This window comes from Allorhodopirellula solitaria, assembly GCF_007859855.1.
Taxonomy (GTDB): Bacteria; Planctomycetota; Planctomycetia; order Pirellulales; family Pirellulaceae; genus Rhodopirellula; species Rhodopirellula solitaria.
Window position 1 is genome coordinate 91,963 of sequence record NZ_SJPK01000006.1, and the last position, 57,671, is coordinate 149,633.

Genomic DNA, 57,671 nt, shown 5'->3' on the forward strand with positions numbered 1-57,671 from the left:
AGTCGAAACAGCGCTGCTCGACGCCCACAATCGGAGCAACATCACCGATCACACCCTCCAAAACTCAACCATTGCGGTTCGCCTGCGGCCTATCCACCCAACGGATGGGTTCCGCCGGGAACTGCTGATTCGACGGCCTGGCTTGAAGGCTATCGAGATGAGCTTGCGGGTTGGTCGGAGTTGATGTCGATCAGCCAGGATGTCTGCGAAGTGGTTCGTCGTTATGGCTATGACACTCTGCTGGTGCCGCGAGTTGCACAAGCCATTGGGCCGGCGAAGACCGAAATGGGAGCAGAGCTGATCAGGCAAACGATGGAGTTTCTTGAGGTGCAGCAATCGCGTTGCCATGCGTCGCTCGGCAAGCTGCCTGGTGTCAGCGAAGTGATCGAGTCTTTGTTCGGAAAAGGCAAGCGACTCGAGGGGCAGCAAAGTCGAAGCGGATTTACCGCCCAGCTATTGGCGATGGCAGCGTGCGTGGTGAACATCACAGAAGAGCTAATTGGCGAGGCGTTCGCTTCGGTGTCGACGGCCTCGGTAAGTGACTGGCAAACCGAGAAACTTGGGCCGAGTGTTCAGTCGCATCGCTGCCGTGACTTGGGCAGGAAGAGATGCCAAGAACCTGCGCATGAAAAAAAGCGTGTCAAGCCCAGTTCCGCCAAAGATTGAACAGCCCAGGCTAACGCCCACCGGCTAATAGACCGAAACAACTCCCCCGACGTGCTTGAATAATCAGAGAATGAGCGTCCTAGCCCTCCCCCCGATTCAGCTGAAGTTTGAGAGCATGTTCTACGGACAGTCGTCTCCCCATCGCCGCGTTTGGGTAGTGCTCCTCGCATCGGTTCTTCACCTCGCCCCTGCTCTGATGCTCACTGGGTGCCATCAGAATGCCGCCGAGAAACAAGAGCATGCAGAGAGTCGCGGGCCCGCCAAAAGTACTGGGGAGACAATCGCAACGGGCAAGGATGGGAACCCAGACGATTCGGATTTGCTGCAGGTGGCGCAGAACCACATGCGGCGGGGTCAAGCCGATGAGGCGTTGCAGGTGGTCACTGAGGTTCTTCGAGGCCAGCCCCAGAACGCGCAGGCTCTTCAGATGTCCATTCAGATTCATGCGGGGCAAAGCCAGTTCAGGAAAGCCGCTGATCTAGGTGCGAGACTGGCTGCGATCGATCCGGGGATCGCACCAGCCTTATTGGCGAGCTGTTTCGATTGGAATCTGAGGTCGGGACGCTATGATCTGGCGGAGACGAATCTACTCACAGCGATCGAGTTGGCACCCCATGATATCGAATGCCGCCGCTTTCTCGTCCAGCTATACAATGCGCAGGGACGCCGCTTCGAAACACGCGACCATGTCATCGAGCTAATCCGCGGCAAGGCGGTTACTTGGCCAGAGATTCTGAGTCTGATCGATCTGAGCGGTCCCTACACGCTGGTTTCATACGGCGACCTGATCGACGAGTCCAACATATCGCTCTTTACACTGGGCAAGATGCGAGCCGCCTATGCTGGCTTCGACATGGATCATGACGAAGTAATCGCAACAGTTCAACGTATCGTCGAGAAGTGTCCCGACAGCACCGCTGCATCGGCGTACTACGGCCGTTTGTTAATGGAAAATGGACACGATGCCGAGCTAATGCGATGGTTTGCTGACCTTCCGCAGGGTATCGACCAGCAACCTGAGTACTGGTTCACACTCGCTTCGTGGCTGCAGCAAAACAAACGAGACACGGAGGCGATTCGCGCTTACGGCGAAGCGTTGCGGCTCGATTCTGGGTATCGTGAAGCGCTGCGCGCGTTGATCTTATCGCTCGACAAAACCGGCGCGGAGCAACAAGCGGTTGCGCTGAGAGAGCGACTAGCGATTTTAGATCAGATCTTTCGCACTGCTCGGGATGCCGATGCCGAGCAGGCGATGTGGATCGCATCGGAACTGCAAAAGCTAACGCGACCCTGGGAGTCGCTCGCCTGGTTGATGCATTCAGCGGAAACCAAAGGAAACCTGAGGCAGACCATTGCTGAGCTGAATCAACGCGCCGCTCAAGTCTCCCAATGGGCAGACTCAGCTTCGCCTAAACGTATCGTCGACGCCCGGTTGCAGAAACTGCTCGGGTTCGACCTCAGCGACTGGCCGCTGCCAGACCTCGATGAGATCTTGAACCAGGACATCGAACGTGTCGCGTCGGACTCGATGGCAACCGAAGCATCGGATTTCCAATCGGGGCATCACACCTCGAGAGCGGCACTTCAATTCGACGACATCGCCAGTAGCGTTGGTCTCGAGATTGATACAAAGACCGGCTTTTTTGATCAGGCAAATAGTTTCTATGCACATCAAGTTAATGGCAGCGGCCTTGGCGTGCTCGATTACGACCTCGACGGGCGGCCCGATCTCTACGCAATGCAGTCCGCTGGGCCACCGAATGATCCGCAGGGCTCTCACCCCAATCAACTCTTTCGGTTGCAACCCGATCAGTCGTTCACTGACGTCAGTGTCGAAGCTCAAACCGGCGATCGCAATTATGGTGCTGGCGTCGCGGTGGGCGACATCAATCAGGACGGCTTCCCCGATCTGCTACTGGGAAACGTGGGCGAGTCAGTCTTATTGGTCAATCAGGGCGACGGGACCTTTCGAAACGCCAGCGAATTGATACAAGGCAATCCAGCGGTGTGGACGTCGAGTCTAGCGATCGCCGATGTCAGCGGCGATCATTTGCCGGAGCTGATCCAAGTCAATTACATCGACGATGAAACGGTGTTTGAGATCCAATGTGCCGGAGGTTATCTGCATTGTCGGCCACAGGGTTTTCGAGCGGCGACGGACCGTATCCTCAAGGGGAACGTTGATGGGACCTTCTCCACTTGGAAATCAATCGCGACGATCGCCGACAATCCGAAACTCGGGCTCGGACTGGTGGTCGCCAATTTTGACAAGCAGCACGGCAACGATATCTTCGTCGCCAACGATGGCGATTTGAATCATTACTGGGCCAGCGCGCCGGCCGAGGAGAAGTCTGGAGAACGGTTTGAATTGATCGAATTGGCGGGGCTGCGGGGTTGCAGCATTGGACAAGGCGGGATCAGCCAAGCGTGCATGGGGATCGCCGCAGGCGACTTTAACCGCGACGGGTTCCTGGACTTGCAGGTCACCAATTTTCACCACGAACCGGTCAACCTATTCATCCAAAACCGACTTGGTTTTTTCTCCGACCAATCCACTCGGTATGGCTTGGCAGCTCCGTCGATGCCCGTGCTTGGCTTCGGCACGCAGACACAGGACTATGACAACGACGGCTGGCTCGATCTCGCGACGCTCAATGGGCATGTCTATGACGCATCGGACCATGGAGTGCCCTTTCGCATGAAGTCACAACTCTTTCATGGCAGCGAAGGCGGCTTCGCTATGGAGCAGCCCGAGGCGGCGGGCTCTTATTGGCAGCAGGAACAATTGGGCCGAGCCCTCGCAACTTGGGATTGGAATCGGGATGGGCGAATGGATTTAGTCGCCAACCATCTCGATCAACCCCTTGCTGTCCTCGAAAACAACTCGGCAGCACAGAACTGGGTACAACTCGAGTTGATTGGCACGGCGAGCGAGCGGGATGCGATCGGGGCAGAGGTGACCGCTACCGCAGGCTCGGAAACTTGGACGACATACCGCAAAGCCGGTGATGGATACATGGCTAGCAACGAAGCGGTGCTGCACGTCGGCATCGGGGAGGTCGAAACGATCGACCGGTTGGAGGTTCGCTGGCCCAGCGGCGCGGTGCAGACGTTTGTGGACGTATCGGCAAATGCCAGGTATCTGTTGATCGAGGCGGAGCCGGAACTGTATCAGCGATAGTTCTCGAATGCCCGCCAAAACAGGCATCGAGCCTATCTATAGCAAGGGGCTTACCAGCCGCAGGGTATTCTCGGTGAACTGGGAAAGGTAACCACGCGATGCCCACTCATCCGGCTGCACAGGATCCGAGTCATCTATGTAGGATTGCTGCAGGGCGCGAAGTTCCGTAGCGAACTCTGCGTTGTAGACAAATAGCGCGACCTCGTAGTTCAGCCACAGACTTCGCATGTCCAGGTTCACCGTTCCAAACATGGACATCGTGCCATCGACCATGATCGATTTGGTATGAAGCAACCCGTCCTTGTAGAGGTAGAGTTGGACTCCGGCATCGAGTAATTCATCGTAATACGATCGGCTCGCGTATCGCGTCAGCAGCGAATCGACGTTCTCGGGCATCACCAACGCGACATCAACGCCGCGAAGCGCCGCGCCTCGGACGGCATGCAGGAGAGAGTCGTCGGGAACGAAGTAGGGAGTTGTCATGATCAGTTCATGCTGCGCTGAATTGATCAATCCCAGCAGCATTTGCAGCAGCCCATCGGCGGTTTCACCGGGCCCTGATGGGATGACTTGCATGTCAACGTGACCATCCGGTTCGATCAACCGCACACCGGAGTCTTCGACGAGGCGATCGATGCAGTCACCGGTTTCGACCATCCAATCGCCGAGCATCGTGCCTGCGAGCGGGGCGACGGCGGCGCCGTGGATGCGCATCATCGCATCGACCCACTCGCCAACGCCTGAGTCCTGCTTGAAGAACCTGGGATCGACCAAGTTCATGCTTCCGGTCCAAGCAACATCGCCATCAATCACAGCGATTTTGCGGTGCAGACGCAAGTCTGTGCGTCCCACGAAGGTGCGAAAAATACCGACTGGAAGGGCTTTCTGCAGTTCGACGCCAGCCGCCCGGAGCTGCGCAGGTTGATCTGTGCGCCACCATGGTCGGGCGCCGAGGGCATCGATGAGGACGCGGCAGCGAACCCCGCGTTGGGCCGCCCGCATGACAGCCGCGAGGACGTCGTCAGCGGCTCCACCCGCACTCCAAATATAGAACTCCATCAGCACACTCCGCTGCGCAGCGTCGATGTCGCTGGCGAGCTGCGAGAGACACTGCTGGGTATCTGATATCAGTTCAAAGCGACTTCCACATACCGTGGGGCTGCCGATGGTCGACCGACCCAACCGATCGAGCCCACGGGCGGTAGGGGGATGTCGATCCCACTGGACATCGGTGAGTCGCTGCAGAATCGCGGCGTTCCCGATCTCCCGAAAACTCTTAGTGAGGCTCGCAATCCGCGACGCACGGCGTTCACCAATCCGGCGTTCACCAATCAGGAGATAGAGCGTGATCCCCGCCGCCGGCAATAACGCCACGATTAGAATCCATGCCAACGCGACGCCCGTGGCGGGACGTTTCATGATTACTCGCACCAGGACGGTCAAGATCGTCAGCGTGTGAGCAATAGCGAGCAGGGTGCCGGGACGCGGCAGCCAATCCATCATATCAGTATCGGGGTACGGGTGAATTTTAACTGGATAGCCCCGTCCGGATCAGCCGTTCGGGCCAGAATGTCCTGACGAGTTACTCGGTGTTGTCGCCGCAGTAATGAGCCGAGGGCCGCAAGGCCGAATGGCACTTAACTTTAGTTTGCGAAGCGGTCTTGGTAACACGCCGGTCAGCGAGGATGATCTCTTGACCACGCAAAGCACTGTATTTCCCTCGCTGACGCATTGGGTTACCAACCTAGTGGTCTGTCACGACTTATTCTGAGGGTAGTGGACGAGGCGACGAGTCCTGGACTGGCGTCAAATCCAAGGACTCGCCGCCTCGTCCACTACGATCAACCCTAGCTTTTAACTGTGACAGACCACTAGCCATTCCCCAAACAGGGCCAAAGTAAGTGGCATTCGCCGTAAGGCCCCGGGTAACGCCGCCCACCCGGCCGCTTACGCGTCTCGACTCAATAAAACGACCGCCCGCTAGCCGGCTGACGAGATCGAAGCCACAAAATCAACTTTTTCTCGCCACGGACGCAATCGGTACACTAGCATGATAGAGGGCCTACCGCAGTGGTGAGCTACACGATCCTTTGAATCGCGACGTTGTGGGGACTGAAATGCATTGGAACTTAGGCAAGGCTGGAACGTTTTCCTTTCTGTGGAGCGTCTCGGCCCTCTGCTGTTCACTGGCGATAGCGCAGCCCCCGGTGCTTCAATCTTCGCAGGATGGTGGCCCAAATCCACTCGGCGGTGGATTCACCCCGCATGGGCTGCCTGCCAGCAATGATGCGGGAAACACAGCGGCGGGCGGTAGTTCGATGGCTGATTTCAGTTCGCTGATGAACCTGGTGCAGACGACCATTGAGCCGGATTCTTGGGAGGCTCTCGGCGGTGTCGGCACGATGGCTCCTTATCCTCAGGGCGTGATGGTCGATCCGGATGGATTGCTGCATGAGATCGATTCTCAGCACGCTTCCCAGTCCGATCATGAAGCGGCGATTGCCTCCCTGCTTGCTCCCCCAGCGGCGGACGGTGATGAGCAGTTGCTCAATTCAACCGATTGGCGGGCGCCGGCGCGTATTCGCTGCGTTTCTATTCGCCGCATGATGCAAGCGCTCGCGGGACGGCAGATCGCAAACCAATCATCTGCGAATGATCTCCGCGCAGAGGGGACGGGCGATGGAGATGATTCCCTCGATGCTTTTCGTGCCATGGCTGGGCTCTCGCGGGTCGCGGTGGTCATGGTGACACAGGACGATGTGATTTTAGCGGGCCCCGTGGGCGGGTTTGACGACGTCGACGGCTGGCAAGTGGATCGCAAATCGGGGCTCCCGCCGCTCAGCCTGGTCTCGCTAGCCATTGGCGTGAAGGCAGTCCGGAGCAGCACACCCTATGGCTGCACGATCGACCCGACGACCGCCGGGTTGCAGTCAGCGGCTGCCCTCGGGCAGCGGATCGCGTCTGGGGAGGTGCCGATGGCGCGGGCAGCCGACCAACTCGCATCCGCGCTCGGGCGCCAGAATGTCAGTGTATTCGGCACGACCGGTTCGAACGAAATCGCCTACACGATGGTGGAAGCCGATCGGCACATGAAGCGATTGGCGCTGGGCACCGAGCCGCTCCCTGATCGGGTGCGGAACTACCTGCAGATGCTCGCTTCGACCGGTGATGGCACGCCGCCGACCGATTTGCTGCTGCGGTTGTGGTTCACCTCTCGCCCCTTGGATGTTCGCGCCAGCGAAGCTGATGGTGACCAGATCATTCAAATTGCAGGCACGCCAATTCGTTTGAGCGGCGAGAACGAGCGAGCCCAACGCGACGGGGCACGCGGTCAGGTTGTCATCGACCCCGCCTCGCTCGCATTCGTCGATCACTTCAACCAAAATTGGGCGAGCATCCGGGGGAAGTACCCACTCTATGGCGCCCTTGAATCGATTTACCTGGCCACGGCCATCAGCGAATTGTGGAAACGTTCCGCGATGACCTCCGATCACGAGACGTTGCAACGAGCGGTGATGTATTTTGCTGCCCAACAGGCTCCGGCACTGACTCCAGCCCGTCAGGTCGATTCAATCGCTGTCTTGCACCGTTACCAACGTGGGCGTAAGAAGCACCAGGTCCTGATGGCCAGCGGCGGGGTCCAAATCGCTCCACAAGAGTTGGTACCCCTGCAAATGGAGGATTACCCGGGGCTGCAGTCATTCGCCACGATCCGTGAAGGCCGACCAAGCGACCGCTGGTGGTGGAACGGGACCTTGAATCGAAAATGATAAGCGACGCGTGATCAGTAAGTGGCGAATTTGCGAGAGCTTTTCTGTCGTAGTGGACGAGGCGACGAGTCCAAAGCCGCAGGACTCGTCGCCTCCTGGTCATTACCCACAAAACCGGATCCCCTGTCAGCTTGTCTGACAGGAATCTCCGTTTTGTGATTAGATCAAGATGGTGCATTCACCCCGCTCCCATGCGGGCTTGCCCCGCATGACAGCAAAGTTTATCGACTTGGTTTCCTGTCAGACAAGCTGACAGGGGAACGTGTGTCGATACCGCGGTTTTCTAATTTGTCGTATCCGGTGGTGTTCGCTTGCGCTCAAACCACCGGCTATTTTCTAAAACGCCTTCGGCGTACGAAGACTTGTGGGTAATCAACAGCTCGTCGCCTCGTCCACTACAAAAAACGACACTTTTTCATCGTGTGTTGCTTATTACTCCCACGCTCCTAAGCCGGCTGCAGGTCTAGCAGCCCTCTTCGGTGTCACTCAATCGACCCGCCGGAATTCCCCGCCAGTTTCCTCGGCGAGGGTTTGCAAGAAATGAGTAGTGACCGGATTTACCCCGATTCCAATGGTATTGATCTGCAGATGTCGCATCCGGTTGCGTTCGACAATGTCTTGAATGATCGCTTGCGGCATCAGAATGGCTCCCTCGGTAGGTCGACCGTCAGTCAGCATGAAGACAGCCTCGAGCTGGTCGTTGAATCGGAGCGATTCACGCAGAACGCCATGCGTGTTGGTGCGATCTCCCCACGAGATTCGTTTGACGAATTCGATCGCGATGTCCTTGTTCTCCTCCGTCGCGAGCAACAGTTCGTCACGCCATACGTATACTTGCGTATCAAATAGCATGATGGCAAATTCTGCTTGCGGGGCGAGATTCTCGATGACGCGAACGAGTTCTCGCTTCGCACTTTGCAGTCTCGTTTCGTGATAGGCGGGCCGTCTCATGCTACCTGATCGGTCGATGATGAAGAGCATGCGGCCGGCATTGAGCTCGATGCCATAGTAGTGACCATTGCTCAGCCGGAGTTTGCCTTGCGATTCCGACGGCGCATCTTGCAGTTGCAGTCCGCCCGGCCGAGACGATGTGACCGCCGACGCCGGCTTGGTCTGCGGTTCGGCTCGAGTTCTCGTGCTGACGGGGTGGTTCGGATTGGCATTCAACCGAGCCGGGCCCATCATTGCATCGTCATCGAGCTGTTGGCGATAGCGGAGCAATTGCTCCGGATCCCCGTCGAAATCTTGCAGATCTACGTTCGCTAAGCGATCTTGGATCTCGTGATGGAGTTGTCCATCGAGCTGCTCCTCCAATCGCTGTAACCATTCAATGCTCCTGGGGCAATGGAGCCGAGCCAAGGCTCGGACAAGGGCGAAGCGATAGGCATATTGAGCATCGAAGGCGGGGCGTTTGATTTGCATGACGAGATCGTCAATTGCTAATTCAATCTGAAACTCACCGATGACGTCCATCGCGACCATCGCGACGTGGGTATCGACATGATCGAGTGATTGGGTGATCACGGCGCGGGCTTCCTCGCGCGGGCTGCGAGCGAGTAACCGCAAAACCTGAGAGACGGTTGCCGGAACTGGCAATGGCTCCTCACTTCCCTCGGCTCCCGGGTCGTCTGGGAGAGCCTCAGCAGCGGCAACCTCACCGGCATGATCGGCCAGGAGATCCTCGGCCGCTGCGATGATCACGTGCAGATGCGCGTCGAGTTGCTGGGGGTGGGCCTGCAGATGTGCTAGCAACTGGGTTCGGGCCGAGTCGCTGCGTCCCGTCAATATTTTCACCAAACGCTTTTGAGCAGGCGTTGCCGCGATCTCATCGATCGTATTTTCGGCAGCGCCGAGAGGCGGTGCGCTGGCAGTGACGATGATCAGTAGGCACAGAACTGACCCGATCCATTTCCACATCATTGGAGTTCCCCACGCGGCACAGAAGGCGGCATCCCGAAAAACCGTGCGGCTCGGGATCTCCCTCGATTCTAGCCGATTTCAAGCTTCCATGGAGGGCAATAACGGCAGCCGGTGCAGTGAAAATCCCGCGACATCTGCCGTTCCGCTGGCCCGTGCGGTTCAACGACCGCGCCGTAGCGAAGAAGACTTGGTGACGAATCGACCGAGCCGGCTGTGCATTTCCACCAAGTCCTCATCGATCTCGGCGCCGAATTCAGTCTCGATCAGGTCGCTATCAAATCGCTCCGAAAGAATTCGCCAATCGAGGGAGACGGTGTCTGCGCAGTCATTTCCCGAGCAGGGTGGGTTGGCGTCGAATGGAGCTTCCGAGGAGAAAGACATGGTCAATTCCCTGATGAATTGCGTTGAACGGACTCTATTAAGATGCGTCGAGTCGGTAAAAAGTTCGGCAATCGAAGCGTCAACCCTCGTCGATGACGCGTCATTGCGGACCTCAAAGAGGTCATGTCGTTTCTTTAAGTTGCTTATTGGCAGGCGTTTACAACGCTTCGCCCTGATCCGTCGAAGGAGGCTGCTGAAATACAAGGCCCACGCGCGAGCGCGGGTTCACCTGACTCCACTCGCGAGCGCGTCGGGCTTGTACGGTCGCCAGCGTTTCGGGCTTGTACGGTCGCTAGCCCCCTGGGCTTGTATGGCGGCAGAAAAACAGCAACACCGACTGTTTCAGCAGTCTCCAAAGTTGGGGGAGGGCATGGAATCAGGGGAGATTGGTGGGAAAATGAACGATTCACAGAATTTCTGCGCCATTTTGCCAAGATCCCTCGGCCTAGAACGAATAACCCATCAGACACCACACCTGCCCGTCTCGATTCGGGCTGTTTTGCCGTCCCGTAGCGGCAAAGCGGTGGCACAGAACCATCACTTTCCTTCTAGGGGAAACCTATCATGTTACGCAAGCTCTTTATGGCCGGGACAACTCTGGCTCTTCTCTCAGGCATCACTCTGGCCACGCCGGTCGGTTCCTACGCCCGCTGCGCATGGAATTACGTGACCGATTCAGCGGGCGAGGCTGTCCCGTTGGAGTGGGAAATCAAACGGGCACGGCAAATGATCGCCGATCTGCAACCGGAGATCCAAGACAACGCCCGGCGAATCGCGAAAGAGAAGATCCAGGTCGTGAAGCTGGAGCGGCAGCTCGGTCAAACCGACACCCGTTTGGCCAAGGCACAGAATGAGATCGAACGATTGACCAGCGATCTTCGCGACGACGACGCCAGTTATACTTATGGTGGCAAGACCTACACGTCGGTGCAGGTGAAGTCTGACCTGAGCAACCGTTTCAAACGCTTCCAAACCCGCCAACAAACCTCCGACAAGCTGCAGAAGATGCTCTCCGCTCGGCAGGCCTCTTTGCGGGCAGCCAGCGAGCGAATGGAAGCAATGCTCGATGCGCGGCGTCAACTCGAGGTCGAAGTCGAAAATCTGCAGGCCCGATTGGGGGCATTGCGAGTGGCGCAAACGAGCAGTCAATTGAACTTGGACGACAGCGCCCTGTCACGCTCGCGTGAATTGCTCGATGAAATCGCCACACGCATCGATGTCGAAGAGGAGACCATGAATGTGGATGTGGAATACTTTGGCGAGATCGACTTGGATGAACCTTCCGACGAGCATTTGCTCGAGGATATCTCTGCCTACATCGACGGCCTCAGTGGAGCGAACTCCAACACGATGGTTTCGATCGATTTCGACGACGACGACACTTCTTTGTAAGTTCAGGGGATCACTGTGTTTGCTACCTTGGAACCGATTACCATGAACTTCACCTACTCACCTAACGACACCGTCCTGGACCGGTACACGATTCGTCGTGGCATCGGCGTGGGCGGTTTTGGTGAAGTTTACTTTGCCCATAGTCAAGCGGGCAAAGAGGTGGCGTTGAAACGCATCCAGCGGAACCTCGCCGTCGAGCTGCGGGGCGTTTCTCATTGCCTCAACCTGAAACATCCCCACCTGGTTTCACTGCACGACGTTTGTCGCGATCGCGATGACCAAGCATGGGTGGTCATGGAATATGTGGCTGGCAAGAACCTTCGCCAGGTTCTCGACGATGCCGATCCGAGTGGACGTGTCTGCACCGCTACGACGAGCGGCGGCACGGCCCTGCCCAGCGGGCTGACCCTCGATGAGGTTCGCCGCTGGTTCTGTGGTATGGCTGCGGGGACCGCCCATCTGCACGCAGCGGGTTTAGTACACCGTGACCTCAAACCGGGAAACCTGTTCGATGACAACGGGATCATCAAAGTCGGCGATTATGGATTGAGCAAGTTCATTTCCGTCTCGCATCGCAGTGGTCACACCGAGAGCATCGGCACGCTGCACTACATGGCCCCCGAGATCGGCCGTGGCCAATACGGCCGCGAGATCGACATCTATTCGGCAGGAATTATCCTCTACGAATTGTTGGCAGGGTCGCTGCCTTTTGACGGAGAAACACCGCAAGAGATTGTCGTCAAGCATCTGACTGACAAACCGGATTTGTCCCGGGTTCCGAGCGAGTTCCGCCGTGTCATTGGTGACTGTTTGCAAAAGGATCCGACGTCGCGTCCCCGTGACATCGCGGAGATGATGGCATTGACCCCCTGGGCCAATGGTTATCACGCGGCCGAGACCTGGACGTCTGCTCGAGTCGCTGCGGGGGAGCCTATGGGAGAACCCGCCGGGCCAACGATGGCTGCTGAGACGGATGCGACGGCTCCCCAAGCTGCGGGTGCTGAGACGCCCCACGTCGTGCTGCGTCACTCGGCCAGGCGTCGGGCACACAACGGGGCGAATCGTCGAGCCAGTTACCGGGCCAGTTACCGGGCCAGTGATGAGCCGATTGCGCGAGCTGTCGGCAATTCCGTCTCCGATCTGCGGCGATGGTGGCAGGGTTCGGAATGCTCGCCGTTGGGCAAGGGCGTGATCGCCATCGCGGCGACCGTGATTCTATTGATCAACTCGCATTGGTTGCTGCCACTGTTGTCGTTGGTGTGCTGTTTCTATGTCCCGTACTTCCTTATCCGAGAGGTTTTATTGCAGGGCCGGCAAACGACCGCAGGTGCTGCCACGCACCAGTACGGCCACAGCCAGACCCATCGAGATCACAACATGCCGGTCACGCACACACCTGCGCAGCGAACTCCCGTTTCAACGTCGACCGCCCGCCCGCAACCCGCTTCGAGGCTATCGAAATCGCAGACGCGGAAGATGCTACGTCAATCGTTGGCTCGGCGAAGCCGTCTGACGCTGGCGGCAGAGTGGGCCGTATCAGCGGTCATTTCACTGCTGGTGGCCTTTGCCTTTTTAGTGATTTCCGCGGTGATTGGTCTCCGCCATACGGAGCTCTCCCCGATTGCCATCTCGCCCTACGTGTGGATGGCGTGTGTGGTGTGGATTGGCGCGTTCGGCTTGCTGGGGCTGGCCAAGGCCTGGGAATCGAGTGACGGGGAAGGCTTTCCTCGTCGGTTGACCGCTGCGTGCCTCGGGGCCGGAATCGGCCTGGTGACCTACCTACTCGCTGACGTCCTGATGGTGCCACTCAATCACGACCTGACCCGCGAGATCGGCGCCACGCCACTGCCATCTTCGTTCTACCAAGATTCCGGCGTGCCGACTGCTGCCGCGATGATGGCCCATTTTGCGGCTCTGTTCGCGTTGCTCCGCATGTGGAAGCCCGTCGATCCGCTGCGTCGACGCCGCTTGAGCTTGTGGGCGGTCGCGGTCGCCGTCGTCGGTGAATGGCTGGTCCAGCAGTTTATCCCGATTCCCCAGCCTGCCGGAATGTTGATCGCTGGCGGGATCATCCTGATGTCACAGATTTCGGCACCTTGGGTGAAATCGGATTCGGTCTCGAAACTGGTCTCGGCCTAACCACCTTTCCGCAAGGGGCAAACAATGAAGATTTTAAGTATCGGGGTCGCTGTTGCGATCATTTCCCTGGCCTCCATTTCCTTGACCTCCATTTCGCTGGCCCCGCACGCCGCCGCCGCTGAGGGTGACGAGTCCGGCGGCAACAAACCCGAGCCGGTGTCCCAGCAGCCTGCGGCGTTGAGCGTCGCGCCTCTGGGATATCTCGACTATCCGCTGGATCGGCCCAACTGGATCGAGGAGCATCGCCTCCCCGAGCAGCCGAGCGAGGGCGAAGATCTCCTGATTTCGGTCAGTTCCGGACCCGCCGCGTCACCGGAGATCGCGGCGGAGATGATGGAGGTGATGGCAGGCGGAGCGGTTGAAAACTATCTCATCGAAATGGCTCAAGGAGATCCGGATCTGCTTCCACGCGATCCGATTTCCGTCGACATGAACTGGGTGCGAGAGCAATTGATCTCGCGCCGCTACGATGGGACCGTCGATAGTGGCGGCCAAGTTCGATATGAGAGCGCCGGATTGCTGCGGATCAATCGCGAGCAACAGCACCGACTCCAGCAGATCGTCCAGAATCAGCATTTGGAAACGCGATTGTCCACCGTCGCCGCTGTCGCAATCACCGGATTGATCGCGATGATCGGCGGAGCGACCGGGCTGGGGTGGCTCGCTTCACGCCAGCAAGCTAAACCGGCTGTCGATTTATTGCACCGAGACGCGTAGCGGTTTGTCGAAAAAAACCGACTGCCCGCAAAGCCACAGGGTGAGCTGCAGTGCCGGGCCAATCCCGGCTAGAAGGCGACCTCCTCAGCAGCATGGTTGCTGCGGCGCGGCCCGCTCGGGCAGCGGTAAAATCTACAAAATACCCTCGGCGGGATTCGAACCTGCGACCTGCTCGTTAGGAATGAGCTGCTCTATCCAGCTGAGCTACGAGGGCGAGCGAGCGAAAGTCTACTCGATGGACGCTTGAGTGCAACGCCGCAGTCGGCCGAGGTGGTCGCCGAGGCGGGGGCGAGGGGCCAGCCCGCGGATGACGCCTGGAATGCCTCAGGCAAAGTCGGCGGCTCGCTCATTTCAAAACGCGGGTCTGCCGCTGACGGATGCCCGTGAACCGGTGCGCGGGCGTCCTGCCCGCCCGCATGCGTTCATCGCTCGTTTTCACAAAAAAAGCTTCGCTGCGGCAGAGCAAAGGGGCGACACACGGCTTCTGCACTGATTTGAAGGATGATCAGCCCAGGACTGCCCTACATGGAAATCGGGCCTGTGCTGCTTGGCTTCCCGTCCGAGAGGTACACGAGAGAAGCAGGAAGCCTGATGATTGACAGGCGGTAGCGTTAGAGAACGCTGGGAAGCACGAGCACGAGCACGAGCACGAGCACGAGCACGAGCACGAGCACGAAGCACGAAGCACGAAGCACGAAGCACGAAGCACGAGCTAGAAGCTAGAAGCTAGAAGCTAGAGGTCCGCTTGCGGCCGGCTCGGGGCTGCCAGGCTGACATCACGCCTTTGCAGCGAGGGCCGCCTGGTCTCTCGGTCTGTATTGCAAGTCTTTGATAGCAAACGACTTGCGGATCGCTTGCTGTGATCGGTACGGCGATTGCTCTAAGGGGAGCCAGCGTGACGTGAAGCTGTCCGTCTGACCGATCAGACCGGATCCGGATGGACTCCCCGTCGCAGAAACAACTCATTCACCCCAACCTTTCCCGGGCCGCAGGGCCTGTCTCAGGAGAATCACACCGTGGCAAAGCAAATCGTTTTCGACGATGACGCAAGAGGCCCCTTGCTGGCTGGCGTCAGTAAATTGGCTCGCGCTGTCCGTAGCACCCTCGGCCCTCGTGGCCGCAACGCCGTTTTGGACAAAGGCTGGGGTTCGCCCAAGGTCACCAAGGATGGCGTGACGGTCGCCGAAGACATCGAACTGGATTGCCCGTTTGAAAACCTCGGTGCTCAACTTGTCAAGGAAGCCGCCAGCAAGACTAACGATGTCGCTGGCGACGGCACGACCACCGCGACCGTGCTCAGCGAAGCGATCTTCCGTGAAGGTCTCAAAATGGTCGCGACCGGGGCGGACCCGATGGCGCTGAGCCGCGGCATGCAAAAGGCAGTCGATGTTTGCGTTACGCAAATCTCGAAGATGTCGACGCCGATCCGCGAAGGCAGTCGCTCGGATATCAAACAAGTCGCGACGATCGCCGGTAACAACGATTCGGAAATCGGCGATGTGCTCGCCGACGCATTCACGAAAGTTGGCAAGAACGGCGTCATCACTGTAGAAGAGGGGCGATCCAATGAAACCTACGTCGACATCGTCGAAGGCATGCAGTTCGATCGCGGCTTCCTGTCACCGCACTTCGTCACCAACCAAGACGACGTGTCGGTCGAACTCGATGACTGCTACGTGCTGCTCTTCGAAGAAAAGATCAGCAACAACAAGAAACTTATCCCGCTGCTCGAAGCGGTCAGCGAATCGAAGAAACCGTTGCTGATCATCGCCGAGGACGTCGATGGCGAAGCTCTTGCTACTCTCGTCGTCAACAAAATGCGTGGCATTCTGTCCGTGTGTGCGGTCAAGGCGCCTGGGTACGGCGATCGCCGCAAGGCCATTCTCGGCGATATCGCCGTGCTGACTGGCGGCAAGGCCATCTTCAAGGACCTCGGAATCGACTTGGAGAGCATCAAACTCTCCGACCTTGGTCGCGCCAAGAAGATTCGGATCACCAGCGAAGCGACCACCATGGTCAGCGGTGCAGGCAAGAAAGCCGACATCGAAGCCCGGGTGACACAAATCCGCCGCGAAATCGACAACACAGACAGCGATTACGATCGCGAGAAGCTGCAGGAACGCTTGGCGAAACTCGCTGGTGGCGTGGCCCAAATCAATGTGGGTGCAGCGACTGAAACTGAAATGAAAGAGCGGAAGGCGTTGATCGACGACGCTCGCGCTGCCACGCAAGCCGCACTCGAAGAAGGGATCGTTCCCGGTGGTGGAACAGCGTTGCTGCATTGCCGCAAAGCCGTCGAGAAGCTCGAGAAGCAAACCGAAGGCGATCAGAAACTCGGCGTGCGAATCATCCGCAACGTGCTCGATCAACCCATGCGAGCGATTGCCAATAACGCCGGCCTCGATGGCGCCGTTGTCGTCAATCGGGTTTCCCAGCTGAAGAGCAAAACCGAAGGTTATGATGCCAATGCAGACAAGTACTGCGACCTGATCGCAGCCGGCATCGTCGACCCCGCCAAGGTCGTTCGCACCTCGCTGACCAATGCGACCTCGGTCGCCTCGCTGTTGCTGACCACCGAATCGCTGATCGTCGACATTCCCGTCGAGGAAGAGGCTGGCGGTGACGACCATCATGACCACGGCATGGGCGGTGGCATGGGAGGAATGGGCGGCATGGATATGGGTGGCATGGGTGGCATGGGCGGAATGGGAGGCATGGGTGGAATGGGAGGCATGGGCGGCATGATGTAGTTCAGCCGCTGGTTTCCGACTCTCCCGGAGTCCGCACCCGTCCTATGACCATCGCGGCCCATGACGGGGCCGCTCTCTTTGGGCGGCGGGGTTCATTGCAGAACCGCCGCTCATACCGATCAAAACTCTTTCATCTTCAATCAACCATTTTCAATATTTAGGAAACTCTCACATGGCAGCGACCAAGACAATCAACCTCCGTCCCCTCGACGACCGCGTCATCGTGCAGCCCAACGAAGCCGAAGAAACCACCGCTGGCGGTATCGTGCTTCCCGACTCGGCTCGTGAGAAGCCGCAGCGTGGGACTGTCGTGGCGGTTGGCCCCGGCAAGTTGCTCGACAGTGGCAACCGCGGTGAGCTCGGTGTGTCCGTTGGCGACGTGGTGATCTACGGCAAGTACGGTGGCAGCGAAATCGAAGCTGACGGCCAGGAGCTGAAGATCCTTCGTGAAAGCGACATCTTGGCCAAGATCAGCTAAGACCGTTTCGCTCGTTTTCCCTACCATTTTTCATTCACTTAGGAATCTCAACCGTGGCAAAACAATTGCTATTTGAGGACCACGCCCGGACCCGCATGCTGGCCGGTGTGGATAAACTCGCCAACGCGGTCGCCGTCACCATGGGCCCGACGGGCCGCAACGTGATCATCGACAAATCGTTCGGCGGCCCCACCGTCACCAAAGATGGTGTGACCGTCGCCAAGGAAATCGAACTGGAAGACCGGTTCGAAAACATGGGTGCGAAACTCGTCATCGAAGTCGCTCAGAAGACGAGCGATTTGGCAGGCGACGGAACTACCACCGCCACTGTGCTGGCTCGTGCGATCTTCAAGGAAGGTCTGCGGAACATCGTTGCCGGCAGCAATCCTACCGCGATTCGCCGCGGCATCGAAAAGGGTGTCGCTGCTGCTTGCGAAAAGCTTGTCGAGATGGGCCGTCCTGTCAGCGGCAAGGAAGAGGTCGCTCACGTCGGTGCGATCTCGGCCAACAACGACAACGAGATCGGCCAGCTGCTTGCTGACGCGCTGGAGCGGGTTGGTAAAGACGGCGTGATCACTGTCGAAGAGGGCAAGAGCCGTTCGATGGAAGTCGATTACGTCGACGGGATGCAGTTCGACAAGGGCTACATCTCGCCGTACTTCATCAACGAGCCTGGCACGATGGAAGCGTCTCTCGAGGACGCCCTGGTGTTGCTCTATGAGAAGAAGATCAGCAACATCCGCGATCTAGTCCCATTGCTCGAAAAGTCGGCTCAGAGCGGTCAGCCGCTGCTGATCATCGCGGAAGACGTCGATGCCGAAGCACTGACGCTGCTGGTCGTCAACAAGCTCCGTGGCACGCTCAACGTCTGTGCCGTCAAGGCTCCTGGGTTCGGCGATCGCCGCAAAGCAATGCTCGGCGATATCGCCAGCTTGACGGGCGGTACGCTGATCAGTGACGACCTCGGCATCCAGCTCGAGAACGTGACGCTGGAACAACTCGGTCGCGCTAAGAAGGTCACCGTCGACAAGGGTCACACGACCATCGTCGAAGGTGGAGGCAAGCGGTCGGACATCGACAAGCGAGTTTCGCAGATCCGAGCACAGATCGAGCAGACGGACAGCGATTATGACAAGGAAAAGTATCAGGAACGCCTTGCCAAACTCGCTGGCGGTGTTGCTGTGATCAGCGTCGGTGCTGAAACCGAAGCTGAGATGAAGCAGACCAAAGCGCGTCTGGAAGATGCCCTGCACGCGACCCGAGCGGCGGTCGAAGAAGGCGTTCTGCCCGGTGGCGGTGTGGCGTTGGTCTACTGCCGCGAGGCGGTCCAAGCGGCACTGAAGAAAGCTCGTGGCGACGAGAAGGTCGGTGTCAACATCGTGCTCGAGGCACTCGACGCCCCCATGCGTCAAATCGCCGATAACGGTGGCATCGACGGCAGCGTTGTCGTCGACGAGGTGGTGCAGAAGAACAACCCCAAGATCGGTTACAACGCCAACACGGGCGAATACACCGACTTGCTCAAGGCCGGTGTCATCGACCCGGTTAAGGTAGTTCGGACCGCGCTGACCAATGCTGGCAGTATCGCTGGTTTGTTGCTCACCACTGAAGCCCTGGTGACGAACTTTGAACAAGAGGATAAGGACAAGCGACCTGTTGAAGGCGTCGTGAACTAAGTCCTGTTCCCACTCGTTGACGCCTTCCCCGGTTCCGCTGGGGAAGGCGTTTTTTTGCAATGCAGCACGCGCCGGTCCGGCTGCGGTTGAAACGACCGCGGAGGTAAATCTCTCAGCGGCTCGCTTGAGCCCGATGTGGGATCGAGCAGGTGCTCGCTCTGAGGCCCTGGGCCTCCTTGACTTTCCTTTTCTCGCATTCGGTTTTATGGCAACCAAGACTTGTTACTACGAGATCCTTCGCGTCGAACGATCTTCCACCAAGCAACAGATTGATCGTGCCTACCGGAAGCTGGCGATTAAGTACCACCCGGACTCGAACAAGGGTGAAGATGCGGTGTCGCGGTTCAAGGAGGCGACGGAAGCCTACGAAGTGCTCAGCGATCAGACCAAGCGATCCCGCTACGACCAATATGGTCACGCGGGAGTCGAAGGCGCCACGCACCAGTACAATGACGTTGAGGATATTTTCGAAGCCTTCGGCGACTTGTTCGGCGGCGGGTTTGGAGACTTCTTCGGTGGTGGCGGCGGAGGCCGCCGTGGTGGCGGTGGCCGCAAACGCGTACGGCGTGGTGCAGACGTTCGCTGCGATGTCACGCTGACGCTTGAAGAGGCCGCTCGAGGTTGTCACAAAGACATTGCTTTCCGGCGCCGCATCGCCTGTGAAACCTGCGACGGCAGTGGTGCTGCTCCTGGCAGTGAGCCGGTCACGTGTACGATGTGTGGCGGGCACGGTCAGGTCATCCAGTCCGCAGGCATCCTCCGTGTGCAGACGACCTGCCCAACCTGCGAAGGTGCCGGTAAACAGATCAGCCAGCCCTGTACGAGTTGCCGCGGCAATGGACTGCAGAATGAAAAAGCAGAGCTGAATGTCGAGATCCCCGCTGGGGTCGACGACGGGATGCGAGTGCGTCTGCAGGGCGAGGGCGAGCCGAGCCTCGATGGCGGACCCGCAGGCGACTGCTACTGCTTCATCGCCGTGAAGCCGCACAGCCTGTTCAAGCGTGACGGCAAACATCTCGTTCTGCAGCTGCCGATCGCCTATGCCCAGGCAGCCCTCGGTGCCGAGATTGAGGTGCCCACGCTCAACGGCCCTCACGAACTGACCGTGCCTGCCGGGACTCAGAGCGGAGACGTGTTCACCGTGCGAGGACAGGGCATCGTGGATCATCGCAGTGGTCGCAATGGCGATCTGTTGGTTCAGGTGTTCATCGAGGTGCCCAAGAAACTCAGCTCCGAACAAGAAAAAGTACTGCGGCAACTCGCCGAACTCGATCACGAGGCCGTCCTTCCCGAACGGACCTCTTTCCTGGACAAACTCAGGCACTTTTTTGATCCTGAGCCCGAAATCCCGTCAGAGACGAAATCATCATGAACGAAACAGAATCTCAACCCGAAGACGACGTTGACTTCGGTGACGAAGGCAACGCTGAAGCAGCGATCGACCAAGCCCATGAGGCGGCCGATGCACCGGAGACACGCGACGAGGAAATGATCCGGTTGCGTGGCGAGGTCGAAGCAGCCGATAAACGTGTCCTGCAGGCACAAGCCGATGCGGAAAACTTCCGCAAACGGCTGCGCCGCGACTCGGAAGATCAGCTGAAGTTTGCTGCCTTGCCACTGGTGGGTGATATCCTGCAGGTCCGCGATAACTTGCAGCGTGCGATCGATGCCGCGACCAGCGATTCGGCAGCCGGCTTGCGAGACGGTGTCGCCATGGTCGTCAAGCAACTCGATGATACGCTCGCCAAATACGGCGTGGAGCCCATTCCAGCGGACGGCGAATTGTTCGATCCGAACTTTCACGAAGCCATCTCACAGATGCCGCATCCAGAGGTTGAAGCGGGCAACGTTGCTCACGTGGCTGTCGGTGGCTACCGCATGCACGGTCGCGTGATCCGGCCCGCCCAGGTTGTCGTCAGCACGGGAGCCCCGTAGCGGACTGTCAACTTGATCGAAGACGTCGCCACAATAGTGAGCCGAGTGCCGCAACGGCCCGGGTAACGCCGCCCGCCCAGCCGCTCACGCGTCTCGGGTCAATCACTCGACAGCCCGCTCGGTCAGTGGGCCTGCGACGCACGCGTGAACTGCGGCAGCGTGTCTGTACCGGCTCAGTCGCGGAACGACTTGGCAACGCGAAAATTTGAAATCCCGGCACCGGAGATGGATACGATGTCAACGCTACCTGGCCAACGAGCACTCTTCACGCTATTGCTCGTGCTGGGGTTCTGCACCTCCGCGTTAGCCCAGCAAAACAGCGGCAGCCCTCGGGCCGATCGGCCTGATGTTTCGGACACCCTCGTCGTGGCCACGCACGAGGTACCACCATTCGCCATGCGTTACGAGGGTGATGAGTGGACCGGGATCAGCATCGATCTGCTCGACGAGATTGTCCGCAGCTTGGAGGCCAGTTCAGGCCACCGCATCGATGTTGAGTTTCGTGAACTCTCCTTGATCGAGATGCTTGACGCTGTTGAAAAATCGGAGATTGATCTCGCGGCCGCTGCGATCACGATGAACTATGACCGGGAGAAGCGAATGGACTTTGCGCACTCGTTTCATTCCTCGGGGTTGGGGATTGCTGTCAGCGAGCAGGACTCTGACTCGGCTTGGGCTACCATCGTCAATACTGTTTTCTCCAAGACGTTCTTGAAGATTGTCGCCGCGCTGCTGCTGTCGATGTTAGTTAGCGCGGTGGGTGTGTATCTTTTTGAGCGTCGGCACAACGCAGAACAGTTTCATAGTAGCTGGCCACGAGGGATTGCCGCGGGCATGTGGTGGGCCGCCGTCACGCTCACCACGGTCGGTTATGGCGACAAGGTTCCCCAGTCCAGTGGCGGTCGGGTGATCGGGTTTCTGTGGATGTTTTCGGGGCTCTTCATCGTCGCAAGTTTTACCGCAGCGGTGACCTCTGCATTGACCGTCACACAGCTCCAATCGCGGATCAATGGGCCTGCCGATTTGCACGGGGCTCGCGTCGCCACGATCGAGGGATCCACGTCGGCGGACTACCTGCATGCCAATCACATTGTTTTTGAGCCTTGTGCTGACGTCAACGCCGCGTTGTCCCGGTTGGTCGACGGTGAGTGTGACGCCGTTGTGTATGACGCCCCCATTCTCAAGTATGAAACGCATCAGGAGTTTGCCGGCGAGGCGCGTGTCTTACCGACGCTTTTTCAGGAACAGGACTACGCGTTCGCATTGCCGAGTGACAGCCCATTGCTCGAGCCGATCAACCGAATTCTTTTGCGCCAAACGTCCTCGCCAGACTGGGAGGATACTCTCGCCAGCTACTTCGGCAAGAAGCCACAGTGAGTTCCCCCCGAGGAGCGTAGCCCAGACTGGAGCCCTCCGAGCCAGTGACGCACCTCGTGACACCGTGTGCTTGACTCGGGTGCCTGCGGCCGGGCGCACTCACTAGACATTCGGCCGCCTGAGAGCTACCGTATCGGGGCTGTCCACTCGATGTCAGCATGGCCGTTTCCGCCCATTTCCTCCCTTTTATCCTCGCTCCATCTCAACGATGCCTACTTACGACTATTTGTGCGAAGCCTGCGGTCACACCTTGGAGATTTTCCAGGGGATTCATGACGAGCCCGAAACCAAATGCCCCGAGTGCAAGAAGAAAAAACTCAAACGCCAATTTGGCACCGGCGCCGCCATTGTGTTCAAGGGTAGCGGTTTCTATCAAACCGACTATCGCAGCGACAGTTACAAAAAAGGTGCCAAGGCCGATGCGAAGAAGTCAGAGTCCGCGGGCAAGTCGGATCAGTCGTCGGGCAAGGACGCCAAGGCCAGTAAGCCCGCCAAGAAGTCGGAATAGACAGCTGACGCTTGACCGGAGAGCTCGCCAAACGATCTCGCATCCGCCCAGCGGTTACGTTGAGGTCGCCGTTTGACGTTTCGATCCGCTCAGATTGTTCCACGCTGCCGGTTTGCCACTTGAACACCGCGTCTTCGATCCACGTGTACCATGAACCGAGACGACGCCTCACCGGCCGACCGTGACCAGCGACTTGCGATCGTCTTGGCTGAATTAACGGACCAGATTTGTCGAGGTGAGATCCCGGACTTCGATTCCGTTTGCCAACAGCATCCGGACCTGACCTCGGACCTACGAGAATTGTGGGGCGCGGTATTGGTGACCGACACGGCTGGGGCGGCCCGCGACGAGATGCCTCGCCAGCATCTACCCCTGACGATGGGCGATTATGAACTGCTCGAGGAGATCGGTCGCGGTGGAATGGGAGTGGTTTTTCGCGCCTGCCAGCGATCACTCGATCGCGAGGTCGCCGTCAAGATGATTCTGCGCGATCGCTTGGCCAGCGACGCGGACATGCAGCGGTTCCTCGCCGAAGCGTCAGCCATGGCATCGTTGCAACACGTTGGCATCGTGCCCGTGTACGAAGTCGGAGATAGCGAGGGACGCCCTTTCTTCAGCATGAAACTGATCGCCGGGCAAACACTCGCGCAGATGGTCGCCTCGGATCCGATGAGCGCGCGGGCGGCTTGTGAGATGCTGATCTCGGTAGCCGAAGCCGTCGGTGCTGCTCATCAAGCTGGGATTTTGCACCGAGATATCAAACCGAGCAATATTCTCTTCGCCGTTGATGGACACCCCATGCTGACCGATTTTGGGTTGGCAAAACATATTGGGACGCCAGTCGATCGAACTCGCAGTGGACTGCTGGTGGGAACGCCGGCCTACATGTCGCCGGAACAGGCGAGCGGACGGCGGCAGGATATTGGCGTAGCCAGCGACGTGTATTCGCTTGGCGGGGTGTTGTACTACGCGTTGACCGGGCGGGCGCCGTTCGTTGCCGAAACCTCGATGGAACTCGTCCGTTTAGTGATCGAGCAAGATCCTCCGCCGCCGCGCACCCTGCGGCCGGGTCTCGATCGCGATCTGGAAATGATCGTGACACGGTGTCTGCAAAAACCTGCTGATCTACGGTACACCGATACATCGGCGTTGATTGCTGACCTACGAGCTTACCTCGCCGACGAACGCGTTTCAGCCCGGAGCGGGCATTTCAACCAGGTCGTCGCTCGTGTCTTTCGCGAAACACATCATGCCGCCGTGCTCGAGAACTGGGGGCTGCTGTGGATGTGGCACTCGCTGGTACTCTTGATCGCCAGCCTCCTGACTTGGCAGATGGCGTTGCACGGCATCGAGCGACGTGAGATTTACATCGCCGTGTGGGTGCTTGGTTTGGGAGCTTGGGCAGCGGTATTTTGGAAAATGCGTCAACGCATGGGGCCGGTGACGTTCATTGAGCGACAGATCGCTCACGTGTGGGGCGCGGGCATGATCGCGATCTCGATGCTCTTTCCGCTGGAATGGTGGCTGGGGCTAGACGTGCTGGAATTGGCACCCATGGTCGCCGTCATCAGCGCGATGGTGTTCATCATCAAAGCAGGGATGCTCAGCGGCGTATTCTACTTTCAAGCTCTCGCCCTGATGCTCGGTGCGGTCGCGATGGCAGTCGTTCCACGCCATTCCCACCTAATCTTTGGTGTGATTTCCGCTGCCTGTTTTTTCATCCCCGGCTTGAAGTACTATCGGCAGCGCACCGTCGACACGGTGAGGCAAGCGTAGCAGCGCGATCACGGTTTGGGTTTTCGGCGGCCGCTCGGTATCGACAACTCCTCCGCCTGCGCGGTCGGGTTTTCCAGCATCTCATCGGTGCTCTGAGGGTCGATATTTCGACAGGTTTCACTCAGCTTATCGGCGAGATCGTCTAGCCAATCTTCCCATGTTTCTACCGTCGTGTTCTCGGGTGGGATATTGGCGAGTTCATCGAGCAAGAGGATCATCCGCAAACAATGACGGAACAGGATCCCTTCGTCCTTCTGAAGTTTCCGCGTCACGACATACTTGTCAAAATCGCCCCCGAACTCCAGCAGTTCGCCGACGATCCAAACTGGCTGCACGCGGACGTCTTCAACGCGCGGGTAGTCGTCGCGGAAGAGTCGTAGCAGTTTCTCGCCAATCGTCAGCGGCCAGACGCGTGGTTCTTCAAACATCACACGCCCAAACCCCTTGTCGCGGACCTCTTCCTCCTCGTCCTCAGTCGCTCCCCCGAGTTCTTCCGCCGTCGCCAGACCACGCTGCAACAACAGTGGATCGAGGTAGGACGTCGCGAGCGTTCCGGGGGGCATGTCTTCGATCTTTGGCATCCGTGTATGCCGCGCGACCGTACCCGGCACTTCGAGCACGCTCTCGATCGCAGCGATCCGCTCTTCGTCGTCGGCGGTGGCCAAGTGATCGGCAAGGAAGACTCCGAACAAGGGATTCATGCTCTTGAGCTGGACGATCCGTTCCAAGCGATTTCGAGGCGTTGCACGGTCGGGACGGTAGTCCTCGAGTTCATACCCGTGCTGAGCAATCTTAGCCTGTTCATCATCAACCTGGGACGAGGAAGCGTCGCCCCCGTCCTCACCTTCTTGATTCGATTCCTGTGAGGGAGAGCGCATGTTATCGAGCAACTCCCCGAACAAACCGCCGGTGGCGGGTTGCGTGGCGGCTTCCGCTTCGAGAGCCCGCACGACATCGCCGGGTTTTTTGGGTTTCTCGTCAACGGGGGCTTTCGCCTGCAAGGCCCGCGGTGGAGGATCGAGCACGATGGCGTCGGAATTGTGCAGCGTGATCAGCATCCGGTTGAGCTCTTTCTGAGCCGCTTCGATTCCGCCAGAGTGCATCAGGCGTCGGCCCACGAGATCTCGAATTGGGGCAATCTCGTTGTCTTTCAAAATCAAATAGGCGAGCAGTCTCCATGGCAATCGGCCTTGAGAAACCAGGTCAGCCGACTTGGCGACCTGCAGTTGTTCAAACTGCGTCTGCGTCCAATAGGTTTCCCCAGCCCGCCGCTTGGGCATTTTTTTCTTGAGTTGTTTTCGCGCTCGCAACAGACCCGGGTCTTTGGTGTCTTCAGGGATCTGGTCAAACTTCTCTCGCCAGCGATGCAACTTCACGTCGTCCTCGTGAGCGAGCGCGAATACGTAGCCCCGGTCATCGAACTGCGGTCGTCCGGCGCGGCCGAAGATCTGGTGGGCCGACGCCGACTCGACGAGTTTGCGCCGCGTCTTGGGGCCTTTAAGTAGCGACGGCAGGACGACACTGCGGGCGGGCAGGTTAATGCCCGCGGCGAGCGTTTCAGTACAAACACAAATACTGAGCAACTTTTTCTGAAACAGCTCTTCGACGATCCGCCGGTATCGCGGCAGCACACCCGCATGGTGCACACCGACGCCACGCATTAAAATCTGTTTCAGCTTCGGGCCGACGCCAGTCGAGAAATCCGTTTCGTTGAGGATGTCGGCGAGTTCCTTCTGGCGGGACTTATCGATCAGAGATTTCCCCTTGAGCATCTCGGCGGTGGTCCAGCACTGAGAACGCGAAAAACAAAACATCAACGCGGGCGTCCGCCGGCTGACTTCGTCCCCGGCAGCAATCTTCTCGGAGAAATCATTTAGAAGGTCGTCTTCAACCCATTCGTACTGCAGCGGGACCTTCCGTTCGGTCCCCTGGACGAGCTGCAGGTTTTTACCGTGGGAACGTTGCAGCCAGGAAGTGAACTCGAGGGAATTGCCCACCGTGGCACTGAGCAGCAACAACCGCACGTTCTTGGGCAATAGTCCCAACGTCAGCTCCCAAACGATCCCGCGTTCGTAGTCGTTGAAGGAGTGAAACTCATCCATCACGACACAAGACACGTCATCGAAAGAGAATTTCTCGGGGTTGAGCAAACGATTGAGCAAGATCTCAGCCACCACCACCAGCACCGGTGCGTCCGGATTGACCGTACGGTTGCCGGTGACGAGGCCAACCTGGTCGGCAGAAAATCCCCATCGCACGGCCGATTCGCGGAGTTCATCGAGCTTCTGGTCCGTCAGTGCGATCAACGGGGTGGTGTAGTACATCCGCGTTCCCGAACGCAGTGCCTCGTAGACGGCAGCCTCGGCGATCAGTGTCTTGCCCGTCCCTGTAGGTGCGCACACGAGCACACCATGTCCGCCGGTTTTTTCCGGATCGGCGGTAAAGTAAGCCAACAGGGCTTCCTCTTGAACCGGATAGGGTTCGTACGGCAGGGTCTCAAAATACTCGCCCGCGAGGACGTCTCGGTCGAGGGTCTGTTCGCGGTCGGTCGGCGATGGTTGGGGTGCGTTCATGTCCCATAGCCTAACGGATCCACCCGCTCTGACGTAGAGAGGTCATGTGGTCGCTCACGGCACCGTCTCTAAACGCTCACGTAATACCGTGGCTTGGCCCTCGCGGCCAGCTTCCTGCAGCAGTGGGATCAACATCCCGCCGATCTCTGGATCGACTCGATTGATCTCCAGCACCGTGTCAATGTGCCGTTGGGCATCCTCATAGTCGCCGTCCTGGATCGCCACGGCAGCGCGGTGCAGATGCGGATGGTGCAACAATTTCAAATCAGGGAGGCTGATTGTTCTGCCAGTCGGTTGGGCGTATCGCAACAAGTGACACTGAATCAACGCCGCGATCCGCTCGTGATCGGACTCGGTTTCCGACAATCGTTTGCAGACATCGAACCAAACCCATTGTTGGGTCGGAGCGGTGGCGTGCATCACCTTCGCTTCGTCGATCGCCAAGGATGGGAAGCCGAGCGAATCCAGTCGTGTGATCAATTGAAATCGGTCGTTCACCCCAACCGCCATCATCGACGCAATCTGGCGCATTTCTCTGCCAGCGAGTTTCTCCCCGCTCTTGGCCAACGCTTCAGCGGACAGATAGCGATACACGGGAGAGGCCGGGTTGCCGGACCATTGTTCGTAGAGGGGGTCGACCGCCTCGGCCCAACGCTGCAACTTGTAGAGGATCCACCCGTACTGAGTCGATGGGATGGCATGCACTCCATTGCGATCTCCCCCAATATCCTCGAACAGGTCTGTAGCCTGTTCAAGGTTGCCCAACCTCAACATCGCGAGCAGCGCGGACGTGCTTTGGCGACGATTTCTGTTCGGACGGCCGTCGGCGTAAAACTGCCGCTTGATATAGTCCGTCGTGTTGATTGTCTTGCCATCGATTGTGACCTTTCCGTTGTCGGACAGCAGATCATGCAGGATCTGTAATCGCTCGACCGTCTTCTCCAACGGCACCTGCGGTTCATCCTGGGCCTGATTGTTAGAGGGATACGAACGCGGCTGAAAAAGTTCCGGATTGAGAATCTCCCACCACCCAAACAATTCATTTCCCGTGTCGCGATGGTCGGCGTTCAAGTTGAGATAGGCAGATGGATAGCCACTGTCCTGTATCGCAGCGGCGACCCGTGGCCATAACATTGACAAGCGGCCCGATCGCAGTAACGCCCGGTCGACGTCCATGCTAAACGGGGTCGGCCGGAACGCGACACGGCCATGGGAACGTTCTGGTCTTTCGCTGGAGAAAAGCTCTTCGAGTTTCTTGAAAATCACGTCTGCCTGCGAGCGATTGCCGCTTTGATCCAATAGTTCGCAAACCTGGACGGCTTCCCGTATCGCATGGATCTTCTGTTGCGGTTGGGGATGCGCTTCCATCAAACCATGGAACCATCCCTGTGGATTATCCATCGATAGACCGACCGTTTCAAATGCTTTGGTGTACTCTCCACGCTGGCCCAAGAGCGCAAGTTGCAATGGGCGATCACTCTCCTGTGCGAGCTGGATCGCTGGTTCGATCCGATCGGTCAAGAGGAGAACATTACAGCACAGTCGCTTGATCGTGAACGCTGGACTCGACTTTGCGATCTCCAGCAATTCGTCGCACGATTGCTGGCAATCGAGATCGCGACCCGCATGATGCTGGAGAATCGCCAATCGACTGAGGATCTCAATCCGAACGTTCGGGCTGAGAGGCTCGTCACTTGGCTGTTGAAGTCGCTTCTGCTCCAGGTCGGCTGCCGCCTGCCATCGTTCGCCTTGCATCAGAATACGGGTCGCCAATCCGGGGTCGCCACTGGCCACGGCAACATCGGCCCCCGCGTCGAACTGGCCGCCGCATTTCAGCAGGAATGCCAATATCGGCGAGTTCGGTTGACTCGATTCCAGTTCCGCGATCCGCGCCGGGAGCACCCCCCGCAGCAAGTAGAACGCGGCGAGTCGGGAATAGCCCTTCTCGTGGTTGGCATATTCGGCCAGCAGTTTTTCAGCCGCATCGAACTTCTTTTTCGAAATCCGGTTGGCCACCACACCCGTCGGTGAGAACAGGATGGCTTCGTTGTACGTCTGCGGTTGGGAGGTGAGTTTGGCCACGTCGAGCAAGTCGCGTTGCCAGCCGGCGTCGACCATCTGCCAGCGTAAGCGAGGGTGGTGGAGCAGCTGCTGATAGAGGTTCTCTTTGGATTGCTCGCCGCACAAGGAGATCATCTCGAGCAGCACTTCGACGACCTGATGGTTGAGCAACTCGACTTGATTGGAAACGAAGCTACGAGTCATTTGATCAAACCGAGACTGATCCTGTCTGAGTCGGTTGAAGAGTGAAGTCAAGGTTTCGCGATCGCCATAGCCAGCCCAGTACGAAAATGCGCCATATCCCATAAGGAACTGCTCGATCTGTCGGCTTTGATCTTGACCCAGGGAATCAAGCCCATCGATGAGAGCGACCATTTTCTTCAGCCCTCCGCCTTCTGCGATTGCCGCCACGACATGCTTATTGCTGGCGAGGTGCCTCACGTTCGTCAATTCCCGGCGAGGATTCGAATGACTGCGGGCCAATCTGATCAACTCGCCCGTCCGCTCTTCACGCAGCAGGTATTCCAAGCATGGTTTCTTCATCATCAAACTCAATTCAGCCGAACGGGTTGAATACTGGGCATTCTTAGCATCCAGTGCGCGAGCTGATTGCCGCAGCGTCTTCAGTTCACCGGCATCGATGATCAATCCGAGCAGGTGGCCGTTGGAACTCATCTGGTTGATGGCATACTGACCTGATTCTTGTTTCTGTTCAGCCAAGTGTTGTCGAATCCATGGATAGACACGTTTCTCGCGATCCAGGTGCTGGCACGCATACGGTGATTGTATTGCCTGGAACATCAGGGCTCGCGAGTTGGCCGCAGACTCGAAGTGTTCCATGAAAGGTTCAAAGAGTCCCGCATCCCGCAGCGAGTTGACAGCTTCTTCGTCGCGCAGCAGAGCCTTCACCACTGAAGTGCTGGTATTGTCCGTCTGCACGATCGTCCGCAATAGATCATCGCGTCGCCGGTCGATTAATTTCGCTGGGCCGGCATTCAACAATAGACGAGCAACCCATTGGTTGCGAACGCCTGCGTTGCGTTCCGCATCGATCCATGCCAAGAGCTGGTCCAGATGCCGACCCGATTGCGTGTCGGTGATGGGAACCGACATCATCGACTCGACGGCTTCGTTGCGTATTTTGGGGACCGTTACGAGATCGATATCGCGGTATAGTTTCGTCCAACGATCCGGAGAGAGAGAATGTCCGACGCGGTAGGCCGAAACCGCCAGATAGCTTTTGAATAACGGAGTGTAGGAAGCTGGCGATTGCGACTCCACCAGGTCCCATAGCCACTGCAAATGGCCGTCACGAATGAATAGTTCCGTGTCGCGATTTCCCTGAACCAGCGATCGCAACAGCGACGTGCGTTTCCTGTCATCGGTCACGCCACGAATATACTGCTCGATCACGTCTTTCCGATTCGTCTCCAACAACAACCGGACCAGTTCGCCGGAGCGGAATAGGTGAAAATCAATATCACTTCGAAAAGCGACCGCTGCCCCGTAGACAACCGCGTCCATGAGATCGGTTAATCGTTCCGCCTCATCGAAGATTGCCAGCACGTCCCTTCGATTGCAAAGCTGGAGCGCCAGCCGCGCCGTCACACCTCCCGCCTTCTCGGCGATATCAAACACTTCCAAAAAGCGATCATGCTCGATCAAGGATTGCAGCGATCGGTAGTCCTCCATCAGTTTGCCGGCCAGCATTCCGCGACCGATCGCTGAGGTTTCCGCGTCCTCTCGCTTGTTCGTCAGAAACTGAACCAGCGAGTCAAATCGGTCCGCCTGGGACATCTCCCGCATTACATTCCCGGGTGCCAGTACTGAGATGAAACGTTCTCGCTCCCGCGGCAACCACTGATCATCCATGACCGATAGCAAGGTTTCGAGATGCTCATCAGCCAAGAGCGCACGATGAGCATTCCCGTGCCGACACAGTTCCGACAGCGATCGTAGCTGCAGTGAGCGGTCGGATTGCGAGGCGACGGCATCGACAAAGACGCCCAATTGATCAATCTCGATGACGGTTTGCATCAACGGTTCGCTCTGTAGCATCCATTGCGTGATGCGTTGTTTTGCGTCAAGACCCTCGGTGCTAACAATCACCTCGGTCAATTGATTGACGGTGTCTGGATCGGTAAGCGTCGATTTCGGGCACCAGGTAAGTAATTTGCTAAACGCGTCCTGGCTCTTGGAATCGTCCAAACGAATGATCTGTTGGACCAGCCGAGCGAGCTGGGCCTGGTCCAGATACGCATGGACATGCCGACGTTTGACCACGATGCTGTCGATAACGAGCTCGAGGTCGGAGTCAGCGAGGATCTGCATCGTGTCGATGACCCACGAACAGTGCTCAGTGTGGAGGAACGTGCCAATCGCTTGATTCTGGGAGAGCGACAAGTTTGTGAGCGTTTGGCCGCGTGTTCCTTGCGTCGCTTCTTCGGTGACCTCCTTCACTAACTGGCCCGCGAGACCCTTTGTCATCGGCAGGATCGACAACGAGGCGATGAACGGAACTCGCTCAGCGGGTTCGAGTTCGGCAGCGGAATCCATCCAGCCGCGAATCTTGGTGTCGATGTCGTCGTTATCAGCAGCGATCTTCAATGTCAGGGTGTTGATAAAACGAGCGCGGTGTTCGGACGGAATGCGCTCACTGATCGCAATCAAGTCACTCAACAGCATCGAGTCGGCAAAGAACAGGATGGCATCGCGATCCTCTTCCAAAGCTAAGATCGATGCAGCGAATTGTTGAGCGGGTAGGCTAGCGATGATGTCGAGGATCGCCTTGCCCGATGAGCGATTCTTCAGAATCAATGAGAGCGAAGAAGTGGCCATCAACTGCTCGATCAGACTCCCCTGCAACTCCGCATCCTCCAGGGGAGCAATGAGTTCCCAGATTCCGAGGATCACCTCCGACGAGCCAGTTCGCACCAACTCCACCATCACGCCGTTGGTGACGATCATTTTCAAATAGATCTCTCGCAAGTCGGCATCCCCTGCCTCCTCGGCCACGCTCAGCACTTCGATGATGTTGTCGTTCGATTTCAACCAATCGAAGACACGTCGCTCTGACATGACATGGGCGAGACAGGTGATTCGTGATGTTGGGTCGTCGATCCGCTCGACCCATTGTCTCAAACGCTTCCAGCCCATTTCGGCCAGCATTGCTGCGATAGTGCGAGCGTTTTCCAGCGATGCGATCAGAATCTGCTGAGAGGTGGCGGTACCAAATCGCCGCTCCAATTCGTCGACCAAATCGTCGAACTCGCCCCCGAGAACTATCGATTCCACAACCGTCGGGTTTTGGAACAGAGTTACCGCGAGCCCCGCTGCCTGACCGCCGTCCTCAGCCTGCTCCAATAGCTCGAACAAGAACGGACTGTTCCCGCTGAGGATGAGACTGCGAGCGGGCTCCGGATTCTGGCACAAGTGACTCAGCGTGGCGGTGCGATCCTCGGCAGGAAGTCCTGCGACGTAGCCCGTGATCGACGAGAGGTTACCGGCGTTCACGATTTCAGAGATCACCTCTGGAACTGCCAGAGTCCATGCGATCGTATCACGGCTCCAACTCTCTCCCATGCCATCAGCGTTCCGGTTGACTGTCTTCGCGATCGCCTCGACGCTGCGATGAAGCTGACGAATCTTCGGATCGCTGAACATCAATCCGATAAAACGCCGCCGCATATCGGGCTGGTCTTCGCTGACGATCAATCCTTCGATCCACGGTATGGGAAGGTCGGCGAGCAGATCCGGCAACATCTGCAGCCGCGTGCTGGGGGAGCCGTGGCGGAACTGGCGGATCCGGTCTCGATCCTGGGCGGATGTCGTCGGCAGGATGCCTACATTGAAATCCTCCAGCACCCTCGACGCTCGCAGTCGTGCGTCCGGGCTGCCGGTATCGCGTACCAATTCCAACGCTGCTCGTGCGGGCAACCCGATCCGCCATAGATCTCGGGTCGCAGTCTCACGCTGCGAAAACTGAGCGGATTCGAGCATCGCCGCCAGCACCTGGGCAATTCTCTCAGCTGAGTCATGCTCGGCTGTGTCAAATTCAGCTGTGTCGATTTCAGCCGTGTTTTCGTCGGCGGCCAACGCGGTGCCGACGTCTTGCGCCCGCAGTTCCGACAAACTACTCAGTGAGAAAACCATGCCGATCGTCAACAGCCACCGATGCACACTCACTCGTGCGAAGCGATGACGGTCCGGTTGATCGGGAAAAAAGGCAATGCTCACAGCCCACCCCAAGGGAAGAATCAATAAGAAGCGACCGAATCAGCTCCTCATTGTAGTGCAAATTCCAGAGCGAGCTCTGCCGAAGGAACGCGGGAATAATTAAGGCTCATCCGACGGAAGCGTGCGCGGAGCACAGGAGGAAGGTTTTTCTAGGCATGGCTCTCGTATCCAATAATCTTACAAAAATGGGTGCCCGACGAACGAATGTCCGCCAGGGACCGGCAACACCATTGGCGTACCATCGACCGAGATATCCCTTGCCAAGCCAGCACCTCTGCAGAGCTCGGCTCGAATGGCGTGGACTTAAGCAGATTGACTCGAGTTTCACGGGCATCTGTTTTCGCTTCCGTCCGGCTTGTCCGGGCGGAGTGGCAACTGCAAGCTACCTGCAAAACGCCCTTGCCACATCGATCTCCGCTCCGGGCTTGCCCACTGCGACAGAAATTGATCGTGCGTTGCTAAGCCTGACGTTCTCATGCGTGTCTCGGCGCGGATGCCGAACAATTTGTTGACATCTGCTTGACTCAGGCGGCTTGGCGTGCCATTTGAGGTGATCGCGCCGACGCGGCTTCGACCATTTCCCGGCAGCTAGCGACCCATGATTTGACCCGCCGCAGGCTCGGGACGTTGCGTCCGCCGATGAGTTTGCTGCCACGGCTGCTCAAAGAGAACCGTTCGAGATCGCGGTGCAGTTGGGCGGCGGATTCGCGGGCCACACTGGCCACGCTCCGACGATGAATAGCGACGAGCAGTAAGGCGTCACGAGGCATCATCGATTCAATGCCAAGAGCCAGTTTAATGGCGGCCCGATATCGGCGAATCGCCCGCTCGGCGCGCTCGGGGCTGCGGAACGTGGCGGCGACCTTCACGGGCTCGCTGTAGACGAGGTCACCCGCGGTGATGATCCCGATCGCCGCCAGTTGGCTGCATCGCGTGGGCGGGCAGAGATTGAGGTGTTCCAATCGCATCGCGAGCAACCGGGCTCGATGTGATGCCAACGCGGACTCAAACGGGGTGGGGGCGATGTGTTGTCGACCTGTTTTCCGACGGCGAGCACGCGTTCGCGCTGGGACGTCGGCACACGGTGTGGTCGCTGGTTCCGATAGGCTCCCCGCCGCCACGGATCGCTGGGTAGCCGGTGGTGCGTGCAGCTCAGGCAAGTCCACCAACAGCACGACATCATCGTTGCGTCGCGGGCTGGAGGACACCAAACGTTTGAAAAACTCGAACATGTGAAAAGACTCCTGGGTGAGAAGCATCCGAGACATGTCCGCGATATCAAGTCACCGGGGGGCGTGACCAGACCAATCAGGAGCGTTTTTCACCCCAGAGTCGCAACAATTCCAGCAAATGTTTGACTGCATCGCTCATTTCATTCAAGTTTGCAAACTCCAACACGCTGTGGATATTGTGCTGGCCGGATGAAAGATTCGGCGTGGGCAGTCCTTTCTCGGTCAGTTGGCTGCCGTCGGTACCGCCCCGGACAATTTCACGAGAGCATGCCACGCCGATGTTGGCGAAGGCGGTTTCGGCCAACGAAACAGCTTCGGGTAAACGCTCGAGACCGTCGCGGAGATTGCGATATTGTTTACGTGCGACGCATTGCACCCGTGTACCTGGGAAGTCGGCTGCCGCGGCAGCAGCGAGCTGTTCGACCCGCTCGGCATAGCGGGCGAGTTGTTCCGTCTCGAATGAACGAAGTATCAGCTCGACACGTGTCTCACCAACCCCGCCGAGAATGTCGTGAACGTGAATGAACCCGTCCCGGCCCTCGGTCGTTTCCGGCGTTTCGCTATCAATCGGTAGGGATTCGACAAATCGGGCCGCCGGCCGCGTCGAGTTGATCATCCGGTTCTTCGCGATCGCGGGGTGAATATTGTGCCCGGTGAAGACAACGCTGATCGCATCGGCGGAGAACGTCTCGACATCGATCTGACCCCGGCCGCCGCCGTCGATGGTGTAGGCCACCGTCGCGGCGAGATCGGATAGATTGATTTTATCAGTACCATGACCAATTTCCTCGTCGCAGGTCATCACGACCCGCAGCGGACCGTGCGGGATCTCGGGATGCTCGATCAGTGTATGGGCAACCTCCATGATGATTGCGACCCCCGCCTTGTCATCACCTCCGAGAAGTGTTGTTCCGTCGGTGGTAACGAGCGTGTCACCGAGCATTTGTTCTAATTCCGGACATCCCGAGACTTGGATCGCCGCGCCGTTGGCTAATGGAATGTCACCACCCTCATACCGCTCGATGACTTGCGGTTGGACGCGATCGCTCGGCGCCTCGGGTGAGGTGTCGAGGTGGGCGACCGCCGCCACGACAGGCAGATCGCCCGCAACAGTGGCGGGAACCGTCGCGATCACCAATCCATCGGCAGTGAACTCGACGCCTTCGATTCCCATCGCCGTCAATTCTTCAGCGAGAAGTTTTCCCAACACGAACTGCTTGTCGCTGCTGGGGTAGGTTTGCGAATGCGGGTCCGCGGCAGTATCGATGCGAACATACCGCAAGAATCGCTCGAGTAGACGATCGGTGCGGAGCGGGAGGTCAGTGATCGGCGTAGATGACATGTCTTCAGTAATTGTGTGGATCGGGCTGAGTGGACGGCGCAGGGCTATTCCTCAGCAGCCCGTGCGGTCTGACTCGGATTCATCCTGGCAATCATTCCGGCCACGCTCCGAACGGAAGGTTGCCTGGCGTGTTGCCATCACATGGCGGCTGAGGAGCTATGATGATACAGCCATCGAAAGGTTTTGGGACCGGCATGGAGCAACCCAGTCGCAGTCTTCTGCTTTTCGAGAGCCCGATTGCCATGAGCAGCGGACGGCCGATTGATCGCCTCGCGTGACAGGCCCACACGCGCCGTTTTTTCCCTTGTATCCCCATTGCACCAGTATTTCATGAATGTTCTGAGTTTAGCCCAGGTCTATAAAACTACCGCGACCCGATGGACATCGGTCTGCGTCACGATTTTTCTCGTCGCTACGCTTCGTAATCAGGCGAACGCCGAACGTCCCCACATCGTCTACATCAACGCGGATGACTTGGGTGTGATGGATGTGGGCTACAACGATCCCAAGTTCCGCACGCCGCATATCGACCGACTGGCTCAGGAGGGGATGGTCTTCACGAGCGCGTATGCTCCTGCAGCCAATTGTGCTCCCAGTCGCGCATGCGTGCATAGCGGGCAGTGGTCGCCCCGTCACGGTGTCTACACCGTCGGCAGTTCCGAGCGTGGAAAGGCCAAAACACGGAGGTTGATCCCGATCGAGAACACCAGCTTTCTGGACGCGGATTGCGTTACTCTGGCCGAGGCACTCCAGGCGGACGGCTACCGCACAATTCACCTCGGCAAGTACCACATCGGCAAGGATCCGCTGCAGGATGGCTTCGACGTCAACATCGGCGGTGATGCCAGTGGCAGTCCATCGGGAGGGTATTACTCGCCCTGGAAGAAGGGAGCGATGGCGGATTGGACTGATGCGGTCGATGCCAATACGCACCGCGTCGATGTCTTCGCTCAGGAAGCCGTCGAGTTCATGCAAGACAACCACGCCAGCCCGATGTTCATTCACTTTTCGCCGTACTTGGTGCACTCGCCACTGACGCCGGTTCCCGAGTACGTCGATAACTATCAGGGCAGCGAGCTGAATGCCAAGTACGCGTCGATGGTTGAGAAAATCGACGAGGCGATTGGCAGAGTCCTCGATGCGATCGAACGACTTGAGCTGACCGAATCGACACTCGTCGTCTTTTCGTCTGATAACGGGGGCATCGCAGCTTTTCATTCTCAGCGCCCGCTGCGGGGCGGCAAGGGATCCTATTACGAAGGCGGCGTGCGTGAGCCCCTCGTGATGCGCTGGCCAGGCAAGATCCAACCTGGCAGTACGTGTGATGAAGCAGTCAACACGATGGACTTCTATCCCACTTTCCTCGAAGCCGCAGGTATCCGGCTGCCCACTGCTGAATCGCTCGACGGTGTCAGTTTGATGCCACTGATGACGGAGAGCGGTCCATGGGATCCGGTACCACAGTTCTGGCACTTTCCCGTCTACCTGCAGGCCTATGATGGCGCTCTCGACGACGCTCGCGATCCTCTCTTCCGCACCCGGCCCGGTTCAGCGATGCGAACGGGCAAGTGGAAACTGCACGAGTATTTTGAAGACGGTGCGTTGGAATTGTACGATCTCAGTAGCGACCCCGGAGAGCGACACGACCTATCCGACACAATGCCGGAACAAACTGCCGAGTTGCATGAACTATTGATGCGTTGGCGCAATCAGACCGGTGCTCCGGTACCGAGCCAAGCCAACCCAAAATATGACGCCGAATTCGAGAGGCGTGCGATCGAAAAGGTGCAGGCGACTAAGTAGCCGAACCACCCCGAACGCGAGAGTCGATCCACTGAAATCGGTCAGATGATCAATCGCACGCCGCCGAAATCTTCGAGGCGATGCTTCATGCTTTCGCCGGTCGGCGAGCCGATGAACATCAGATTGGTCGGGATATCCCACTCTTTGGCGAGCGCAATGATTCTTTCGGGGGTGAATTCCCCCTTCACTTTCACGTGCTCGATATCGACTTCGGGATAGGTTTTGCGTAAACGATCGCCAACGCCGAAACATAGAGGCACGACGACGTGATGTCGTTGCCGCAGATCGCTGTGGCCGCGAGCTCCCCTAGTTTGTGCGGACTGGAGGCTTTCGGACTGCTTGCCGCTGGGGATGGATGGTCGCTCATGAGAAGGATTCTACCCTATTGGCAAGACTGGGAAGCTGACCTATCGCCGCGAAAGTTGCTCAAAGAGTTGCTGCAGTCGCTCCACATCGACGGGCTTGACCAAGTGCTCATCAAACCTCGAATCCCGTACCGAATCGTCGTCGGACTGCTTTCCCATTCCAGTCATGGCAACGAAATAAGTGCCTGTCAACTCCTCTCGCTGACGCAGCAGCCTGACCAACTCGTAGCCATTCATCTCCGGCATCGAAATGTCCGAAAAGATGACCTCGGGACAGAATTGATCGAGTGCTGCGATGGCCGCTGGCCCGCTCTCGACGGCTTCCACCTGATGGCCCAATTTCGTGAGCAGTCGCGACATGACCATTCGCAGGGCACGCTGGTCTTCGACAATTAAAATCTTGAAGCTTAGTGATTCTTCCATAGCGGTGTTTTATACCTCGTGGTGGTCCCCGCATTCAACCGCCGCGCTGCATTGTGCGCCTGTCGAGCGTTGGGTGGACTGAGTTTGCTCGCGAAATTTCTCTTGGGCGAGTTTCGCCGTGTAGATCGCTACGGTGACGGTGGTAAGCAGTCCCACAACGAGCAGCCCCCATTGCCAGATCGGTTTCCCCTCGCTCGTCGAAGCGGCACTGGCAACACTGCCGAGATAAGCGTACATGAATGTCCCCGGCATCATCGCGACCCAAGTCGTCAGCAGGTAGGGCCAGAAATGGATCTGCGTCAGTCCGTAAAGATAGTTTTGCCACGTGAAGGGGATCGCTGGTGAAAGTCGCAACAAGCCGACGATTTTCCAGCCGCCTTCGGAAATCGCTTTATCAACTGCTGCGAATTTGGCATTGGATTGTGCGAATTCCGAAACCTTGTCCCGCGCCACGTACCGGGCGATCAAGAAAGCGAGGCCGGCGCCGGTTGTCGACGCTACCGACACAAGTGCGAAGCCCCCGACCAAGCCGAAAAGAGCACCAGCAGCAAGCGTGATGATCGATCCCGGGAGCAGGCATAGGGTCGCAGTGATGTAGATCAAGCAAAGTACAACCGGCCCCCAGACTCCAAGACCAGCAATCCATCGCCTGAAATCCGCTTCCCAATCCTCGCTGGGGACGGTCCGTATCCAGACCAGGATTGCCAACGCAACGACGGCGATCGAAACCCATTTGGCAATCGCTTTTTTCGACATCGATGCTTGGTTTTCCCGAATGAAAGGGTGAGCTAGAAACAGCGAGCTTATCGCAATCCGGTTCGATCCGCCAAGCCACTGTCTTATACGGGTCCGGAGCGGACTGGCCCCCTCCGTTCGATTGGGCTCGCCACATCCCAATTCGATTGAGTTATCATGACAGATTAGTGTTCTTGCCCATTCCACCTAAAACATATCAGTGTCCAGATGAACTCCAGACCACAGACGACAGCTCCTACCCCATCCATCGCCCAACGGCGTCAGTTTCTCGGTTTTCTTGCAGCGGGTGTTGGCACCGCAGCGCTGCCGGGCGTCGTTCGTGCCGCGGCCAACGAGGAGGTCCGAATGGCGGTACTTGGTGCAGGCGGCCGGGGCGGTGGAATCGCTGGCGCGATCGACGCCACTGACGGCGCCAAGCTGGTAATGGTTGCCGATCCTGATTCCAATCGGGCGGGGAGTCTCGCTAAAAAATACGACGCCAAGGCAGTTTCGGATCTCCGGACGGTATTGGATTCCGACGACGTCGATGCTGTGGCGATTACCACCTGCAACCACTGGCACTGCTTAGCAGCTATCTGGGCGATCGAAGCGGGTAAGGACGTCTACGTCGAGAAGCCTTTGTCGCACTCGCAGTGGGAGGGCCGCCAAGTTGTTTCGGCGGCTCAGAAACACGGCCGAGTCGTGCAACTGGGGACGCAACAACGCAGCGATCCGATTCAAATGCAGGCGAGAAGGTTCCTGCACGACGACAAGTCGCTCGGCGAGATCCAGTACGTGCAAGCCAACCGGCTCGGCCCCCGCGGTTCGATCGGTCGCCGCGACACACCGCTCACCCCACCCAAAGGCCTCGATTACAACCTGTGGCTCGGCCCTGCAGCCGATGAAGCGATCTATCGCAACAGCTTCCATTACGACTGGCACTGGGATTGGAACACCGGTAACGGCGAGATGGGCAACTGGGGCGTCCACATTCTCGATGACGTCCGTAACGTCGCCTACCAGGATAAAGTCTCGACGCCCAATCGTTTGATTTGCGGCGGTGGCCGGGTCGGCTGGGACGACGCGGGCGACACGCCCAACGTCCACTTTGCTCTCTTCGAAACTGAAATGTTTCCAACCCTGATTGCCCTCAGCAACCTGCCGCCCAAACCCGGCGCCAAGGGAGCTTGGACAGCCAAGGGGCAAATGCAATTGAACGCTCCAGGGAGTGGCTATGCCGTCGTCTGTGAAGGCGGCACCTATCTCGGCCAACGTGGTTCTGGAAACGCCTACGATGCCGATGGCAAACACATCCGCAAGTTCAAGGCGAATGTGAGCACCGTACCGGCGCACATGAAGAACTTCGTCGACGCAGTCCGCAGTCGCGACGTCAGCAGCCTCGCGGCGCCGATCGAAAACGGCCATCACAGCACCGGTTGGTGCAACCTCGCCAACGTCGCTTTCCGCGCCGGCGGGGCATTCGATGCCGACCAACTCACCCGCGTCAGCGACTTGCCCCAGTGGCCAGCCTTGATCGATGACATGACCGCGCCGCTGAGTGGATTCGGTGCTGGTACAGGCGATCTGCTCTCTAGCCCCGTGCTCGAGCATGATCCAGATGCCGAGCGTTTCACCGGGGAGCACGCGGATCTCGCGAACTCGTTCCTGCGGCGAAAATATCGCCCCGGTTTTGAAGTCAAACCGATCGCGTCGTAAACCGTCTTCGCGAATCAATCTCCGTTTGTCACAACGCCAACCCCCCCCTGATCCCTCCCAGCATCATGCCGAATCCATGGACCGGAATTGGAAACCCCTACACGCGTAGGGAAGTTCTCGATCGTTTGCAGGCGACGCTTGATCGCGGCGAACCGATCATCGCGGCGGGGGCGGGGACCGGGATCAGTGCCAAGTTTCTTGAGAAGGGTGGTGTTGACCTGATCATCATCTACAACTCGGGGCGATTCCGCATGGCGGGTCATGGATCGACCGCGGGTTTGATGGCCTATGGCGACGCCAACGCGGTCGCCATGGAGATTGGCGAATTCGAAGTCTTGCCCGTCGTCGAAGAGGTGCCCGTGATCTGTGGGGTGCATGCAACCGATCCACGTCGCCGGATGTGGCATTGGCTGCTGCAGGTCAAGGACATGGGGTTCTCGGGGATCAATAATTTCCCTACCCACGCGATCGTCGACGGTCAGTTCCGGCAGATTCTCGAAGAGACCGGGATGAGCTTTCAAAAAGAAGTCGATGCCGTTGCGATCGCTCATAAAATGGATCTGTTCACGATTGTTTACGTCGCCAAAGCCGAGGAAGCCACGGCGATGGCCGAGGCGGGCGCCGATGTCGTGATCGCACATGTGGGCACGACCATCGGAGGCACGATCGGTGTCACCGACGCGAGTTGCACGCTCGAGGAGGCCGCCACGCGAACTCAGAGTATTGCCGCAGCAGCGAAAGCCGTCCGCAGTGATGTGATCTGTTTGTCACACGGCGGTCCGATCGCGACTCCTGAGGACGCTGCCTATGTCAATGAGCACACCGATGTCGTGGGCTTCGTCGGGGCCTCCAGTTTAGAGCGGATGGCGTTCGAAGAATCGCTGACCGAACTGACTCAAAAATTCAAACAGATCCCTGTCCAACGGAAGAGTTGATGGCCACCATTGCTGTGCTCGGCACGCTCGGCACGCTCGACACCAAAGGCCCGGAGCACGGGTTCGTTGCCGAGCGAATTCGTCAGCACGGTCACGACACGCTGCTGATCGATGTGGGGACCGCCGGCAGCCCTCAGATTGTCCCACAGGTGACTCGCCACGAGGTCGCTGCGAGCATCGACATCGATCTCGATGCGGTCCTCGCTCGGGCGGACCGCGGTGAATGCGTCTCAGCGATGGCCGAGGCAGCGCCGGTATTGCTGCATCGACTGTATCGTGAGGGCCGGATCGAGGGTGTGATCTCGTTGGGCGGTGGCGGCGGAACGGCCATCGCCACGGCAGCGATGCGAGCATTGCCGATCGGCGTGCCCAAGCTGATGGTGTCGACGCTCGCCAGTGGTAATACCGCTCACTACCTTGGCAGCAAAGATATTACGCTAATGCCCAGCATCGTCGACGTCGCTGGACTGAACCGTGTCTCCAAGGTCATTTTTTCTCGCGCCGCTGGCGCGATTTGCGGAATGGTGGACGCTACCATTGATGCCGACGATGTCCGGCCTCTGATCGTCGCGAGCATGTTTGGCAACACGACGGACTGCGTCAATGCGGCGATCCCTGTGTTGGAAAAGGCCGGATACGAAGTGCTCGTCTTTCACGCGACCGGTGCAGGTGGCCGCGCGATGGAATCACTGATCGAGAGCGGAATGGTCGCTGGCGTGTTGGATATCACGACCACCGAATGGGCCGACGAATTGGTGGGCGGTGTGTTGTCGGCGGGCCCGCAACGATTGGATGCGGCTGCCGCGATGGGAGTGCCTGCAATCGTGGTTCCCGGTTGCCTGGACATGGTCAATTTTGCCGCCCGTGATACGCTGCCGAGCCGATTCGAAAGCCGCAATCTGTACGTGCACAATCCTCAAGTCACGCTGATGCGGACCAACGTGCAGGAGTGCCGTGAACTCGGCAAGATTGTGGCCCGAAAGATCAGCGAGTACACGGCACTGGTGACCGTGCTGGTCCCGTGCCTCGGGATCAGCGCACTGAGTGGGGATCGGCAGCCTTTTCACGATCCTGACGCGGACGCGGCTCTCTTTTCAGCCATTGCCAGCGAGTTGCGTGAGGACATCGAGCTGCGGAAACTCGATCTCGAAATCAACGACCCACAGTTCGCCCAGGCCTGTGCCATGGCCCTGCTGGAAAATATCCATCGGCATCAGCGAGTCGATGCGTGACGGCGAGATGCCCGGCTTGACGTCAGATACATCGCACCGGAATCCTCTGGCCGTCAGCGGTGTCCATTGAATGGCGGTTTCTACAGCTCCACAGACGCCTTCAGTTGAGCTGCACAGCAACCTCGCTGCAGTGCATGGTTCGACTGGTCCGCTAGTGTCGATCACGCCTCTCGACGACCATCGTTCCGTTCATCACCATCCAGTGCCCTGGGAATGTACACAAGAACGGATAGCGTCCGGGCGTTGCAGGAGCGTGAAAATGAATGGTTTCCGATGAACCGGGGTCGGCGATATCGGTGTAAGCTAAGACCGCATCGGATTCGGGGACGTAGTTCCGCAGCAACGCCAGAGGGTCGGCAACCAAGTGGTTCGATAGCTTGCCGACTTGTTCCAACGCCCCACGACGCGAGAGTACCCAGTTGTGCGGCACAACATCCGGGTTCACGAGCGTCAATGAGATGGGTTCGTTCGGCGCGACGGCGAACTCGGTCACTGCGAACGTTAGATTTTTATCAGTCTGAATCTCAATTTCCCGAGCCCCCTTGATGGGTTGCCTCCACGGATTGGGCAAGGGTTCTGGCTGAGGTGCGAGATCCACAAGCTGCGGATGAATCGCGATCACTTTCTCTGGATTTGGTTGGTAGCCTGGGAAATCGGAAAACGGAGCATCCATTCGATGGACCGTAATCATCAGGTCATGACCGCTGCCGCTCGGCGAACAGGACAGCGATTCGTCCTCGTTGACGTTCAATCTCAGGTGCAACTGATTGACAGGCTGCAAGTCCGGGAGCTCGATGAACATGGAACGTCCGTCTTCGAGAACATGCGCTGAGGCAATCGACAGGACATCATGCCCCGTCGTGGCAGGATGCGTCGTCGACAACTCTGGGGAACCGTACCCCGCACTGTAACGATAGTTCCAAACTTGAGCAAAATGACTCGAGGTGCTTTCGGCGAGATCGGAATCAACCGGCTGAGAAAAATCGATTCGAACTCCATTGGCGTGTACGTGGAACCCCAGCGGAACTTGCACGGTGTCACCCGTGTAACGGATACGCTCGAAGCAGCCCTCATCCGGCGTGTAAGTCCCCCAGCCCGTCATGCCGCTGACGTACAGTTGCCCATCGTGAGGCGAGACGCGGCCGCGGTGCACACCCGACTGAAACTCGCCCATCATCGGCACAACTGCGCCCTGCCGCTGTCCATCGACGTTGTCGAGCAAGACGACGAACCACGCTCCCGCACCAAAGGAAAAATGTGCCAACTTTCCTTCCAGTGGTCCGAACTGTTTACTATCGATTCGTTCTTGCCCGCCCGATGAGTTGTCGATTCCGCGAGGCAGGTAGACGAGCGGCAGCTGCGGTGCAGCGCCGTCAATCGGTCCGCCATGCCCAAAATGCGGTGTGGGCCCACTGCCCGGTTCCACGGCACAGATCATGGACGCTGGCGTCCAATCGCCTTCCGAACACGGCACAGTGATTGTTCCATCTTCGAGCAATCCCAAACCGTCGGGATTCCGAAGCCCGGTGGCAAGGATTTCTGCACGAGTTCCGTCAGCTGAGATGCGCAGCAATCCTTGGTTTCCCGATGCAGTGTAAAAATTCCCTTCATCGTCGCGTTCTAAACCGCAAACGAAATCATGACCGGCCGGCGACGTTTCAAATGTATTGTTGAAACACTCGTAGAAGTCGGCCACGCCATCACCATTGAGGTCATCGAGCCGTGTCAATTGATCGCGGCACTGGACGTAAACCTCATCGTCGGAAACGACCAGCCCCAACGGGTGATGCAATCCTCTGGCAAACCTCTGCCACGTGGCCTTGCCATTCTTGTCGCCCTGCAGACCTCGCACTCGCCATACGTCTCCCTGAATCGTACAGAGCAATGCACTCCCGTCAGACAAGAAATCGTGACCGCCGACATACATCAGAGATCCCGCAGGATTGTTGATCGGCAATTCGATTGTATCGACCGCATAAGGTTTCTGGTCGCCACTGCGTATGTCGGTTTTGATCTCATTGGGCCATAGAGAGGGGCCACCGTCGACCACGTGTTGCATCGAATGCTGGTCACGGGGGGCGACTTCCCGCGTGAAATGCCCGTCGGTGACCCAAGGAGCATCCAGGTACTCCGTTTCGCCGATTCGATACGCGAACACGATACGATCACCATATCGATAATACCCATGGTAATGCTTCGGTTCGCTCGAAGCCTCTTCGTTGGCCTGCTCGATGAGCCTGCCCTGTATTCGCATGCCGCCCATCAGCCCCGATCGAACAGACGAGAATTGGACAAAACCGTCTTCCCAAACCGCGTCGTAAGTGAGCGTGTCGGGGTTGAAACAGGCGGCGATCTGGGATTGCTCACCCAGGCGAACACAAACGGCACGCGGCAATGTTTGACCTGCCACGCGCAAGACACCGGCTTGTACTCGACCCAACTCCGTCGCGTTCCAGCGGTCGTCCGCCCAAACCGATTCGTTCTGGTTGCCCCAATGCCCTTGGCTACCACCATCGAGGCCGGGAAATCCATTGACGAGATGGGGCGGGCTCGATAGCGTCCGAAAGTACTCGGCTTGTTTCGTATAGAAATCGTAGATCCGATCACGATTGACTTCGTGTGCATGGCTCGGCCAGCGATCCGGTGACAGCGGTGCGGCGTCGACCGAAAAGTCAATTGGCTCGTGCGAATGGTTTCGCGCCACTGCAGAGAGTTCACGATCAAAATCGCTGTCTACCACCCCTTTTTCGCTGCGAAGCCGACTGAGGAAGCTGACGAGGTCGATAAGTTCTCGCCTCGTCATCGCCTCGCTCAGGCCGTCCGGCATCACCGTACTGCTGGGCAACTCTGCTTCGATTTCGTCGTGAGCGATCTCGATAAGCTCGCCTGTAGTCGTCACCTTTAGCGTCAATGAATCTTCGTCGGTCTCACACTTGTAACCATTCAGGATGTCTCCGTCGGCTGTTAAGATTCGCCACGACACGTACTCCGGCTTCACAACGCGGGAAGGCCATAGAACGGATTCAACAATCTCGTTAATATCAACTTGCGAAGCGATCGATGTGAGTTCTGGGCCGACATCGCCGCCGTGCGTGCCCACGCGATGACAGGACAGGCACGCCAGTTTGGCGTTGGCAAACACACGCGATCCGCGGACCGGGTCTCCTTGCTGTTCTGCGTCCTGGATGAGCTTCACTACTTGTCCTGCATCGTATGCCGGAGCAAGTTCGCTTGTCACAACCGTGTTGGATAAGGAGGCAGGCTGTCGAATCGATTGGTCAGCTTCATCGAGGATCCACAGCCCCAGCGTTCGCTCGTTCCGATCGATCGATTCGACCGGTTGTTGCGGCATCGATTCAGTACCGCTTGAAATGCGAACCCAACCAATTTCGCCGTCGCAACCGATCCTGCCGCGGACCAGCCTTCCTATTCCGATCGCATCGGCGATACGCTGACTGGGATCTACACGGGGCGTGACTCGTGTGACTGCTTGGTCGGCTACCTGCTCGCCGTCCACATAGAGTCGTACCCGATCGACTTCGTAAACCATCGCCAGCCGGTGCTCTGTTCCATCGCAAACGTTGATCTTCGAACGAACATGATCGGGTGATGAGCCGGGCAAGTAGGCCGTCAGGTGTCCGCTTGCAGGCATCGTGAAAAGTTCCCAGTGGTCGGGCGACGCTTTGGCTTCATTCGCGACGAGAATGTTGTGATGTCGGTGAGAATTGAGGGTGGCCAAGCACTCGATCGTGATGGGAGGATCGCGGTACGCATTGGCGCCAGGATAGATTCTGCCAATTGGATGCTCGGCGGGACGGATAAAGGGTTTCGGGGCGGGTGGTTTCTCGCCTCCGCTGCCCGCAGCGCTGAGTTCTTTGGAAATCCATCGCAATCCTTCGAGGTTCTCCGACAGCGAATCGCGGGCATCGATCGCATTGCGGTGGTCAAGGATGCCGATCGGTCCCTGATAGCCGCTCTCGACCAGCTCGCCAATCATCTCCAGTTCATGTTCGCCTTTGCCGATACCGAGGATCTTTGGGTCGGCCGAGGGATTCATTCCATTGAGGTTGATGCAGTGCAGTAGCGGCTGCATCATCGCTAAAACCTCGGACCAATCGGCGATATGGCCGTGCCCATGATGAAAGTTGTAAACGATGCCCACATGCCCATAGCCACGCTGTCGCAAACCCTCGCAGACAGCCACCAGGTTTCTCGGCTCACCGCCCCATCCCCCGTGATTGTAGAGGCCGAGTTTGCTTCCCATCTTCTCAGTACGTTTTGCCAACGGGATCAAGTTTCGTATAGCGTTCTCAACTTTCTCGTCGTTGCCTTCGCCGACAGGCTCCACCAGCGTCTGCCAGATCTGGGGATGCAATCCATGCTTTTCAAACAATTGGAACGCTTCGTCATGGACCGACCAGAAGGCGAAAAACTCGATGCCGTGGCGTTTATAAGCCAGAATCTCCTGTTCAAAGGTTGGCACATTTTTTTCTCGCCAATCGTACGCGCACCGAGAGATCCCCAACTCGTTGAGCATGACAGCACGCTCTTCTGGACTTCGCTGCGCAGCATCAAACGGAACAATGCACCACGCCACTAAGTTTTCATCTCGCAACAGGTCGGTTGGCTCCGCCGCATCTACCCATTCAGTGAGACCGGCAAACAGCGCGAGAACGCAGAGCGTCGAAAGGAACAATTTCATCACAGCAGTCTCCTCAAGTCAGGTCACGCCTCTGATTTGGCCTCGGCCGATGCGATCCAGAGCTGGATGGCGTCATAGAATGCATGAGCAACGATGGGAATCATCAAATTGCCACTCAGGATAAGCAGTGCACCGAAATAGAACCCCATCAACCCGGTCACTGCCACGTATAGCCGGCTGATTGGGTGGACGAAGCCGAATGCGATCGAGGAAGCGATCCACCCGATTGTCATTTCCCAACCAATCGACTCGGCCCACCACGAGGTGAACCCTGACCACGACAGGGGTGAGGCCTCACCGCTCCCCGTGGCGTTTCCAGCGATACCACTCGCGACCTCTGCGGCGTACCCACCGAACGCCCACCAGGGCCGGGGCGATGCCGCGTCGGCGGGCAAGAGCGTGAAGGCTTCCCCCTGCAGCAAGCCTGCAATCGAAGGCATTAACCAACCGCGAAAGAGCAGCTCTTCGCCCACCCCAGCACAGAGACTGATCACGAGCAGTTCGAGTGGCCCCAGCTTCAGCATCAGTCCCATCATCGGATGCTCTGCCAATTGATCAAGCTCTTGCACGGCAGGATGATTGATACGGCGAATGATCGCCATCAGCAGTAGCAATGGAAACGTCGCTAGCAGACCAAGCCCGACGCCTCCAGCGAGCGCCGGCAGTTGTTCCAGCGTCGGCACGAACAGCCGCGGATCAGGGCCAAACAAATACCCTAATAATACCGCCAACAGTCCTAATCCAGCTTCGACGACAACCGCCGTCTGAAACAGGGAATCGGGGGACTGCGGCTCCTGATCGCTATCCGAGTCGGGCACCTTGCTTTATGCCCCCGCGCGATGGCGATAGGGATTGAACAACAGATAGTTAAGGTGCCGGTACAGATCGCTGGAATTGAGCAATTCAGCGTGCTTGCCTTCGCCAACCAGGTTGGAACCATTGAGCAAGACCACCCGATCGGCGTGGCGGAGCGTTTGCAGACGACGCGGCAATACCAAGACCAATGATCCGGAATCGGCCAGACTGCGAAGCGCGTTCAAGCAGGGGTCGCTGTTGACGTGTTCGGTCGGTGCGGGTGGCTCTTTGACGAGCACGATGGCGGGCCGATGTAGCAATGCCCGGGCGATGCCAAGCATGTATCGAGACATCATCGATAACCCATCGCTCGAACGCCCGTCACGCAAATCCGTGACAGGACCGACCATCGAGTCGATTCCGTCGCTGAGACGGGTGATCTGTTCGTAGATGCCCAACTCCTCGAGAACCTTGACCATGTCGCGTTTGTCGACCGATTTACTGACCCCTGACATCAAGTTTTCTGTGATCGTGCCCTCCCAAAGCGGCCCATCAGGAGCAACCCACATGACCTGCTTCGCTAACGCCTGGGGATGAATGTCATTGAGCGAGACACCGTCGAGCTCCACGACACCACGTTGCGGTCGACCGAATCCCATCAGCAACTCAGCCAACGACTGGGTCGATACACTTTCGGTACCGAGCAACGCGACCAATGATTTGGGACGCAGTGACAAGCTCAGGTCCTGCAAAATCGGTTTACCGGTCGCGTCAGCCAACGAGACATCACGCAGTTCCACGGATTCCCGCAATCCAGCGATGCCGACGAGCCGCTCGCTCGGTGCGATGTCTTCGCTCCGCTGTAGATAAAGATAGACCGACTCGGCTGCATGTGAGCTGATTTTCAATTGACGAGCCAGTTCACCCAAGCGGGCTGAGGAGAGTGCGGCGGCCGTCAACGCCATCCCAAGAACCAACGATGCTGGCAAGCTCAAGCCTTGCTCGCCATGGAGAATGTTCGCTCCGAGCCCCATCACCAACACGGCCACCGCGATACTGCAGGCGAACATCAACAATGGCCATAGCCGGCCCTGGCGTGCATCTTCGTTGGCCAGACGCCGCATCAGCGATTCCAGTTCCGCCTCGTAGGTCTGTTCGGCCAATCCACCTGCTTGCAGCCGTCCCATGATCGGAGCGTCACCGATCTGCCCGATCAGCCGCTCGCGTATCTGTGAAATTTCGAACTGGGACAACTCTAGCCAATCGGTGCTACGCAGAAACGCGTACAGCCACCACAAAGCCGCACCGCTGATCACGGCCAAGATCGCCAACCAAACGTTCACGAGTAACGCCAATACAACGCAGCCGATCAGGATCAGCGCGCTACGAGGAATGACTCGGTACCACAGCGACAAGCCCACGCCCAAGTTGGGGAGATCTTCACCGATCAAATGCACCGCACGGGATCGCTGAGCGGCGGCGCCCTCGGTTTCGCTGCGTCGTAGACTCTGTTGCAACACCCGCTGGTGCAGCGACTTGATCACACTTCGCGTGCGACGGTCAGAGGATCTTCGATTGATCCAAATCGCGACACATAGGATACCAGCGACGAGGACACACAGGGCCACCAACTCGAGTAGCTGCGCAAATGCGGTCTGATCCTGAAAGCTCTGCGACAAAGGTACGCTGAGGTAGGTCCCGAGTTCAACGTGAGATCCCGTCAAACCCTGCTGGACCGCTTCCCGATCACCTGGAGGAAACTCGCCGTCATCGATCAGTACGGCAACCATCCCGAACAGGACGATCAGAACAGGGACCGCGAGCCCTGCAACGATTGCCCAGAACCAGTGAAACACGGCTCCGGCAGCCGCAGTTTCCCGGCGTGGTTGTTCCAAAGTTGCAAATCGATTCACGTTCCACCAGCCTCTTGATCCAAATCGTCGTTGACCCGCCTGTTGATTCTCTCTACTTGATTCTACACCAAGCAGGTCGGCAAGTGTTTTTTCGTGAATGAACTGCTTATGCCAAGTCACGATCCTCAAACATCAACATCGCCAACATCCAGACCGCGATCACAAACACGGCGAGATAATTGAACGCACCGGCGAGATAGATCAGTGGCACGGCGTTGCCCGAATCCATCGCCGCCTGCACGTTGAATGAATTCAGATTGGGGACGACGACAGCGATCAGTTTGCCAACAAACCCAACGAGTTCCGTGTTTTCCTTTGCCGCCGCCACCAATGGGCTGGTCAAGTTCCCGATCACATAGATCGAAAAACAGGTGATGAAGTTCGCTAACAAGGGAAGGCGTGTTGCCAGAGCGACGGCGATCCCACCAATGGCCATCGTCTCCATGAAGTACAACCCGATGACCGGGAGCGTGGTCATGATCTCTTCGTGGCCGATCTGCCATACCGGCGTGGCACCACTCGATTCCCGTGCGTCATAAATCGGTTTGTAGCTGAGCACGACCATCAATACCGCTGACAAAATCACAAAGAGCACGAGCACGCTCAACATAATGCCAGTGTACTTGCCGAGCACAAACGATCGCCGGCTGACGGGTTTGCTCAACACAGTCAGCGCCGTGCGCCCCTCGATCTCTTCACTGACCGACGTGCCGGCGCTCCATACAGCCAACAGCATACCCATGATCATGATCAACGTGACGGCACTGTCCTTGAGCAACCGGATGTCATCGCCAAGGGTGTAGAACGGGAAAATCCCAAATAGGAGAATCCCGAACGCGCTCAAGGAGAGCAGCAACAGATAGAGCGGTTGAGCCATCTCATTCTTGGCTGTCGACAAGGCCAACGCCCAGACCCGTGGTGCGGCCTGACGCACTGCGAGGAGCCCGGTGACGCCTAAGAAAAAGATGATCGCTGTGAACACAATCGATGACGCCTGAGGGACCTGAGGCAGATTCTTGAACGTGAAGACAACCCGCGCCGGGTCAATCTCTTGATTGTAGATATGTAGCCTGTTGGGGTCGCCCGGGATCGGTGGCTGTTCCCGGTTTTCGTACTTGTACGTGATCGCCTCGCTGCTGCCCGGGTTGAGCACGACGGGCGAGCGACTAAATGATGCCGGATCGGACGAATCCGCCAAGAAAACCTTTTTGTCACTCTCGATCGTCATTTCAGCAACACTGCGGAAGTTATAATCGATTCCCGCTGCAAAGAACTCGGGATCCTCGCCCGAGGATGGCTCGATCGTGGCCACTTCCACTTGCGTGCCGTCACTGAAGACGTTCACCGCTGGGATGCTCGCAAGGATATCCCGCGGTTTCTCAATGAACGGTGTCAGCAGCAAGCCGAACGCCGCAAAGATGCCTGCCGTGCCCAGCAGATAGGGCATCACGCCCTCGCCGAAAAACGACAGCAGCTCACTTCGAGTGCGGTGCCAAAGACCGTAAATCAACCCAAAGCCGAGTCCCACGCCGATAGTGATCAGTGGCAGGAGTAGCAGCTGTTGGTTATCGCCCCCCTGAGGCAAGTAGATGAAGCACAGGATGGCCGAAAAAATCGCTCCCACGATCAGCGACATGGTGACACCCCGATTGGGCGAGTCGGCGATCGTCCCCAAGCCAGGCACGTAGGATAAGATCGACAAAATACCGTAGACCACCGCCACGGCGACCGCGCCGAGCACCAACCCGATCGAAAGCACCCACAGCGGTGTCGCGAATGCGGGCAGCCACTCTCCGATGGCTCCAACGATCAACAGCGAATCCAGTGAACTGCCCATGGAATCCAGGAGCAGGGACGGCAACGGGTGGGCAGTGGACAGGCCAGCGATCATGCTCGGCGACTCAAAACAAAGGGAAATATGGATAGGTCTGAAGGCTACGCAGGCCATGCCCGTTTGGTTTGCTGAAAACTGATTTTCAACAGCTAGGGGGTGCGAACCATTCTCAGGGCGTCGCAGGGGCTTCCGAGTTGGACCGAGTTTTGCAATACCAGAGCACTCCGGCTGCCCGTCGGGCAGCGGTCAGCAGCCAGCGGGCAGCAGCCAACGCCGCCAGCCGGACCGCTGGCGTGGCCTGATCGGCTGCATCGACAGCCCCGGACTTGCCCATTATCCTCGAATTCGCCCCTCCTCCCTCGAGAACACCGCCGTGAGCACGAATTTGACCTCCCCCGAACCGACCAATCTTCGCGACCTGCTCAGCTCAGGCTGGCAGTCAAAAACCGTCAAGCGAGAGATCCGCGACAACTTTTCCCGCATGCTGGCCGCTGGCGATGAGCTCTTTCCGGGCATCGTGGGCTATGACGATACGGTCATCCCAGAAATCAATCTGGCCCTCCTGGCTGGCCATGACATGCTCTTTCTCGGCGAGAAGGGGCAAGCCAAGAGTCGATTGATGCGGCAGCTCGTTCGCTTCCTCGATCCGCACGTCCCCTACATCGATGATCCGGAATTGCCCGTCCATGAAGACCCGCTCGCCCCCATCTCGGCGGCTGGACGGCGGATCGTCGAGCAGCGTGATCCGGCAGAAATCCCCATCGCCTGGTGGCCGCGTAGTGAACGCTACGCCGAACGGCTCAGCCCGGGGACCAAGTTCGCCGACATCATTGGAGAAATCGATCCGGCCAAACTCACCGGCGGTGTCAGCATGAGCGCTGAGGAGGCACTCGCCTTGGGCTTGATTCCACGCATGCACCGTGGCATTTTCGCCATGAACGAACTGCCGGAACTCGACGACCTCGTGCAGGTCGGTCTGTTCAATATTCTCGAAGAGCGGGACGTCCAGATCCGGGGCTACCCCATCCGCTTCGATGTCGATGTGATGATCCTATTCTCGGCAAACCCTGCCACCTACAACCGCAGCGGCAAGGTGATCCCGCAGCTCAAAGACCGCATCGGGACGATCGTGCAAACGCATTATCCGCAGGAACGCGATCAGGGGATCGAAATTTTGCAACAAGAGGTCGGCGAAGACCTCGGCGGTGAGTTTCCCGTTCACGTGCCGCTGTTCATGTACCAAATTATTGAAGAGATCACCAATCGGGCGCGGCAGAGCAAGTACGTCGACCAAGCCTCGGGGGTATCGGCTCGGTTCTCCCTCGCGAATTTCCGCACCATGGTCGCCTCGGCCCGGCAACGAGGCATCGTTCACGGCGAGTCACCTGCCGTCCCCCGGATCAGTGACCTCGGGCATCTCTACGCCAGTTCGCTAGGCAAGCTCGAACTCGACTTGATGGGCACCCACCAGATGAGCGAACGACAAGTGCTCGACAACGTCGTCGCCGAAGCCATTCAAATTGTCTTCAGTGAATACATTGAAGAGCATGGACTGGCTGAGATCGCAGAGATCTTTCGCGGCGGCGTCCGAGTCGAAGTCGGAGACATGCTGCCCAGCCGGCTCTATGCCGAGCGATTGCAGAACGTCCCACCCGCCTGGGACCGCGCCTTCGACGTCAACGCGAGCGAGAATGAAGCGATGCGAGCATCCTGCGTCGAGTTCATCCTCGCCGGCCTCTATAGCCTCGATAAAATCAGCCGCGCCCAAAAACACGGCAAGATTCATTACGAAACCTGAGAAACTGCAATTCCCGCGTTCCTAACGTGAGCGGGCGGAACGCCCTCGCACCGGTTCGCAGGCGTCCCCACCCGCACAAACCTGGAAATCACTGAAAAATGCTTCACAGCGCTGCCCACCAGGGCAGCCCGACGCAGCCCCCAGCATCGTCCTGCCAGTTACCGGCAAGCATGTCGAAAGGGATTGGAGAGAGTAGCCGTAGCTCAGCGCCACCTACCGTGGTTCGTTGGTCGTAGAGCGCCGACCCCGAAAGTGGTTCGCAGAACGCGTCATGAATGATCTTCCACCCCATTCGGGGTCGGCTCTTGCGTCTCGCGCCGTATCCGGTGGTGTTCGCTTGCGCTCAATCCACCGGCTATTTTCTTCAAAGCCTATGGCGTAGAAAAACTAACGAGTAATCGACAGGGCATCGCCTGTGGGCTCCGATGCCAATACGCCCCGGCAGCCCCAACGGGCGCGGCCCTGTTTTACTCCTATGCGACCATCACCCTCGTCCACAGCGATTCCAAGGCGGTCTTTTGCGGGCCGCTCCACGAAACCACACAGCGTCGCTGTTGCTTTACGCAGCATTCTTTTCGCCCCAAAGGGGCAGTCCTACGACAGCCCCAGGCATCGCCTGGGGGCCCAATGCCAATACGCCCCGGCAGCCTGAAAGGGCGGCCCTATTTAGCTTTGCGCCCCGAAGGGGCAGTCCTATGACAGCCCCAGGCATCGCCTGGGGGACCCAATGCCAATGCGTCCCGTCAGCCCCAACGGGGCGGCCCTGTTTAGCTCCTGGGCGACCACCACCCTCGTCCACAGCGATTCCAAGGCGGTCTTTTGCGGGCCGCTCTACGAAACCACACAGCGTCGCTGTTGCTTTACGCAGCATTCTTTTCGCCCCAAAGGGGTAGTCCTATGACAGCCCCAGGCATCGCCTGGGGGACCCAATGCCAATACGTCCCGTCAGCCCCAACGGGGCGGCCCTATTTAGCTCCTGGGCGACCACCACCCTCGTCCACAGCGATTCCAAGGCGGTCTTTTGCGGGCCGCTCTACGAAACCACACAGCGTCGCTGTTACTTTACGCAGCATTCTTTTCGCCCCAAAGGGGCAGTCCTATGACAGCCCCAGGCATCGCCTGGGGGACCCTTACGGCTCAAACCATTGCGATATAGTTTCCTTGACCCAAGAATTCAGAGCCCCCATACTCAAGCCACGCCAAGCGGCGTTAAGACTTCCTCGAACCGGCGATAACACTTCCCGTTTCACCGAGGGAACCGAAGGTCCAACCGGCGATAACACCCTTCAAAATCCACTTATCGCCGGGTGACCGCCCCACCAACCAGCGATAATTATATCGTTCGCCGACATGGTCTCAATGCACGATGATCCGTCACCCCCTAATTCGCCGTTTTGTGCTTGCGATTGGGATTGTCAGCGTTACCACCGTCGTGGTGCTGGTGGCGTTCCACTTCTATCGCGTTCGTTTGTGTGACCGCATAGATCGTCGAATTGACTCGTTGGCCTTATATCCACCATCCGATACAACTGATCTTGAGTGGGCGGTGCATGTCTACTGGACACACAATCTCCATGGCAATTCGATGCCGCTAGCATATGCATCGACTGATTCATTGTGGCATCTCGACGATGAACTTGACGACGCACTGAACAGTCGCCCTACTCGAAAGACAATCGACGATCTTTGGGTACGGTACAGTGAAATGACAAGTTTGGGTGCAGAGTATCGCCGCAAGTACGAGCCTGAGAAGAACCGAATCGCAAGCTTGGTTGCCGAACAAGGGCTGGGATATCGTTTCATCGATGACTACCTTTCTTTTTCCTCCCGCGAACCGTAGTAAAACGCGGCGAACCATGACATGCACGGGAGGACGGCTTGCGGCGTTTGCTACAATGGGACACTAACTCTCCGTCCCCCGTGATGTCCGACGTTCGCCGACTTAACATGCTCGACTTCCGTCTTATCACTGTCGCGATTCTCATCGCACAGACTTTCCTCGCAGGATGCGAGACGTCGCGGCAACCAGCTGCGATGTTGCCTCAGGAGGAGGGGCAACCGGCTGCGCCGTTGTCCCCGGAAGTATCGCAACTGACGTCCGCCGATGTACTTTCGATCGCGAAGAAGACTGCGGCTGAGGAAGGGCTGCAACTCGAAGACTACAACACCCCAACGGTTGTTTATGATGATTCGCACGGCCAACGACAGTGGTGGGTGCACTTTGATGGAAAACGGGAAGTATTTGGTGACCATTTTTCCGTGCGCATTACCGATGGTACTCAGACTGCAGAGGTGTATCTTGGACGATGACCGGTTCATCGGAGAATTCGATTTTGCAAACGCGGAATGACTTCCAGCGGTTGCGGAGAACCATGGGGTGCACCCGCGCCAGTCGTTGAAAATAAAAAGTTGTCCGCGCGTGCCGGGTGACCAATGCCGTTCGTCGACCATGAAACACTAATCGGAATGCCTGCACTTTTCTCAGTACCGATCTGGCTCGCCTTCGCTGCATTGGCAATCCCGTTGCTGCTCGTCGCCGCCTCCACATTCCACGCAAGCGAGATCTACGACATAGACGATGATCCCGATTCGGATATCGCGACGATGCAGAGCACGCTGGAAAGCGGCACGGTCATCCATGCCGTTGAGTATCCTGGATTCGGCGCGGCAAAAGTCGTTACCTACTTTGGACCGTTTGGGATTGCTGCAAACGCGCGTCCCTGGGCCGCAGTGGTCGTCGCAACCGGACTGCTGCTTACTGCAATTGGCATGATCGGTCTGCTGCATTTTCCCAGTCGTGTTCCCGTCGTAAACTATGACTCGGTACAATATTTGTCAGGCGTTGATTCGATGTCCAATTCGGATCACGATGTCGGCAGCCAACCGTGACCTGCACAGGAGAACGGCCTGCACAATTTTTAAATGGAAAGTCTTCTGTGTGTCTACCGGTATCCGGCTCAAAGCATGCGACACACAAGACTGCTGGCGATTTCCGCGACCGTTGCCCTACTCGCCTGGTTCGCATTTGTGGTAGTTAGCTTTGCGAGCGTTCGACTTCGTGGACGCGCGTTGGCCCGCGATCTACAAATGGAGAATCGTCTGAGAACTATCTGTTGTGCAGTGTTTCACGCAATCCGCGCTTCGACGACTACCGCGGGAAATGGAAGGTTGACTGCGTTTTCCGCCCTGACCTAGAACCGCAGTGCCCTCGGCTCCCAGTCGGGATGCCAACTGATTCTATTCCCACCGCTGAAGACATTTGCCATTCGTGGTTGCTCTCGGTTCGCTTGCCGGGTTCCTGTCTCTGGTT

36 protein-coding genes and 1 tRNA gene are annotated in these 57,671 nt (G+C 58.0%); 22 read left to right on the top strand and 15 right to left on the bottom strand.

Translation table 11 applies throughout. From position 1 onward, the window contains the following. Both CA85_RS13425 and CA85_RS13430 read left to right on the top strand, forming a co-directional pair. Positions 1–666, top strand: a 666-nt coding sequence (locus CA85_RS13425) for a hypothetical protein (protein ID WP_222435449.1), incomplete at its 5' end; no start/stop codon positions are given. A 70-nt stretch (positions 667–736) separates the two neighbouring features. After that, a complete protein-coding gene (locus CA85_RS13430) occupies positions 737–3,847 on the top strand; it encodes an FG-GAP-like repeat-containing protein (RefSeq protein ID WP_146391851.1) in 3,111 nt (1,036 codons plus the stop codon). A 36-nt stretch (positions 3,848–3,883) separates the two neighbouring features. On the opposite strand, the gene cls is transcribed toward CA85_RS13430, so the two are convergent. Further along, positions 3,884–5,350, bottom strand: coding sequence for a cardiolipin synthase (gene cls / locus CA85_RS13435; RefSeq protein WP_146391852.1), 1,467 nt, complete (start codon positions 5,348–5,350; stop codon positions 3,884–3,886). Between the two features lie 704 nt (positions 5,351–6,054). Here cls and CA85_RS13440 point away from each other — a divergent pair. Then, positions 6,055–7,617 carry a DUF1598 domain-containing protein gene (locus CA85_RS13440; RefSeq protein WP_246112775.1) on the top strand — a complete coding sequence of 521 codons (1,563 nt, stop codon included), beginning with the start codon at positions 6,055–6,057 and terminating at the stop codon, positions 7,615–7,617. A 486-nt stretch (positions 7,618–8,103) separates the two neighbouring features. Here the strand turns inward: CA85_RS13440 and CA85_RS13445 are convergent, their stop codons facing one another. Beyond that, on the bottom strand, positions 8,104–9,537 hold the full coding sequence (locus tag CA85_RS13445; RefSeq protein WP_146391854.1) for a VWA domain-containing protein: 1,434 nt from the start codon (positions 9,535–9,537) through the stop codon (positions 8,104–8,106). Between the two features lie 159 nt (positions 9,538–9,696). Then, complete coding sequence (locus CA85_RS13450; RefSeq protein WP_146391855.1) at positions 9,697–9,918, bottom strand: hypothetical protein; 222 nt, start codon at positions 9,916–9,918, stop codon at positions 9,697–9,699. 564 nt (positions 9,919–10,482) lie between these two features. Between CA85_RS13450 and CA85_RS13455 the strand changes: the two genes are divergently transcribed. Genes CA85_RS13455 through CA85_RS13465 form a run of 3 tightly spaced genes read left to right on the top strand, consistent with a single transcriptional unit; the run spans position 10,483 to position 14,166 of the window. Then, positions 10,483–11,310, top strand: a complete 828-nt coding sequence (locus CA85_RS13455) for a coiled-coil domain-containing protein (protein WP_146391856.1) — start codon at positions 10,483–10,485, stop codon at positions 11,308–11,310. A 42-nt stretch (positions 11,311–11,352) separates the two neighbouring features. After that, complete coding sequence (locus CA85_RS13460; RefSeq protein WP_146391857.1) at positions 11,353–13,449, top strand: serine/threonine-protein kinase; 2,097 nt, start codon at positions 11,353–11,355, stop codon at positions 13,447–13,449. Between the two features lie 24 nt (positions 13,450–13,473). Further along, complete coding sequence (locus tag CA85_RS13465) at positions 13,474–14,166, top strand: hypothetical protein (protein ID WP_146391858.1); 693 nt, start codon at positions 13,474–13,476, stop codon at positions 14,164–14,166. Between the two features lie 140 nt (positions 14,167–14,306). On the opposite strand, the gene CA85_RS13470 is transcribed toward CA85_RS13465, so the two are convergent. After that, positions 14,307–14,380, bottom strand: a tRNA-Arg gene (locus CA85_RS13470). A gap of 802 nt (positions 14,381–15,182) precedes the next feature. Between CA85_RS13470 and groL (CA85_RS13475) the strand changes: the two genes are divergently transcribed. From groL (CA85_RS13475) to CA85_RS13510, 8 genes are all read left to right on the top strand, one after another. After that, positions 15,183–16,916: a chaperonin GroEL gene (groL, locus tag CA85_RS13475; protein WP_146391859.1), complete on the top strand. Its 1,734-nt coding sequence runs from the start codon at positions 15,183–15,185 to the stop codon at positions 16,914–16,916. Positions 16,917–17,088: 172 nt separating this feature from the next. Next, the gene (gene groES / locus CA85_RS13480; RefSeq protein WP_146391860.1) at positions 17,089–17,394 is read left to right on the top strand and encodes a co-chaperone GroES; all 306 of its coding nucleotides are present in this window, start codon (positions 17,089–17,091) and stop codon (positions 17,392–17,394) included. Between the two features lie 53 nt (positions 17,395–17,447). Next, the gene (groL, locus tag CA85_RS13485; protein WP_146391861.1) at positions 17,448–19,070 is read left to right on the top strand and encodes a chaperonin GroEL; all 1,623 of its coding nucleotides are present in this window, start codon (positions 17,448–17,450) and stop codon (positions 19,068–19,070) included. Between the two features lie 205 nt (positions 19,071–19,275). Then, complete coding sequence (dnaJ, locus tag CA85_RS13490) at positions 19,276–20,442, top strand: molecular chaperone DnaJ (RefSeq protein ID WP_146391862.1); 1,167 nt, start codon at positions 19,276–19,278, stop codon at positions 20,440–20,442. Next, positions 20,439–21,005, top strand: a complete 567-nt coding sequence (grpE, locus tag CA85_RS13495) for a nucleotide exchange factor GrpE (RefSeq protein WP_146391863.1) — start codon at positions 20,439–20,441, stop codon at positions 21,003–21,005. Before dnaJ ends, grpE begins: the two co-directional genes overlap by 4 nt. A 234-nt stretch (positions 21,006–21,239) precedes the next feature. Further along, positions 21,240–22,382 (top strand): transporter substrate-binding domain-containing protein, encoded by a 1,143-nt coding sequence (locus CA85_RS13500; RefSeq protein WP_186774927.1) that lies wholly within the window; start codon positions 21,240–21,242, stop codon positions 22,380–22,382. 208 nt (positions 22,383–22,590) lie between these two features. After that, a complete protein-coding gene (locus CA85_RS13505) occupies positions 22,591–22,890 on the top strand; it encodes an FmdB family zinc ribbon protein (protein ID WP_146391865.1) in 300 nt (99 codons plus the stop codon). A 150-nt stretch (positions 22,891–23,040) separates the two neighbouring features. Beyond that, positions 23,041–24,666 (top strand): serine/threonine-protein kinase, encoded by a 1,626-nt coding sequence (locus CA85_RS13510; protein WP_146391866.1) that lies wholly within the window; start codon positions 23,041–23,043, stop codon positions 24,664–24,666. 8 nt (positions 24,667–24,674) lie between these two features. Here CA85_RS13510 and CA85_RS13515 read toward each other — a convergent pair whose 3' ends face one another. The 4 genes from CA85_RS13515 to pepT all read right to left on the bottom strand — a co-directional run bounded on the left by CA85_RS13515 (position 24,675) and on the right by pepT (position 36,110). Beyond that, positions 24,675–27,239 carry a DEAD/DEAH box helicase gene (locus tag CA85_RS13515; protein ID WP_146391867.1) on the bottom strand — a complete coding sequence of 855 codons (2,565 nt, stop codon included), beginning with the start codon at positions 27,237–27,239 and terminating at the stop codon, positions 24,675–24,677. 54 nt (positions 27,240–27,293) lie between these two features. Beyond that, positions 27,294–33,536, bottom strand: a complete 6,243-nt coding sequence (locus CA85_RS13520) for a hypothetical protein (RefSeq protein ID WP_146391868.1) — start codon at positions 33,534–33,536, stop codon at positions 27,294–27,296. Between the two features lie 524 nt (positions 33,537–34,060). Further along, positions 34,061–34,804, bottom strand: coding sequence for a DUF4332 domain-containing protein (locus CA85_RS13525; RefSeq protein ID WP_246112776.1), 744 nt, complete (start codon positions 34,802–34,804; stop codon positions 34,061–34,063). Between the two features lie 40 nt (positions 34,805–34,844). Then, the gene (pepT, locus tag CA85_RS13530; protein ID WP_146391870.1) at positions 34,845–36,110 is read right to left on the bottom strand and encodes a peptidase T; all 1,266 of its coding nucleotides are present in this window, start codon (positions 36,108–36,110) and stop codon (positions 34,845–34,847) included. Between the two features lie 330 nt (positions 36,111–36,440). On the opposite strand from pepT, the gene CA85_RS13535 reads away from it, so the two are divergent. Continuing rightward, positions 36,441–37,913: a sulfatase gene (locus CA85_RS13535; protein WP_146391871.1), complete on the top strand. Its 1,473-nt coding sequence runs from the start codon at positions 36,441–36,443 to the stop codon at positions 37,911–37,913. Positions 37,914–37,954: 41 nt separating this feature from the next. Here CA85_RS13535 and CA85_RS13540 read toward each other — a convergent pair whose 3' ends face one another. From CA85_RS13540 to CA85_RS13550, 3 genes are all read right to left on the bottom strand, one after another. After that, a complete protein-coding gene (locus tag CA85_RS13540) occupies positions 37,955–38,173 on the bottom strand; it encodes a hypothetical protein (protein ID WP_146391872.1) in 219 nt (72 codons plus the stop codon). A gap of 147 nt (positions 38,174–38,320) precedes the next feature. Beyond that, the gene (locus CA85_RS13545; protein WP_146391873.1) at positions 38,321–38,701 is read right to left on the bottom strand and encodes a response regulator; all 381 of its coding nucleotides are present in this window, start codon (positions 38,699–38,701) and stop codon (positions 38,321–38,323) included. Positions 38,702–38,710: 9 nt separating this feature from the next. Next, positions 38,711–39,457: a TVP38/TMEM64 family protein gene (locus CA85_RS13550; RefSeq protein ID WP_146391874.1), complete on the bottom strand. Its 747-nt coding sequence runs from the start codon at positions 39,455–39,457 to the stop codon at positions 38,711–38,713. Between the two features lie 207 nt (positions 39,458–39,664). On the opposite strand from CA85_RS13550, the gene CA85_RS13555 reads away from it, so the two are divergent. The 3 genes from CA85_RS13555 to CA85_RS13565 all read left to right on the top strand — a co-directional run bounded on the left by CA85_RS13555 (position 39,665) and on the right by CA85_RS13565 (position 43,319). Continuing rightward, positions 39,665–41,152 (top strand): Gfo/Idh/MocA family protein, encoded by a 1,488-nt coding sequence (locus CA85_RS13555; protein ID WP_146391875.1) that lies wholly within the window; start codon positions 39,665–39,667, stop codon positions 41,150–41,152. A 65-nt stretch (positions 41,153–41,217) separates the two neighbouring features. Then, positions 41,218–42,087, top strand: coding sequence for a phosphoenolpyruvate hydrolase family protein (locus CA85_RS13560; protein ID WP_146391876.1), 870 nt, complete (start codon positions 41,218–41,220; stop codon positions 42,085–42,087). Then, entirely contained in the window at positions 42,087–43,319 is a 1,233-nt protein-coding gene (locus CA85_RS13565; protein ID WP_146391877.1) for a Tm-1-like ATP-binding domain-containing protein, read from the top strand. The genes CA85_RS13560 and CA85_RS13565 overlap by 1 nt, the downstream gene beginning before the upstream one ends. A gap of 151 nt (positions 43,320–43,470) precedes the next feature. Here CA85_RS13565 and CA85_RS13570 read toward each other — a convergent pair whose 3' ends face one another. From CA85_RS13570 to CA85_RS13585, 4 genes are all read right to left on the bottom strand, one after another. Next, complete coding sequence (locus CA85_RS13570; RefSeq protein WP_146391878.1) at positions 43,471–48,021, bottom strand: DUF6797 domain-containing protein; 4,551 nt, start codon at positions 48,019–48,021, stop codon at positions 43,471–43,473. Between the two features lie 23 nt (positions 48,022–48,044). After that, on the bottom strand, positions 48,045–48,839 hold the full coding sequence (locus tag CA85_RS13575; protein ID WP_146391879.1) for a CPBP family intramembrane glutamic endopeptidase: 795 nt from the start codon (positions 48,837–48,839) through the stop codon (positions 48,045–48,047). Positions 48,840–48,845: 6 nt separating this feature from the next. Next, complete coding sequence (locus CA85_RS13580; RefSeq protein ID WP_146391880.1) at positions 48,846–50,729, bottom strand: ATP-binding cassette domain-containing protein; 1,884 nt, start codon at positions 50,727–50,729, stop codon at positions 48,846–48,848. Between the two features lie 106 nt (positions 50,730–50,835). Beyond that, a complete protein-coding gene (locus CA85_RS13585; RefSeq protein WP_246112777.1) occupies positions 50,836–52,620 on the bottom strand; it encodes an ABC transporter permease in 1,785 nt (594 codons plus the stop codon). A gap of 316 nt (positions 52,621–52,936) precedes the next feature. Between CA85_RS13585 and CA85_RS13590 the strand changes: the two genes are divergently transcribed. The 4 genes from CA85_RS13590 to CA85_RS13605 all read left to right on the top strand — a co-directional run bounded on the left by CA85_RS13590 (position 52,937) and on the right by CA85_RS13605 (position 57,250). Then, positions 52,937–54,361 (top strand): magnesium chelatase, encoded by a 1,425-nt coding sequence (locus CA85_RS13590; RefSeq protein WP_146391881.1) that lies wholly within the window; start codon positions 52,937–52,939, stop codon positions 54,359–54,361. Positions 54,362–55,727: 1,366 nt separating this feature from the next. Next, on the top strand, positions 55,728–56,201 hold the full coding sequence (locus CA85_RS13595) for a hypothetical protein (RefSeq protein WP_146391882.1): 474 nt from the start codon (positions 55,728–55,730) through the stop codon (positions 56,199–56,201). A gap of 83 nt (positions 56,202–56,284) precedes the next feature. Then, on the top strand, positions 56,285–56,671 hold the full coding sequence (locus tag CA85_RS13600) for a hypothetical protein (protein WP_146391883.1): 387 nt from the start codon (positions 56,285–56,287) through the stop codon (positions 56,669–56,671). Positions 56,672–56,827: 156 nt separating this feature from the next. Beyond that, positions 56,828–57,250, top strand: a complete 423-nt coding sequence (locus CA85_RS13605; RefSeq protein ID WP_146391884.1) for a hypothetical protein — start codon at positions 56,828–56,830, stop codon at positions 57,248–57,250. Positions 57,251–57,671 lie beyond the last annotated feature (421 nt).

Bases quoted from the DNA above. Each gene is read 5' to 3' on its own strand.
- CA85_RS13430 (WP_146391851.1), top strand. From the start codon at position 737: ATGAGCGTCCTAGCCCTCCCCCCGATTCAGCTGAAGTTTGAGAGCATG.
- cls (WP_146391852.1), bottom strand. From the start codon at position 5,350: ATGATGGATTGGCTGCCGCGTCCCGGCACCCTGCTCGCTATTGCTCAC.
- CA85_RS13445 (WP_146391854.1), bottom strand. From the start codon at position 9,537: ATGATGTGGAAATGGATCGGGTCAGTTCTGTGCCTACTGATCATCGTC.
- CA85_RS13450 (WP_146391855.1), bottom strand. From the start codon at position 9,918: ATGTCTTTCTCCTCGGAAGCTCCATTCGACGCCAACCCACCCTGCTCG.
- CA85_RS13455 (WP_146391856.1), top strand. From the start codon at position 10,483: ATGTTACGCAAGCTCTTTATGGCCGGGACAACTCTGGCTCTTCTCTCA.
- CA85_RS13460 (WP_146391857.1), top strand. From the start codon at position 11,353: ATGAACTTCACCTACTCACCTAACGACACCGTCCTGGACCGGTACACG.
- CA85_RS13465 (WP_146391858.1), top strand. From the start codon at position 13,474: ATGAAGATTTTAAGTATCGGGGTCGCTGTTGCGATCATTTCCCTGGCC.
- groES (WP_146391860.1), top strand. From the start codon at position 17,089: ATGGCAGCGACCAAGACAATCAACCTCCGTCCCCTCGACGACCGCGTC.
- dnaJ (WP_146391862.1), top strand. From the start codon at position 19,276: ATGGCAACCAAGACTTGTTACTACGAGATCCTTCGCGTCGAACGATCT.
- grpE (WP_146391863.1), top strand. From the start codon at position 20,439: ATGAACGAAACAGAATCTCAACCCGAAGACGACGTTGACTTCGGTGAC.
- CA85_RS13500 (WP_186774927.1), top strand. From the start codon at position 21,240: ATGTCAACGCTACCTGGCCAACGAGCACTCTTCACGCTATTGCTCGTG.
- CA85_RS13505 (WP_146391865.1), top strand. From the start codon at position 22,591: ATGCCTACTTACGACTATTTGTGCGAAGCCTGCGGTCACACCTTGGAG.
- CA85_RS13510 (WP_146391866.1), top strand. From the start codon at position 23,041: ATGAACCGAGACGACGCCTCACCGGCCGACCGTGACCAGCGACTTGCG.
- CA85_RS13515 (WP_146391867.1), bottom strand. From the start codon at position 27,239: ATGAACGCACCCCAACCATCGCCGACCGACCGCGAACAGACCCTCGAC.
- CA85_RS13525 (WP_246112776.1), bottom strand. From the start codon at position 34,804: ATGTCTCGGATGCTTCTCACCCAGGAGTCTTTTCACATGTTCGAGTTT.
- pepT (WP_146391870.1), bottom strand. From the start codon at position 36,110: ATGTCATCTACGCCGATCACTGACCTCCCGCTCCGCACCGATCGTCTA.
- CA85_RS13535 (WP_146391871.1), top strand. From the start codon at position 36,441: ATGAATGTTCTGAGTTTAGCCCAGGTCTATAAAACTACCGCGACCCGA.
- CA85_RS13545 (WP_146391873.1), bottom strand. From the start codon at position 38,701: ATGGAAGAATCACTAAGCTTCAAGATTTTAATTGTCGAAGACCAGCGT.
- CA85_RS13550 (WP_146391874.1), bottom strand. From the start codon at position 39,457: ATGTCGAAAAAAGCGATTGCCAAATGGGTTTCGATCGCCGTCGTTGCG.
- CA85_RS13555 (WP_146391875.1), top strand. From the start codon at position 39,665: ATGAACTCCAGACCACAGACGACAGCTCCTACCCCATCCATCGCCCAA.
- CA85_RS13560 (WP_146391876.1), top strand. From the start codon at position 41,218: ATGCCGAATCCATGGACCGGAATTGGAAACCCCTACACGCGTAGGGAA.
- CA85_RS13565 (WP_146391877.1), top strand. From the start codon at position 42,087: ATGGCCACCATTGCTGTGCTCGGCACGCTCGGCACGCTCGACACCAAA.
- CA85_RS13570 (WP_146391878.1), bottom strand. From the start codon at position 48,021: ATGAAATTGTTCCTTTCGACGCTCTGCGTTCTCGCGCTGTTTGCCGGT.
- CA85_RS13585 (WP_246112777.1), bottom strand. From the start codon at position 52,620: ATGATCGCTGGCCTGTCCACTGCCCACCCGTTGCCGTCCCTGCTCCTG.
- CA85_RS13595 (WP_146391882.1), top strand. From the start codon at position 55,728: ATGATCCGTCACCCCCTAATTCGCCGTTTTGTGCTTGCGATTGGGATT.
- CA85_RS13600 (WP_146391883.1), top strand. From the start codon at position 56,285: ATGTCCGACGTTCGCCGACTTAACATGCTCGACTTCCGTCTTATCACT.
- CA85_RS13605 (WP_146391884.1), top strand. From the start codon at position 56,828: ATGCCTGCACTTTTCTCAGTACCGATCTGGCTCGCCTTCGCTGCATTG.